Source organism: Streptomyces sp. RK62 (assembly GCF_018070255.1).
In the GTDB taxonomy this organism is placed as follows: domain Bacteria; phylum Actinomycetota; class Actinomycetes; order Streptomycetales; family Streptomycetaceae; genus Streptomyces; species Streptomyces nigra.
This window is the reverse complement of the sequence record NZ_JAGPYD010000004.1, coordinates 228,514-283,294: the sequence shown is the minus strand read 5'-3', so window position 1 is coordinate 283,294 and position 54,781 is coordinate 228,514. Positions and strand designations below refer to the sequence as shown.

64 protein-coding genes, 4 tRNA genes and 2 pseudogenes (2 of these 70 running past the window's edge) are annotated in these 54,781 nt (G+C 68.4%); 62 read left to right on the top strand and 8 right to left on the bottom strand.

Features of this window, described 5'->3' with window-relative positions; genetic code table 11:
- On the bottom strand, positions 1–420 hold the beginning of the coding sequence (locus KBY32_RS10140; RefSeq protein WP_210979657.1) for an APC family permease. It extends 846 nt beyond the left edge of the window; the window shows 420 of its 1,266 coding nt (coding positions 1–420); the start codon lies at positions 418–420; the stop codon falls past the left edge of the window.
- A 148-nt stretch (positions 421–568) separates the two neighbouring features.
- Here KBY32_RS10140 and KBY32_RS10135 point away from each other — a divergent pair, with 148 nt between their 5' ends.
- Positions 569–835: a GlsB/YeaQ/YmgE family stress response membrane protein gene (locus KBY32_RS10135; RefSeq protein WP_055622570.1), complete on the top strand. Its 267-nt coding sequence runs from the start codon at positions 569–571 to the stop codon at positions 833–835.
- A gap of 156 nt (positions 836–991) precedes the next feature.
- Here KBY32_RS10135 and KBY32_RS10130 read toward each other — a convergent pair whose 3' ends face one another.
- The gene (locus KBY32_RS10130) at positions 992–1,480 is read right to left on the bottom strand and encodes a YajQ family cyclic di-GMP-binding protein (protein ID WP_210979656.1); all 489 of its coding nucleotides are present in this window, start codon (positions 1,478–1,480) and stop codon (positions 992–994) included.
- A gap of 223 nt (positions 1,481–1,703) precedes the next feature.
- Between KBY32_RS10130 and KBY32_RS10125 the strand changes: the two genes are divergently transcribed.
- Positions 1,704–1,785 (top strand) — tRNA-Tyr (locus KBY32_RS10125).
- A gap of 161 nt (positions 1,786–1,946) precedes the next feature.
- A complete protein-coding gene (locus tag KBY32_RS35260) occupies positions 1,947–2,159 on the top strand; it encodes a hypothetical protein (protein WP_079033677.1) in 213 nt (70 codons plus the stop codon).
- 63 nt (positions 2,160–2,222) lie between these two features.
- Here KBY32_RS35260 and KBY32_RS10120 read toward each other — a convergent pair whose 3' ends face one another.
- Both KBY32_RS10120 and KBY32_RS10115 read right to left on the bottom strand, forming a co-directional pair.
- Entirely contained in the window at positions 2,223–2,879 is a 657-nt protein-coding gene (locus KBY32_RS10120) for an SDR family oxidoreductase (RefSeq protein ID WP_210979655.1), read from the bottom strand.
- Between the two features lie 89 nt (positions 2,880–2,968).
- Positions 2,969–4,225 (bottom strand): amidohydrolase family protein, encoded by a 1,257-nt coding sequence (locus tag KBY32_RS10115; protein WP_210979654.1) that lies wholly within the window; start codon positions 4,223–4,225, stop codon positions 2,969–2,971.
- 283 nt (positions 4,226–4,508) lie between these two features.
- On the opposite strand from KBY32_RS10115, the gene KBY32_RS10110 reads away from it, so the two are divergent.
- The 9 genes from KBY32_RS10110 to KBY32_RS10070 all read left to right on the top strand — a co-directional run bounded on the left by KBY32_RS10110 (position 4,509) and on the right by KBY32_RS10070 (position 9,830).
- A tRNA-Thr gene (locus tag KBY32_RS10110) sits at positions 4,509–4,581 on the top strand.
- A gap of 48 nt (positions 4,582–4,629) precedes the next feature.
- A tRNA-Met gene (locus KBY32_RS10105) sits at positions 4,630–4,702 on the top strand.
- Positions 4,703–4,792: 90 nt separating this feature from the next.
- Positions 4,793–4,957 carry a 50S ribosomal protein L33 gene (gene rpmG / locus KBY32_RS10100; protein ID WP_003948671.1) on the top strand — a complete coding sequence of 55 codons (165 nt, stop codon included), beginning with the start codon at positions 4,793–4,795 and terminating at the stop codon, positions 4,955–4,957.
- A gap of 166 nt (positions 4,958–5,123) precedes the next feature.
- Entirely contained in the window at positions 5,124–5,588 is a 465-nt protein-coding gene (locus KBY32_RS10095; RefSeq protein WP_055622563.1) for a MaoC family dehydratase N-terminal domain-containing protein, read from the top strand.
- Between the two features lie 5 nt (positions 5,589–5,593).
- Positions 5,594–6,022: a MaoC family dehydratase gene (locus KBY32_RS10090; protein ID WP_055622562.1), complete on the top strand. Its 429-nt coding sequence runs from the start codon at positions 5,594–5,596 to the stop codon at positions 6,020–6,022.
- A 106-nt stretch (positions 6,023–6,128) separates the two neighbouring features.
- Complete coding sequence (locus KBY32_RS10085; protein ID WP_181890415.1) at positions 6,129–6,704, top strand: TetR/AcrR family transcriptional regulator; 576 nt, start codon at positions 6,129–6,131, stop codon at positions 6,702–6,704.
- A 91-nt stretch (positions 6,705–6,795) separates the two neighbouring features.
- A complete protein-coding gene (locus KBY32_RS10080; RefSeq protein WP_210979653.1) occupies positions 6,796–8,259 on the top strand; it encodes an MFS transporter in 1,464 nt (487 codons plus the stop codon).
- Positions 8,260–8,308: 49 nt separating this feature from the next.
- A complete protein-coding gene (locus tag KBY32_RS10075; RefSeq protein WP_115507728.1) occupies positions 8,309–8,689 on the top strand; it encodes a DUF3291 domain-containing protein in 381 nt (126 codons plus the stop codon).
- 85 nt (positions 8,690–8,774) lie between these two features.
- Positions 8,775–9,830: a UDP-N-acetylmuramate dehydrogenase gene (locus KBY32_RS10070; RefSeq protein WP_210979652.1), complete on the top strand. Its 1,056-nt coding sequence runs from the start codon at positions 8,775–8,777 to the stop codon at positions 9,828–9,830.
- A 96-nt stretch (positions 9,831–9,926) separates the two neighbouring features.
- On the opposite strand, the gene KBY32_RS10065 is transcribed toward KBY32_RS10070, so the two are convergent.
- Entirely contained in the window at positions 9,927–10,559 is a 633-nt protein-coding gene (locus KBY32_RS10065) for an NAD(P)-dependent oxidoreductase (RefSeq protein ID WP_108708247.1), read from the bottom strand.
- A gap of 110 nt (positions 10,560–10,669) precedes the next feature.
- On the opposite strand from KBY32_RS10065, the gene KBY32_RS10060 reads away from it, so the two are divergent.
- Together KBY32_RS10060 and KBY32_RS10055 are read left to right on the top strand one after the other, a co-directional pair.
- Complete coding sequence (locus KBY32_RS10060) at positions 10,670–11,299, top strand: TetR/AcrR family transcriptional regulator (protein ID WP_210979651.1); 630 nt, start codon at positions 10,670–10,672, stop codon at positions 11,297–11,299.
- Between the two features lie 18 nt (positions 11,300–11,317).
- Positions 11,318–11,968 (top strand): annotated as a pseudogene (locus tag KBY32_RS10055) (hypothetical protein); the annotation flags it as partial.
- Here the strand turns inward: KBY32_RS10055 and KBY32_RS10050 are convergent.
- Entirely contained in the window at positions 11,955–12,995 is a 1,041-nt protein-coding gene (locus KBY32_RS10050; protein ID WP_055622555.1) for an adenosine deaminase, read from the bottom strand. The pseudogene KBY32_RS10055 and the gene KBY32_RS10050 overlap by 14 nt on opposite strands.
- Before the next feature lie 123 nt (positions 12,996–13,118).
- A complete protein-coding gene (locus KBY32_RS10045) occupies positions 13,119–14,345 on the bottom strand; it encodes a pyridoxal phosphate-dependent aminotransferase (RefSeq protein WP_055622554.1) in 1,227 nt (408 codons plus the stop codon).
- A 282-nt stretch (positions 14,346–14,627) separates the two neighbouring features.
- Between KBY32_RS10045 and KBY32_RS10040 the strand changes: the two genes are divergently transcribed.
- From KBY32_RS10040 to tuf, 15 genes are all read left to right on the top strand, one after another.
- A tRNA-Trp gene (locus KBY32_RS10040) sits at positions 14,628–14,700 on the top strand.
- A gap of 108 nt (positions 14,701–14,808) precedes the next feature.
- Positions 14,809–15,090: a preprotein translocase subunit SecE gene (secE, locus tag KBY32_RS10035; RefSeq protein WP_108708250.1), complete on the top strand. Its 282-nt coding sequence runs from the start codon at positions 14,809–14,811 to the stop codon at positions 15,088–15,090.
- 81 nt (positions 15,091–15,171) lie between these two features.
- The gene (nusG, locus tag KBY32_RS10030; protein ID WP_055622552.1) at positions 15,172–16,041 is read left to right on the top strand and encodes a transcription termination/antitermination protein NusG; all 870 of its coding nucleotides are present in this window, start codon (positions 15,172–15,174) and stop codon (positions 16,039–16,041) included.
- Positions 16,042–16,211: 170 nt separating this feature from the next.
- Entirely contained in the window at positions 16,212–16,646 is a 435-nt protein-coding gene (rplK, locus tag KBY32_RS10025) for a 50S ribosomal protein L11 (RefSeq protein WP_055622551.1), read from the top strand.
- A gap of 83 nt (positions 16,647–16,729) precedes the next feature.
- Positions 16,730–17,455: a 50S ribosomal protein L1 gene (rplA, locus tag KBY32_RS10020; protein ID WP_019329683.1), complete on the top strand. Its 726-nt coding sequence runs from the start codon at positions 16,730–16,732 to the stop codon at positions 17,453–17,455.
- A gap of 130 nt (positions 17,456–17,585) precedes the next feature.
- Positions 17,586–18,392 carry a hypothetical protein gene (locus tag KBY32_RS10015; protein ID WP_210979650.1) on the top strand — a complete coding sequence of 269 codons (807 nt, stop codon included), beginning with the start codon at positions 17,586–17,588 and terminating at the stop codon, positions 18,390–18,392.
- Positions 18,393–18,679: 287 nt separating this feature from the next.
- On the top strand, positions 18,680–19,210 hold the full coding sequence (gene rplJ / locus KBY32_RS10010) for a 50S ribosomal protein L10 (RefSeq protein ID WP_055622549.1): 531 nt from the start codon (positions 18,680–18,682) through the stop codon (positions 19,208–19,210).
- A 110-nt stretch (positions 19,211–19,320) separates the two neighbouring features.
- A complete protein-coding gene (gene rplL / locus KBY32_RS10005; RefSeq protein WP_107096774.1) occupies positions 19,321–19,707 on the top strand; it encodes a 50S ribosomal protein L7/L12 in 387 nt (128 codons plus the stop codon).
- A 554-nt stretch (positions 19,708–20,261) separates the two neighbouring features.
- Positions 20,262–23,747: a DNA-directed RNA polymerase subunit beta gene (rpoB, locus tag KBY32_RS10000; protein WP_210979649.1), complete on the top strand. Its 3,486-nt coding sequence runs from the start codon at positions 20,262–20,264 to the stop codon at positions 23,745–23,747.
- A 98-nt stretch (positions 23,748–23,845) separates the two neighbouring features.
- A complete protein-coding gene (locus tag KBY32_RS09995; RefSeq protein ID WP_115507722.1) occupies positions 23,846–27,745 on the top strand; it encodes a DNA-directed RNA polymerase subunit beta' in 3,900 nt (1,299 codons plus the stop codon).
- A gap of 188 nt (positions 27,746–27,933) precedes the next feature.
- Positions 27,934–28,512, top strand: coding sequence for a DUF1707 and DUF4190 domain-containing protein (locus KBY32_RS09990; protein ID WP_079033675.1), 579 nt, complete (start codon positions 27,934–27,936; stop codon positions 28,510–28,512).
- Between the two features lie 321 nt (positions 28,513–28,833).
- A complete protein-coding gene (gene rpsL, locus KBY32_RS09985; protein WP_003948652.1) occupies positions 28,834–29,205 on the top strand; it encodes a 30S ribosomal protein S12 in 372 nt (123 codons plus the stop codon).
- 2 nt (positions 29,206–29,207) lie between these two features.
- Entirely contained in the window at positions 29,208–29,678 is a 471-nt protein-coding gene (rpsG, locus tag KBY32_RS09980; protein ID WP_003992340.1) for a 30S ribosomal protein S7, read from the top strand.
- Between the two features lie 39 nt (positions 29,679–29,717).
- Positions 29,718–31,844, top strand: a complete 2,127-nt coding sequence (fusA, locus tag KBY32_RS09975; RefSeq protein WP_055622546.1) for an elongation factor G — start codon at positions 29,718–29,720, stop codon at positions 31,842–31,844.
- A 155-nt stretch (positions 31,845–31,999) separates the two neighbouring features.
- Entirely contained in the window at positions 32,000–33,193 is a 1,194-nt protein-coding gene (tuf, locus tag KBY32_RS09970; RefSeq protein ID WP_055622545.1) for an elongation factor Tu, read from the top strand.
- 132 nt (positions 33,194–33,325) lie between these two features.
- Here tuf and KBY32_RS09965 read toward each other — a convergent pair whose 3' ends face one another.
- The gene (locus tag KBY32_RS09965; protein ID WP_210979648.1) at positions 33,326–33,916 is read right to left on the bottom strand and encodes a TetR/AcrR family transcriptional regulator; all 591 of its coding nucleotides are present in this window, start codon (positions 33,914–33,916) and stop codon (positions 33,326–33,328) included.
- Between the two features lie 153 nt (positions 33,917–34,069).
- Here KBY32_RS09965 and KBY32_RS09960 point away from each other — a divergent pair, with 153 nt between their 5' ends.
- The 33 genes and pseudogenes from KBY32_RS09960 to KBY32_RS09800 form a co-directional block, all read left to right on the top strand.
- Complete coding sequence (locus KBY32_RS09960; RefSeq protein WP_055622543.1) at positions 34,070–35,089, top strand: aldo/keto reductase; 1,020 nt, start codon at positions 34,070–34,072, stop codon at positions 35,087–35,089.
- Between the two features lie 19 nt (positions 35,090–35,108).
- A pseudogene (locus KBY32_RS09955) lies at positions 35,109–35,988 on the top strand (LLM class flavin-dependent oxidoreductase).
- A gap of 132 nt (positions 35,989–36,120) precedes the next feature.
- Entirely contained in the window at positions 36,121–37,302 is a 1,182-nt protein-coding gene (locus KBY32_RS09950; protein ID WP_210979647.1) for an endo-1,4-beta-xylanase, read from the top strand.
- 229 nt (positions 37,303–37,531) lie between these two features.
- The gene (gdhA, locus tag KBY32_RS09945) at positions 37,532–38,890 is read left to right on the top strand and encodes an NADP-specific glutamate dehydrogenase (protein ID WP_115507843.1); all 1,359 of its coding nucleotides are present in this window, start codon (positions 37,532–37,534) and stop codon (positions 38,888–38,890) included.
- Positions 38,891–39,330: 440 nt separating this feature from the next.
- Positions 39,331–39,639, top strand: coding sequence for a 30S ribosomal protein S10 (gene rpsJ / locus KBY32_RS09940; RefSeq protein ID WP_003948644.1), 309 nt, complete (start codon positions 39,331–39,333; stop codon positions 39,637–39,639).
- Between the two features lie 17 nt (positions 39,640–39,656).
- Entirely contained in the window at positions 39,657–40,301 is a 645-nt protein-coding gene (rplC, locus tag KBY32_RS09935; protein ID WP_055622540.1) for a 50S ribosomal protein L3, read from the top strand.
- A gap of 8 nt (positions 40,302–40,309) precedes the next feature.
- On the top strand, positions 40,310–40,966 hold the full coding sequence (gene rplD / locus KBY32_RS09930) for a 50S ribosomal protein L4 (protein ID WP_055622539.1): 657 nt from the start codon (positions 40,310–40,312) through the stop codon (positions 40,964–40,966).
- Positions 40,966–41,385, top strand: a complete 420-nt coding sequence (gene rplW / locus KBY32_RS09925) for a 50S ribosomal protein L23 (protein ID WP_055622538.1) — start codon at positions 40,966–40,968, stop codon at positions 41,383–41,385. The genes rplD and rplW overlap by 1 nt, the downstream gene beginning before the upstream one ends.
- 38 nt (positions 41,386–41,423) lie before the next feature.
- Positions 41,424–42,260 (top strand): 50S ribosomal protein L2, encoded by an 837-nt coding sequence (rplB, locus tag KBY32_RS09920; RefSeq protein WP_055622537.1) that lies wholly within the window; start codon positions 41,424–41,426, stop codon positions 42,258–42,260.
- 12 nt (positions 42,261–42,272) lie between these two features.
- Entirely contained in the window at positions 42,273–42,554 is a 282-nt protein-coding gene (rpsS, locus tag KBY32_RS09915) for a 30S ribosomal protein S19 (RefSeq protein WP_019753092.1), read from the top strand.
- Between the two features lie 44 nt (positions 42,555–42,598).
- Positions 42,599–42,946, top strand: coding sequence for a 50S ribosomal protein L22 (gene rplV, locus KBY32_RS09910; RefSeq protein ID WP_003974262.1), 348 nt, complete (start codon positions 42,599–42,601; stop codon positions 42,944–42,946).
- Complete coding sequence (gene rpsC, locus KBY32_RS09905; RefSeq protein WP_014674374.1) at positions 42,946–43,767, top strand: 30S ribosomal protein S3; 822 nt, start codon at positions 42,946–42,948, stop codon at positions 43,765–43,767. Before rplV ends, rpsC begins: the two co-directional genes overlap by 1 nt.
- 5 nt (positions 43,768–43,772) lie before the next feature.
- Positions 43,773–44,192, top strand: coding sequence for a 50S ribosomal protein L16 (rplP, locus tag KBY32_RS09900; protein WP_004927269.1), 420 nt, complete (start codon positions 43,773–43,775; stop codon positions 44,190–44,192).
- Positions 44,192–44,416 (top strand): 50S ribosomal protein L29, encoded by a 225-nt coding sequence (gene rpmC, locus KBY32_RS09895; protein WP_055622536.1) that lies wholly within the window; start codon positions 44,192–44,194, stop codon positions 44,414–44,416. Before rplP ends, rpmC begins: the two co-directional genes overlap by 1 nt.
- Entirely contained in the window at positions 44,413–44,697 is a 285-nt protein-coding gene (rpsQ, locus tag KBY32_RS09890) for a 30S ribosomal protein S17 (protein ID WP_039656223.1), read from the top strand. Before rpmC ends, rpsQ begins: the two co-directional genes overlap by 4 nt.
- A gap of 127 nt (positions 44,698–44,824) precedes the next feature.
- Entirely contained in the window at positions 44,825–45,193 is a 369-nt protein-coding gene (gene rplN, locus KBY32_RS09885; protein ID WP_003998823.1) for a 50S ribosomal protein L14, read from the top strand.
- A gap of 2 nt (positions 45,194–45,195) precedes the next feature.
- On the top strand, positions 45,196–45,519 hold the full coding sequence (rplX, locus tag KBY32_RS09880; protein ID WP_055622535.1) for a 50S ribosomal protein L24: 324 nt from the start codon (positions 45,196–45,198) through the stop codon (positions 45,517–45,519).
- Positions 45,519–46,076: a 50S ribosomal protein L5 gene (gene rplE / locus KBY32_RS09875; protein WP_007494758.1), complete on the top strand. Its 558-nt coding sequence runs from the start codon at positions 45,519–45,521 to the stop codon at positions 46,074–46,076. The genes rplX and rplE overlap by 1 nt, the downstream gene beginning before the upstream one ends.
- Positions 46,077–46,081: 5 nt before the next feature.
- Positions 46,082–46,267, top strand: a complete 186-nt coding sequence (locus KBY32_RS09870) for a type Z 30S ribosomal protein S14 (RefSeq protein ID WP_003948630.1) — start codon at positions 46,082–46,084, stop codon at positions 46,265–46,267.
- A gap of 213 nt (positions 46,268–46,480) precedes the next feature.
- Complete coding sequence (rpsH, locus tag KBY32_RS09865; protein WP_053759511.1) at positions 46,481–46,879, top strand: 30S ribosomal protein S8; 399 nt, start codon at positions 46,481–46,483, stop codon at positions 46,877–46,879.
- 24 nt (positions 46,880–46,903) lie between these two features.
- Complete coding sequence (gene rplF, locus KBY32_RS09860) at positions 46,904–47,443, top strand: 50S ribosomal protein L6 (protein WP_055622534.1); 540 nt, start codon at positions 46,904–46,906, stop codon at positions 47,441–47,443.
- A 3-nt stretch (positions 47,444–47,446) separates the two neighbouring features.
- A complete protein-coding gene (gene rplR, locus KBY32_RS09855; RefSeq protein ID WP_055622533.1) occupies positions 47,447–47,830 on the top strand; it encodes a 50S ribosomal protein L18 in 384 nt (127 codons plus the stop codon).
- A gap of 41 nt (positions 47,831–47,871) precedes the next feature.
- The gene (gene rpsE, locus KBY32_RS09850) at positions 47,872–48,477 is read left to right on the top strand and encodes a 30S ribosomal protein S5 (protein ID WP_055622532.1); all 606 of its coding nucleotides are present in this window, start codon (positions 47,872–47,874) and stop codon (positions 48,475–48,477) included.
- A 2-nt stretch (positions 48,478–48,479) separates the two neighbouring features.
- Positions 48,480–48,662, top strand: coding sequence for a 50S ribosomal protein L30 (gene rpmD, locus KBY32_RS09845; protein ID WP_003974250.1), 183 nt, complete (start codon positions 48,480–48,482; stop codon positions 48,660–48,662).
- Positions 48,663–48,664: 2 nt separating this feature from the next.
- Positions 48,665–49,120: a 50S ribosomal protein L15 gene (gene rplO / locus KBY32_RS09840; protein WP_055622531.1), complete on the top strand. Its 456-nt coding sequence runs from the start codon at positions 48,665–48,667 to the stop codon at positions 49,118–49,120.
- Positions 49,121–49,364: 244 nt separating this feature from the next.
- Positions 49,365–50,678, top strand: a complete 1,314-nt coding sequence (gene secY, locus KBY32_RS09835; protein WP_055622530.1) for a preprotein translocase subunit SecY — start codon at positions 49,365–49,367, stop codon at positions 50,676–50,678.
- Positions 50,678–51,343 (top strand): adenylate kinase, encoded by a 666-nt coding sequence (locus KBY32_RS09830; RefSeq protein WP_210979646.1) that lies wholly within the window; start codon positions 50,678–50,680, stop codon positions 51,341–51,343. The genes secY and KBY32_RS09830 overlap by 1 nt, the downstream gene beginning before the upstream one ends.
- A 123-nt stretch (positions 51,344–51,466) precedes the next feature.
- Complete coding sequence (gene map, locus KBY32_RS09825) at positions 51,467–52,303, top strand: type I methionyl aminopeptidase (protein ID WP_210979645.1); 837 nt, start codon at positions 51,467–51,469, stop codon at positions 52,301–52,303.
- A gap of 165 nt (positions 52,304–52,468) precedes the next feature.
- A complete protein-coding gene (gene infA / locus KBY32_RS09820; RefSeq protein WP_003948620.1) occupies positions 52,469–52,690 on the top strand; it encodes a translation initiation factor IF-1 in 222 nt (73 codons plus the stop codon).
- Positions 52,691–52,749: 59 nt separating this feature from the next.
- Positions 52,750–52,863 (top strand): 50S ribosomal protein L36, encoded by a 114-nt coding sequence (rpmJ, locus tag KBY32_RS09815; RefSeq protein ID WP_003974245.1) that lies wholly within the window; start codon positions 52,750–52,752, stop codon positions 52,861–52,863.
- Positions 52,864–53,056: 193 nt separating this feature from the next.
- Entirely contained in the window at positions 53,057–53,437 is a 381-nt protein-coding gene (rpsM, locus tag KBY32_RS09810; protein ID WP_004984507.1) for a 30S ribosomal protein S13, read from the top strand.
- 66 nt (positions 53,438–53,503) lie between these two features.
- Positions 53,504–53,908: a 30S ribosomal protein S11 gene (gene rpsK / locus KBY32_RS09805; protein WP_003956432.1), complete on the top strand. Its 405-nt coding sequence runs from the start codon at positions 53,504–53,506 to the stop codon at positions 53,906–53,908.
- Between the two features lie 145 nt (positions 53,909–54,053).
- Positions 54,054–54,781 carry the 5' portion of a DNA-directed RNA polymerase subunit alpha gene (locus KBY32_RS09800; RefSeq protein WP_003966937.1) on the top strand. Its footprint extends 295 nt past the window's final position, so the window shows 728 of its 1,023 coding nt (coding positions 1–728); the start codon lies at positions 54,054–54,056; its stop codon lies beyond the right edge, outside the window.

Below are 54,781 nucleotides of genomic sequence, written 5' to 3'. Positions count from 1 at the left end.
GCCGTAGTTCACCGCGGTCAACGCCACCACGGCCGCGACCGCCACCGCGTGCGCCTGGCCCGGCCACACGTACGCCCCGACCGTCAGCGCCATCGCCGCACAGGAGGCCGTCTTGCCGACGACGAAGGCCCAGCCCGCCAGGTACCCCCAGAACTCCCCGAGCCGCTCGCGTCCGTACACATACGTCCCGCCCGAGGCCGGGTAGCGGGCGGCCAGCCGGGCCGACGACATGGCGTTGCAGTACGCGACGACGGCCGCGACCGCGAGCCCGAGGAGGAGACCCGAGCCGGCCGCGCGTGCGGCGGGACCGAGCGCGGCGAAGATCCCGGCTCCGATCATCGAGCCGAGCCCGATGACGACGGCGTCACCGACTCCCAGTGAACGCCGGAGCCCGGGGGAGGCGGAGGGGGACCGTGTCATGGCCCGACCCTACTGATCGCCGCAACCGCGGGGCACCGGCGATACGTCCTGTTCACCAACGAAGCAGCAACAGTGTGCGAACGAGCGCGCCGGAGATCACAGTGCCTGGAGAAGTGCAGGCGCGGCGCGGAGGGGCAGGTTCAGGGGTATGACGATCATCAGCTGGATCCTCCTGGGGCTGTTGGCCGGAGCCATCGCCAAGTTCCTGCTGCCGGGCCGGGACCCCGGTGGCTTCATCGGCACGACGCTCATCGGTATCGCGGGCGCGTTCATCGGCGGCTGGATCTCGGCCCGCTGGCTGGACCACCCGATCAGCAAGGACTTCTACGACGGCGCCACCTGGGTGTCGGCGATCGGCGGTTCGCTGGTGCTGTTGGTTGCCTACCGGATCTTCTTCGGTCACTCACGCGACTGAGCCCGCGGAGCATGACCTCGGGCCACGGACCGGAACGCGAGAAGGGTGAGCCCCGCGCACCCGCGCGGAGAGCTCACCCTTCGGTCCCAGGGCCCGGGCGGCCGACCGGCACGCCCCGCACCCCGTCGGCTCAGTCGGTCACCGGCGATTAAACGATCACCGGTAGTTCACGAACTGCAGCGCGAAGTCGAAGTCCTTGCCCTTCAGCAGGGAGATCACGGTCTGGAGGTCGTCCCGGCTCTTGGAGCTGACGCGCAGCTCCTCACCCTGAACCTGCGCCTTCACGCCCTTGGGGCCCTCGTCGCGGATGATCTTCGCCACCTTCTTCGCGTTCTCCTGGGAGATGCCCTCCTCGATCGACGCGAAGATCTTGTATTCCTTGCCCGAGAGCTGCGGCTCGCCCGCGTCCAGGGCCTTCAGCGAGATGCCGCGCTTGATCAGCTTGGACTGGAAGACGTCGAGGACGGCCTTCACCCGGTCCTCGGAGTTCGCCTCCATGAGGATCTTCTCCCCGGACCACGAGATCGAGGCACCCACGCCCTTGAAGTCGTAGCGCTGCGAGATCTCCTTGGCGGTCTGGTTGAGGGCGTTGTCGACCTCCTGCCGCTCGACCTTCGAGACGATGTCGAAACTGGAGTCGGCCATGTCCTGTGGCTCCTTGTATCGGGGTGCGAATGGGTGCGTGTCGGCGGGCGTGGAGTGGCCGCCGAGCCCGGGGCGGACCTCGGGCCGCATCCCGACAAGCCTAGCCACCCCGGGTCCCCCGGGTGGCGATCAATCGGGTGGCGAAGCACCCCTCGGCATCGGGTATTGTTTACGTCGTTGCCAGGGAGCACCGCCGCAGAGCGGTTCGAACGGCAGCGACCCCGGCGGTGTGCCCGAGCGGCCAAAGGGAGCAGACTGTAAATCTGCCGGCTCAGCCTTCCCAGGTTCGAATCCTGGCGCCGCCACGCTGAGGAAAACCCCTCCGTACTACGGAAACGTAGCGCGGAGGGGTTTTCGCGTTCCCCGGGGCCTGTCCGGTTCCCGAGGGCCATCGCGTTCGCGGGGACCGGCCAGGCATCGGGGGCACCGTCGCGTTCCCGGGGCCCCGGCGGGGCACACTGGCCCCATGGCCACGCCTCGCAGACGCTGTCCCGAATGCCGTCGAGAGATCGCCGTCGTCGGCGGGCGGTTCGCCCGGCACGATCCGCCCGGCGCGCGGCAGAGCGGCGAGCTCGTGTCGTGCCCGGGGTCCCGGAGGCAGACACAACTCGGTGCCGCTCAGCCCGCCTTGGACGGGTACGTCGTGCCCGACTTCCCCGGGCAGCTGCCGTTGTTCTGAGCGGCACCGCTGGACGTGTCTCAGTTGCCAGCCACGGACCTGACGGCCACCGCTGGACGTGTCTCAGTTGCCCGCCACGGACCTGACGGCCACCGGCACGGGAGTGGAGCCGCTGATCAGTTCGAGTGTCAGGCCCGCCGTCGCCGGGGTGTCGAGCAACTCCGCGAGGACGGCGGCCACATCGTCCCGGGGGATCGAGCCGCGCCCGGTGCGGGCCTCCAGGCGGACCAGGCCGGTCCCGGGGTCGTCCGTCAGCGTGCCGGGCCGCAGGATCGTCCAGTCCAGGGCCTTCTGGGAGCGGACGTACTCGTCGGCCGCGCCCTTCGCGCGCAGATAGACGTCGAAGATCTCGTCACCCTCGTGCGCCGGGTCGGCACCCATCGAGGAGACGATCAGGAAGCGGCGTGCACCCGCCCGGACCGCCGCGTCCGCGAAGAGGACCGCCGCGCCCTTGTCGACCGTGTCCTTGCGTTCGGGCCCGCTGCCCGGGCCCGCGCCGGCCGCGAACACCGCCGCGTCGGCGCCCTCGAGATGCTTCGCGACCTCCTCGACCGACGCCGACTCCAGGTCCAGCACCACGGGTTCGGCACCGGCCGCCCGCAGATCGTCGCTCTGTTCGGGCTTGCGGATGATCCCCGCTACCTCGTCACCGCGCGCGGAGAGCAACCGCTCCAGCCGCAGCGCGATCTGACCATGACCACCAGCGATGACAATGCGCATGCCTTCGACCGTACGCCCGGACGACCCGGTCCGCCGCACGACGCCGGCCGGTCACCCACACAGGGGAGCCGCACCCCCGGCCCACGCCCTCACGACGGCTCCCCGCGGCCCTGCCGCGGCAGGCCCAGTTCCGCCGTCGCGGCCGAGTTGCAGTACTCGCGGACCGCGCTCGTCCGGGCCACCACCCGGCCGCGGTGCACCACGATCCGGCTGTAGGCCAGGGACAGCGCCGCCGCGAGGCGTTCGCCGCGCACCGCGAGGAGTTCGGCCGGGAAGCCCGCCTCCACGCGGACCTCCGGCAGACCCAGCACCGCGCGCGCCGACGCGCTCACACAGCCGTACGCGTCCTCGGGGCGCAGTCCATGACGGGAGGCCAGCAGATAGGCGGCCTCGAACGGGTCGCCGCGGCCCACCGGGTTGGAGACGTCCTGCAGCGCGCCGCTGCCGGCGGCGACCCGGACCCCGGCGGCGCGCAGCAGCCGTACGGGCGCCGTGCCGCGGCGTTCCACGCCCCCGCAGCCGCCCTGGGGCAGGCACACCACGGTGACCCCGGCCGCGGCGAGCTGGTCGGCGGCGCGGGAGGCCGTCTCCGCGGGCAGGCGCCCCAGTCCGCCGCACGGGCTCAGCGTTACGCCGGGGCGCAGTCCGCCCGCCATCGCGGCGTAACGGGACAGTCTGGCCGGGTCGGTGGCGTCGGTGTGCAGGTCGACGGGGCAGCCGTGCTCGGAGGCGACCTCCAGGACGGCCTCGACGTAACCGGTCGGATCGGGGTCCAGGTCGGGGCAGCCGCCGACCACCGAGGCGCCCATCTTCAGCGCGTCCCGCAGTATGGCCAGCCCGTCCGCGCCCGCCACCCCGGTCAGCAGCCGGGGCATCGCGACGGTCGTCAACTCCGTGAGCCCGCGCAGCGCACGCCGTGCCTGCAGGACGGCGGCGAGCGCGTTCAGCTCCTGGACGTCGCCCACCCGCACATGGGCCCGCAGCGCGGTCGCGCCGTGGCCGAGCTGGAGCAGGGCGGCCTCGGTGGCCCGGCGCTGGACGTCCTCGGCCTCGTAGGAGGCGGGCCCGTCCTGGTCGGCGGAGAGGGCGGTGTCGCCGTGGGCGTGCGGTTCGGCGGGGGCCGGCAGCAGCAGGTAGCCGCTCAGGTCCACCCGGGACCCGGACGCGCGTGTGCCGTCCCCGGTCAGGCTCCCCGCCGTGCCCACCGCCTCGATACGCCCGCCGCTCAGCCGTACGTCGACGGTCCGGCCGTCGGTGAGACGCGCCCCGCACAGCAGGAGGGAGCCGGGGTCGGCCGGGTCCGACGACGAGGACGAGGGGGGTGGCTGGGGGTGGCTGTCGGGCATCGCGCTCCAGGGGCTCGGGCTGCGCATCGGCGCTGCGGACCCCGCAGGGGCACTGCGCCGGGCATGCAAGATCACGCAGAGTGAGTCGAGCCTAGGGTGGCGACCCGGTCCTGGCGCGCAGGAGCGCAATAGTCGTACCGGCGTGGTCCCTCGCGGTGGGGCCGTCGGCGCGGTGGCGGTGGGGGCCGGGAGGCGGGTGTTCGGCCCGGTGTTCGGGTGAGGACGGCGGCCGGGAAACGGATTTGGGCGAACGGCGGCAGACCGTGTAATGTCTTCATCGCTCGCCCCAATAGCTCAGTCGGCAGAGCGTCTCCATGGTAAGGAGAAGGTCAACGGTTCGATTCCGTTTTGGGGCTCTGGTGTGTGAAAGGTTCCCGTCGCAAGGCGGGGCCTGATCGCATCACAGCGGTGTAGCTCAGTCGGTAGAGCAAGCGGCTCATAATCGCTGTGTCACCGGTTCAAGTCCGGTCACCGCTACTGACAGTAGCCGATTGCGGGGTCGGTCCTTCGATCGGCTACTCTTTCTTGCGTTGAATCAGTCCATCCGTTCGTCTTAGGAGCACTCACGTGGCTGCCACCGACGTCCGCCCGAAGATCACGCTGGCCTGCGTGGAGTGCAAGGAGCGGAACTACATCACCAAGAAGAACCGGCGTAACAACCCGGATCGTCTTGAGATGAAGAAGCACTGCCCGCGTTGCAATGCGCACACCGCGCACCGCGAAACGCGATAAATCAGGCTCGTACGCGAGGCCGTCCCCGATCGTGGGGGCGGCCTCGCGTCGTTTCCACCGCGGTTACCGCTCGGTTCCGGTCGACCGGGCGCAGCATGCCCGGTTCCGGCCGACCGGGCGCAGCATCAGGACCATCGCAGCAGACGACACCAGGAGGTGCCGGGCCATGGCGCTCGACCAGTCCTTCGTGGGGCGGAGCTACCCGCCCACCGAGCCCTACGAGGTGGGGCGCGAGAAGATCCGCGAGTTCGCGGTGGCGGTGGGTGACGCCAACCCGGTCTACACGGACCCGGAGGCCGCCAAGGCGCTCGGTCACCCCGATGTGATCGCCCCGCCGACCTTCGTCTTCGCCATCACCTTCGCGGCCGCCGGGCAGGTCGTCGCCGACCCGCAGCTGGGCCTGGACTACAGCCGGGTGGTGCACGGCGACCAGAAGTTCGCCTACACCCGCCCGGTGCGCGCCGGTGACCGGCTGTCCGTGACCTCGACCATCGAGGCCGTGAAGACCATGGCGGGCAACGACATCCTGGATGTCCGCGGCGAGGTCCACGACGAGGCCGGCGAGCACGTGGTGACCGCTTGGACGAAGCTCGTGGCACGCGGGGCGGACGCCGAGGAAGGGCAGGGCTGAGACCGATGACGGCGAAGATCGCGTACGACGATGTCGAGGTCGGCACCGAGCTGCCCGCCCAGAGTTTCCCCGTGACCCGCGCCACGCTGGTGCGGTACGCGGGCGCCTCGGGCGACTTCAACCCGATCCACTGGAACGAGAAGTTCGCCAAGGAGGTCGGGCTGCCGGACGTCATCGCGCACGGCATGTTCACCATGGCCGAGGCGATCCGGGTGGTCACCGACTGGACCGGCGACCCGGCGGCGGTCGTCGAGTACGGCGTCCGCTTCACCAAGCCCGTCGTCGTCCCGAACGACGACAAGGGCGCCACGATCGAGGTCAGCGGCAAGGTCGCGGCCAAGCTCGACGACAACAAGGTCCGCGTGGACCTGACCGTGACGAGCGCCGGGCTGAAGGTGCTCGGCATGTCGCGAGCGGTCGTGCGGCTGGCGTGACGCACGCGCGCGTGTGAGGGGCGCCTCCTGGTAGGGGGCGCCCCCTTTTTTTCGGGCGTCCGGCCCACCCTTGACTTAGTTAGTGATTAAGTACTAACTTCGAAGTATGGCAAGGATGAGTGCGGAGGAGAGGCGCGAGAGCGTCGTGCGGGCGGCCATGGCCGAGTTCGCGCGGGGCGGCTACCACGGCACGTCCACCGAGTCGATCGCCAAGCGGGTCGGTGTCTCGCAGCCGTATCTCTTCCGGCTCTTCCCGGGCAAGCGGGCGATCTTCCTGGCCGCCGCCGAGCAGTGCGTGGAGGACATCCACCGGGTGTTCGCCGAGGCCGCCGAAGGGGTGGAGGGCGAGGAGGCCCTGCATGCCATGGGTGAGGCGTATCACCGGATGGTCTCCGAGCATCCCGAGCGGCTGATGATGCAGATGCAGATGTTCCTCGCCGTGGCCGCCGCCGAGCAGGAGGGCGACCACGAGTTCGGCGAGGCCGTACGGGCCGGCTGGATGCGTCTGTGGGACACCGTGCATCTGCCGCTGGGGGCGGATGTCGGCGAGACGACGACCTTCATGGCGTACGGGATGCTCATCAACTGCCTGGTGGCCATGGGCTTCCCGCCCGAGCACCGGGTCTGGGCGGGCATGGATTCCGCCGAAGGGGACGAGGGCGGGAGCGGGAGCGGATCGTAGGGAGGGCGGCGGGGTTCGCCGCGCTCTTTTATGGCCGCAAAAGTTAGTGATCAATAACTATCAAGCGGAATCGCACACTCCTGGGGGAGCGATGTCACACCGGACCGCTCACAAGGCGGGGGAGACGAACCCGCGCGGGGCCGTGTGGGCCCTGATCATCACCGGCGTCGCCGGATTCATGGCCGCACTCGACAACCTCGTCGTCACCACCGCGCTGCCGTCCATCCGCGAGGACCTGGGCGGCGGGCTGCACGACCTGGAATGGACGGTCAGCGCCTACACGCTCACCTTCGCCGTCCTGCTGATGTTCGGCGCGGCGCTCGGCGACCGCTTCGGCCGCCGCCGGCTCTTCCTCGTCGGCATCACGATCTTCACCGCCGCCTCCGCGGCCGCCGCCCTGGCGCCCGGCATCGACTCCCTGATCGCCGCCCGCGCGGTGCAGGGCGTCGGCGCCGCGATCATGATGCCGCTGACGCTGACCCTGCTGACGGCAGCGGTGCCCGAGGCCCGGCGCGGGATGGCGTTCGGCATCTGGGGCGCGGTCAACGGGCTCGCGGTCGCGTCCGGGCCGCTCATCGGCGGCAGCCTCACCGAGCACATCTCCTGGCAGTGGATCTTCTGGCTGAACGTCCCGCTGGGCGTCGCCCTGCTGCCGCTCGCCCGGCTGCGTCTCGCCGAGTCGCACGGCACCGGCGCCCCGCTCGACATCCTCGGCACCCTGCTGGCCAGCGGCGGACTCTTCGGCATCGTGTACGGGCTGGTGCGCGGCCCCTCCGACGGCTGGACCGGGCGTCTGGTCCTGACAGGCCTGTTCGCGGGCGGGGCGCTGCTCGTCGGGTTCGTCCTCTACAGCGCCCGGGCCCGCAACACCATGCTGCCCATGCGGCTGTTCCGCTCCCGCGCCTTCGCCGGGATCAACGCGGCGAGCCTGCTGATGTTCCTCGGGATGTTCGGGTCGATCTTCCTGCTCAGCCAGTACATGCAGGGCGTCCTCGGCTACTCGCCGACCGAGGCGGGGCTGCGGATGCTCCCGTGGACCGGTATGCCGATGCTGGTCGCGCCGATCGCCGGCATCCTCGCCGACCGGATAGGCGGCCGGCCCGTGGTCGCCACGGGGCTGTTCCTGCAGGCCGCCGGACTCGGCTACATGGCGTACGTGGTCACCGTCGACGTCTCCTACGCCGCCCAGCTGCCCGGTCTGATCATCAGCGGCGTCGGCATGGCGCTGTTCTTCGCCCCGGCCTCCCACCTCGTCATGTCCAGCGTCCGCCGCGGCGAGCAGGGCATCGCGTCCGGCGCCAACAACGCCCTGCGCGAGGTCGGCGGCGCGCTCGGCATCGCCGTCATGGGCTCGATCTTCGCGGCCCAGGGCGGCTACGAGACCGGTCAGACGTTCGTCGACGGGCTGCGGCCCGCCCTGGTCACCGGTGCCGCCGTGGTGGCGCTCGCCGGAATCGCGGCCCTGTTCGTCCCGGGCCGGCGGCACGCCGTCGAGGCGGACGGGGACGCGGCCGAGAGCCTGCCGGAGCGCGAGCTCCAGCCGGCCGCCCGGTGACCCCCTCTTGAGACGCCCAGGACCTGCCCGAAGAGAAGGAGGAACCGCTGTGCCCACGCTTCCCTGGACCACGCCGAACCCCGTCCCGCCCGGCACCGACGTGCTCGTCTTCGCCTCCCGCTTCGAGACCCGCACCCTGTGGGGAGCGTTCCGTTTCCTCCTGCGTACGCCGGGCGTGTGGCGGCAGGTGAGCCGGGCGCCCGGGGCGTACGGGGCCACCCTGAAGGCCGAGGTGTTCAGGAGGACGTTCTGGACGCTGTCCGCCTGGGAGTCGCCGGCCGCGCTGAAGGAGTTCGCCCGCTCCGGCCCGCACGCCCCGAGCGCCGGTGGCCTGTCCGGGCAGATGCGGGACGCGAAGTACGCCCGCTGGGAGGTGCCGGGTGAGGCGCTCCCGCTGGACTGGGCGGAGGCGCGGCGCCGGCTCGGCTGACCGGCACGCGCGCGTGGAGGCCGACGTGGCCCCGGTATCCACAGGGGTGCCGGGGCTGTCGGTGCCGTCTCGTAGTCTTGGGCGCGTGCAGGTACTCCACGACGCCCCCCTCGCCCCCCTCACCACCTTCCGGCTGGGCGGCCCGGCCACCCGCCTGGTCACCGCCACCACCGACGCCGAGGTGATCGACGTCGTGCGCAAGGCGGACGCGGCGGGCACCCCGCTGCTGGTCATCGGCGGCGGGTCGAACCTGGTCATCGGCGACAAGGGCTTCGAGGGCACCGCACTCGTCGTCGCCACCAAGGGCGTCGAGCTGACCGGCGGCACCCTGGAGCTGGCCGCGGGCGAGGTGTGGACCGACGCCGTCGCCCGCACGGTCGAGGCCGGGCTCGCCGGCGTCGAGTGCCTCGCCGGCATCCCCGGCAGCGCCGGCGCCACCCCGATCCAGAACGTCGGGGCGTACGGCCAGGAGGTCTCCTCCACGATCACCGAGGTGATCGCCTACGACCGCCGCAGCGGCGAGACGGTCACGCTGACGAACGAGGAGTGCGCCTTCTCGTACCGGCACAGCCGCTTCAAGTCCGACCCCGAGCGCTATGTGGTGCTGCGCGTCCGGTTCGCGCTGGAGGACGCGGACGGGCTCTCCGCGCCGATCCGGTACGCCGAGACGGCCCGCGCCCTCGGTGTGGAGGTCGGCGACCGGGTGCCGCTGGCCGCCGCGCGCGAGACCGTGCTGAAGCTGCGCGCCGGGAAGGGCATGGTGCTCGACGCCGAGGACCACGACACCTGGTCCGCCGGATCGTTCTTCACCAACCCGATCCTGAGCGACGAGCAGTTCGCGGCGTTCCGCGCGCGCGTGGGCGAGCGTCTCGGCGACGGCGTGGAGCCGCCCGCGTACCCGGCGGGGCAGGGGCACACCAAGACCTCCGCGGCCTGGCTCATCGACAAGGCCGGCTTCACCAAGGGGTACGGCAGCGGCCCCGCCCGCATCTCCACCAAGCACACCCTCGCCCTCACGAACCGGGGCGCGGCGACCACCGAGGACCTGCTGGCGCTGGCCCGCGAGGTCGTCGCCGGGGTCCGTGAGGCGTTCGGGATCACGCTGGTCAACGAACCGGTGACGGTGGGCGTCAGCCTCTAGGACCGCGCCGGCCCGGAAGCTCGCCGGGCCGCCCGTCCGAACGCCTGCAGGACCGCCGGCCCGGGAAACCTGCGAGATCCACCGCCGGGCACGGCGTCAGTACGCCACCCCCACCCCCTGCTTCACCGTCGACGCGTCCTGGGTCATCGCCAGCATCGCGTGCGCCACGTCCGCGCGGCCGATGAAGCGGCCCCGGGCCGGGGTGCCGCCGACCACCGTGCGGTACGCGCCGGTGAGCGGCTTGTCCTGGAGCCGGGGCGGCCGGACCGACGTCCACTCCACCGTGCTGCACGCGAGCTCCGCCTCCATCTCCCGGAGGTCGTCGTACACGGGCTTGAGCACCGCGGAGACCACCGCGTGCATCGTGCGGTCCAGCGGGCCGTCCTGCGGCGCGGCCGGTCCGAGCGGTGCCGCGCTCACCACCAGCAGCCGGCGTGTGCCCTCGGCCTCCATGGCCCGCAGCACCGTACGGGTGAGCCGGGCGGTGATCCCGGCGTCCTTGCGGCTGCGGGCGCCGAGACCGGAGAGGACGGCGTCCCGGCCGGACACCGCGGGGCGCACGGCCTCCGGGTCGGTCAGGTCCGAGCGGAACACCTCCAGGCCGGCGCCCGTCACCGGCAGCCGCGCCGGGTCCCGGACGACCGCCGTCACCTCGTGCCCGGCGGCGAGCGCCTGGCGGACGATCTCCTGACCGATGCCTCCGGTGGCACCGAACACCGTGAGTTTCATGGCTCTCCCCGATCCGAAACTGTTGGTGGGTAAGTATTCACTCACCCCTGCTTGGTACCTAGAGTGGGTAAGCACTCACCCACCAGTCAACCCCCGGTAAGGTCCGTTGCGTGGAATCCGTGCAGAAGCCCGCCCGCGTCCGCATCCTCGACGCCGCCCATGACCTGCTGCTGACCGTCGGTCTCGCCCGGGCCACGACCAAGGAGATCGCCAAGGCCGCCGGATGCTCCGAGGCCGCGCTCTACAAGTACTTCGCGAGCAAGGAGGAGCTGTTCGTCCGGGTCCTCGGCGAGCGGCTGCCCCGGCTGGCACCCCTGCTCAGCACCCTCACGGCGGAGCCCGGCACGGGCACCCTGGAGGACAACCTCACCCGGATCGCCGAGCAGGCCGCCCTCTTCTACGAGCAGAGCTTCCCGATCGCCGCCTCCCTGTACGCCGAGCCCCAGCTCAAGCGGCGGCACGACGACGCGCTGCGGACCATGGGCGCCGGTCCGCACAAGCCCATCGAGGCCCTCGACGCCTATCTGCGCGCCGAGCAGACGGCGGGCCGGGTCCGCGCCGACGCCGACACCTTCGCGGCCGCCTCCCTGCTCCTCGGCGCCTGCGCCCAGCGCGCCTTCGCCTACGACGCGGGCCCGGAGGGCGGACGCCCGCCGGCGGACGCCTTCGCCGCCCGGCTCGCCCGGACCCTCCTTGCCGGAATCTCCGTTGCGCCAGAGGCCGCCCGCCCGCGACCCTGACGCCATGAGGCAGCGCGCATGCGGGTGAGGCTGACGGAGTTCCAGCCCCGGACGGGACCGCACACCCACCGGGTGGTCCGGCCGAGGACAACGCTGCGCCACACCTCCCTGACCGCGCCCGACCCCATCGGTCTGCTGCTCGGCGACCACGACGGCCTCAACACGCTGGCCGCCCTGTTCTCCTTCGCGTCCCGCTCCCCGCACACGCTCGTCCATGTGCCCCTGCGCGACGGCGTCCCGCCCGACGAGGGCTGGGGCGAGCGGGTCGACCTCGTCCTCGCCCACCACACCCTCGGCCTGCGCCCCAGCCAGTGGCCCGGACTGCGCCGCGGCCTGCGCCAGGGCACCCCGCTGACCGCCCGCACCGACGAGGCCCGCACCGAGCGGGACGCCCAGGCCTGGCAGGACCGGCGGGACCGGGACGACCTACGGCACACCACCCACGCGCGCACGCTCTTCCTGTTCGGCGGCCGCGAGGTGTTCGCCGCGTCCGCCGCCGAATGCGCCTACGCGGCAGGGTTCGGACCGCGCCAGAAGCGGGTCGCCCAAGGGCACTCGGCGATGATGACGGGACTGCCGCTCGCCCAGCCGCCCGGCGGCGGGCACCCCTACGAGGTGCTGGTCTGCTGCAAGCCGTATCCGCCGTACGCGCAGTTCAGACGGCCGGGCGAACCAGCCAGTCGTCCACGTCCGCCAGCAGCCTCTTCTTCGTCTCCTCGGGCGCGGCCGAGGCGCGTACGGACTGGCGCGCCAGCTCCGCCAGCTCCTCGTCGCTGAACCCGTGGTACCGCCGCGCGATCTCGTACTGGGCGGCCAGCCGCGAGCCGAAGAGCAGCGGGTCGTCCGCGCCCAGGGCCATCGGCACCCCCGCCTCGAACAGCGTGCGCAGCGGGACGTCCTCCGGCTTGGCGTAGACACCGAGGGCGACGTTCGAGGCCGGGCAGACCTCGCAGGTCACCCCCCGGTCGGCGAGGCGCTTCAGCAGCCGGGGGTCCTCCGCCGCGCGCACCCCGTGCCCGATCCGGTGCGCGTCCAGGTCGTCCAGGCAGTCCCGGACCGAGGCCGGCCCGGTCAGCTCGCCACCGTGCGGAGCCGACAGCAGGCCGCCCTCGCGCGCGATGTGGAAGGCGCGGTCGAAGTCCCGGGCCATGCCGCGCCGCTCGTCGTTGGACAGACCGAAGCCGACGACGCCATGGTCGGCGTAGCGCACCGCGAGCCGGGCGAGGGTGCGGGCGTCCAGCGGGTGCTTCATACGGTTCGCGGCGACCAGGACGCGCATCCCGAGCCCCGTCTCCCGCGACGCCGTCTCGACCGCGTCCAGGATGATCTCCAGCGCCGGGATGAGCCCGCCCAGCCGGGGCGCGTACGACGTCGGGTCGACCTGGATCTCCAGCCAGCCGGAGCCGTCCCGGATGTCCTCCTCGGCGGCCTCCCTGACCAGGCGCTGGATGTCCTCCGGCTGCTGCAGGCACGAGCGGGCGGCGTCGTACAGGCGCTGGAAGCGGAACCAGCCCCGCTCGTCCGTCGCCCGCAGCTTGGGGGACTCGCCTCTGGTCAGCGCGTCGGTCAGCGCCTCGGGCAGACGTACCCCGTACTTGTCGGCCAGCTCCAGCAGGGTCGCCGGCCGCATCGAGCCGGTGAAGTGCAGGTGCAGATGGGCTTTCGGCAGCTCAGAGACATCACGTACACGCTCCATTCCCAGATCCTGCCGCACGCCCGAGGGGTCCCGGTAGCGGTTTCCCCTTTAGTGGTCTTGCTCGCACAAACAAATGAGGGCACCTCCGGGATCCGGAGGTGCCCTCACAGCGGAAGGGGAACGTCAGTCCCGGGCCTCCGCGAGCAGCTTCTGGATACGGCTCACGCCCTCGACGAGGTCCTCGTCGCCGAGCGCGTACGACAGCCGCAGATAGCCGGGCGTGCCGAACGCCTCACCGGGGACGACCGCGACCTCGGCCTCCTCCAGGATCAGCTCGGCCAGCTCGACGCTGGACTGCGGGCGCTTGCCGCGGATCTCCTTGCCCAGCAGGGCCTTCACCGACGGGTAGGCGTAGAAGGCGCCCTCGGGTTCCGGGCAGACCACGCCGTCGATCTCGTTGAGCATCCGCACGATCGTCTTGCGGCGGCGGTCGAACGCCTCGCGCATCTTCGACACGGCCTCCAGGTCGCCGGAGACGGCGGCGAGCGCGGCGGCCTGCGCCACATTGGAGACGTTGGACGTGGCATGCGACTGGAGGTTGGTCGCGGCCTTGACGACGTCCTTCGGGCCGATGACCCAGCCGACCCGCCAGCCGGTCATGGCGTACGTCTTGGCGACGCCGTTGACGACGACGCACTTGTCGCGCAGCTCGGGGAACAGACCCGGCAGGGAGACCGCGGCGGCCCCGCCGTACACGAGGTGCTCGTAGATCTCGTCGGTGAGGACCCACAGGCCGTTGTCGACGGCCCAGCGGCCGATCGCCTCGGTCTCGGCCTCGGTGTAGACGGCGCCGGTCGGGTTGGACGGCGACACGAAGAGGACGACCTTCGTCTTCTCCGTACGGGCGGCCTCCAGCTGCTCCACGGAGACGCGGTAGCCGGTCGTCTCGTCGGCGACGACCTCCACCGGGACGCCGCCCGCGAGCCGGATCGACTCCGGGTACGTCGTCCAGTACGGCGCCGGGACGATGACCTCGTCGCCCGGGTCGAGGATCGCGGCGAAGGCCTCGTAGATGGCCTGCTTGCCACCGTTGGTGACGAGGATCTGCGAGACGTCGGGCTCGTAGCCGGAGTCGCGCAGCGTCTTCGCGGCGATCGCGGCCTTCAGCTCGGGAAGACCGCCGGCCGGGGTGTAGCGGTGGTACTTCGGGTTCTTGCAGGCCTCGATGGCGGCCTCGACGATGTAGTCCGGGGTCGGGAAGTCGGGCTCACCGGCGCCGAAGCCGATCACCGGGCGCCCGGCGGCCTTGAGGGCCTTTGCCTTGGCGTCCACGGCGAGGGTGGCGGACTCGGAGATCGCGCCGATTCGGGCGGAGACCCGGCGCTCGGTCGGAGGGGTTGCAGCGCTCATGGCCCCATCGTTTCAGACAGGAAACGCGCCCGGCACACGGGTTTCACGGACTGAACATCGCCTGAACATCCGTCCGGATCCCGCCCGCGGCCAGCGCGATCTTGGGCGGGGGAAGGCCCGCCCGGCCGAAGGTCCTGCGCCGGCCGGGTCCCCATCGGCCACTTTCTGTTCGACGGGGCGCCCGCGACCACGTACACTCTCACCTCGTTGGCCTTCAGCAGCCGCCGCCGCACGGTGCACACCGAGCATCCGCGCGGATGCGGTACGTTGGGGGACACACAAAGGGTCGTAGCTCAATTGGTAGAGCACTGGTCTCCAAAACCAGCGGTTGGGGGTTCAAGTCCCTCCGGCCCTGCTACACACACCTTCGCCAGGATGTGTGCGCATGTACGTACAGCAATGCACCGCCGTGCGGCTCAAACCGGGCGCGGCACGGCCACGACCCGGAATCAGGTGAGGACGAGTGACGGACGCCGTGGGCTCCATCGACATGCCTGATGCCGAGGACGAGGCGCCGGAGAAGAAGACGCGCAAGGGCGGCAAGCGTGGCAAGAAGGGCCCGCTGAAGCGGCTCGCGCTGTTCTACCGCCAGATCGTCGCGGAACTCCGGAAGGTCGTCTGGCCGACGCGCAATCAGCTGACGACGTACACCACTGTGGTGATCATCTTCGTCGTCATCATGATCGGTCTCGTGACCGTGATTGACTATGGGCTCGACAACGCCGCCAAGTACGTCTTCGGCTGAGCAAAGAGCGAAGGGCGCCGCGGGTTACCGGCGCCCCTTTCGCATGTTCCACCCCTATGTATCCAGGAAGAAGCAGCCACCGTGTCTGACCAGAACCTGAACGACGCCGTCGAGCCGGACCAGTCCGTGGACGACGAGCTCGACATCGTCGAGGGCGCGGACGAGGACCTGGACGAGGTCGAGGCTGCCGACGCCGAGGCGGGCGAGCCCGCCGAGGAAGCCGCGGTGACCGTCGTGGACGCCGACGCCGTCGAGGACGCCGAGACCGAGGATGCCGAGACCGCCGAGAACGCGGACGAGGCCGCCGAGGAAGAGGCCGAGGAGACCGAGCCGGTCGACCCCGTCGCCGCCCTCCGCGAGGAGCTCCGCACCCTGCCCGGCGAGTGGTACGTGATCCACACCTACGCCGGCTACGAGAACCGCGTGAAGACCAACCTGGAGCAGCGCGCCGTCTCGCTGAACGTCGAGGACTACATCTTCCAGGCCGAGGTGCCGCAGGAAGAGGTCGTCCAGATCAAGAACGGCGACCGCAAGACGATCAAGCAGAACAAGCTCCCGGGCTACGTCCTGGTCCGTATGGACCTGACGAACGAGTCCTGGGGCGTCGTCCGCAACACCCCGGGTGTCACCGGCTTCGTGGGCAACGCCTACGACCCGTACCCGCTGACGCTGGACGAGATCGTCAAGATGCTCGCCCCGGAGGCCGAGGAGAAGGCCGCCCGCGAGGCCGCCGAGGCCGAGGGCAAGCCCGCGCCGCAGCGCAAGGTCGAGGTCCAGGTGCTGGACTTCGAGGTCGGCGACTCGGTCACCGTCACCGACGGCCCGTTCGCCACGCTGCAGGCCACGATCAACGAGATCAACGCCGACTCGAAGAAGGTCAAGGGTCTCGTCGAGATCTTCGGCCGTGAGACGCCGGTCGAGCTGAGCTTCGACCAGATCCAGAAGAACTAGTCGGCGTCTTCCCGATAACGTCCGAACAGGTCAGACCGGCTGTCCCACAGCCTGTCTGACCTGCTCGGTTTCAGGCCGCGCATCTATACCCGTTATCGTTGTGCGGTATGCCTGCGTCCGGGTGGTCCCCGGAGGCGGGCAGGACCCGAATCGAAAGGACCCGGAGAGCAATGCCTCCCAAGAAGAAGAAGGTCACGGGGCTCATCAAGCTCCAGATCCAGGCCGGTGCCGCGAACCCGGCCCCGCCGGTCGGCCCCGCGCTGGGTCAGCACGGCGTCAACATCATGGAGTTCTGCAAGGCCTACAACGCCGCGACCGAGTCGCAGCGTGGCTGGGTCATCCCGGTGGAGATCACGGTCTACGAGGACCGCTCCTTCACCTTCATCACCAAGACGCCGCCGGCCGCGAAGATGATCCTCAAGGCCGCTGGCATCGAGAAGGGCTCCGGCGAGCCGCACAAGACCAAGGTCGCCAAGATCACCGAGGCGCAGGTCCGCGAGATCGCCCAGACCAAGCTGCCCGACCTCAACGCCAACGACCTGGACGCCGCGTCGAAGATCATCGCCGGCACCGCGCGTTCCATGGGCGTCACGGTCGAGGGCTGACCTCCACCCCCCGTACGACAAGCAGAACGTGGGAGGGCCTGCTCGGCCCGGACCACGACTCCTAAGAACACACAGGAGCAGTAGTGAGCAAGCGCAGCAAGTCTCTCCGCGCTGCGGACGCCAAGATCGACCGGGACAAGCTCTACGCCCCGCTCGAGGCCGTCCGTCTCGCCAAGGAGACGTCCACGACCAAGTTCGACGGCACCGTCGAGGTCGCCTTCCGCCTGGGTGTCGACCCGCGCAAGGCCGACCAGATGGTCCGTGGCACCGTGAACCTTCCGCACGGCACCGGTAAGACCGCCCGGGTCCTGGTCTTCGCGACCGGTGACCGTGCCGAGGCCGCGCGTGCCGCGGGCGCCGACATCGTCGGCGCCGACGAGCTGATCGACGAGGTCTCGAAGGGCCGCCTGGACTTCGACGCCGTCGTCGCCACCCCGGACCTCATGGGCAAGGTCGGCCGCCTCGGCCGCGTCCTCGGCCCCCGTGGTCTGATGCCGAACCCGAAGACCGGCACCGTCACCCCCGATGTCGCCAAGGCTGTCAACGACATCAAGGGCGGCAAGATCGAGTTCCGCGTCGACAAGCACTCGAACCTGCACTTCATCATCGGCAAGACGTCGTTCGACGACACCAAGCTGGTGGAGAACTACGGCGCGGCCCTGGAGGAGATCCTCCGTCTGAAGCCGTCCGCCGCCAAGGGTCGCTACATCAAGAAGGCCGCCATCAGCACCACGATGGGCCCCGGCATTCCGGTCGACTCCAACCGCACCCGCAACCTCCTCGTCGAGGAGGACCCGGCCGCGGTCTGAGCCAACGGCTCACCAGGCTCGACGACGGGCCCCGCACCCTTTCCCGGGTGCGGGGCCCGTTCCTCGTCTCCGCCCGCCCTGTCGGTGCCCTGGGTTACCGTGCACGCAGGGGAACCGCACGGGGGGACGCATGAGAAGCACGAGGGCCCGCCGGCCGGCGCCGTGGACCGCCCTGCCGGTCACGCTGACCGCTCTGGCTGCCTGCACCGCCCCCGAGGGCTCCGCGGGCCCCGAGCGCACCGAGCCGGCCCCTGCCGTGGCCGCCGCCCTGCGCGAGGCCGAGCGATCCACGCACCGCGCCGCGTCGTCGTACGTGGAGTCCACGACGACCATGGGCTCCGCGCTCTCCATGACGGCCCGCGGCACCCTCGCCTGGCGCGGCCCCCTCACCGGCACCCTGCGCATCCGGTACACCGGCGGCAGCACGGCCGAGACGATGCGCCGGCTGGGCAGCACCTCGATGGAGGCCCGCTACCTCCCGGACGCGTACTACGCCCGGATGGGCGAGGTGTTCGCCGGCAAGACCGACGGCCGGCACTGGATCAGATACGCCTACGACGACCTGGAGCGGGTCGCGGGCAGCTCCGGGGCCGACCTCGCCGACCGGATGCGCGACACCGCGCCGCATGCCTCGGTGAAGCGGCTCCTCGCGTCCTCGGACGTCCGCAAGGTCGGCGAGGAGACCGTCCGGGGCGCCCGGGCCACGCACTACTCGGGCACCGTGCCGGTGGAGGGCGCCGACGGGCAGACCGTCGACATCTGGGTCGACGACCGGGACCTGTTGGTCAAGAAGGTCGAGAAGGGCCGTACGGCCACGGGGGAGCTGACCCAGACCGCGTACTACCGCGACTACGGCGTCCGCGTCGAGGTCGAGAAACCGCCGGCCGGGGACACCGCCGACCTGCGGGAACTGCTGGAGGCGAAGCCCCGGAGCTGATCCGTAAGGGGCGATTTGCCTGACGGCGACACCGTCCCGTACTCTCCTACAGAAGCCAAAGACCGCTGGTCGTTGCCGTGCGCTCGAATGAGGGCGCGGTGGCCGAAGGATCCGCTGAATAGCGGACGACCCGCGCAGGTGTCAGTGGAAGAACTCCCGGAGGGCGCACAGCCTGTGCGCAGAGCCGGTCGAGTCCGCCCCGTGCGCCTGCGCCGGGGCGTTTCGTTTTCCCCAGTCCTCCTTCGGGTCCGCGCGGTCAGAATCACCCGGAAGGAGGCCGAGACTCTATGGCGAGGCCCGACAAGGCTGCCGCAGTGGCGGAGTTGACGGAGCAGTTCCGCAACTCCAGCGCTGCCGTGCTGACCGAGTACCGCGGTCTCACCGTGGCGCAGCTCAAGACGCTGCGTCGTTCGCTCGGTGAGAACGCCCAGTACGCCGTGGTGAAGAACACGCTGACCAAGATTGCGGCCAACGAGGCCGGGATCTCGACGCTGGACGACCTGTTCAACGGTCCGACGGCTGTCGCCTTCGTCACCGGTGACCCGGTGGAGTCGGCTAAGGGTCTGCGCGACTTCGCCAAGGACAACCCGAATCTCGTCATCAAGGGCGGTGTCCTTGACGGCAAGGCGCTGTCCGCCGACGAGATCAAGAAGCTTGCGGACCTCGAGTCCCGCGAGGTTCTGCTCGCCAAGCTGGCGGGCGCTCTGAAGGGCAAGCAGACGCAGGCTGCTCAGGTCTTCCAGGCGCTTCCGTCGAAGCTCGTCCGCACCGTGGACGCGCTTCGTGCCAAGCAGGACGAGCAGGGCGGTGCCGAGTAATTCGGCTCGCACGATGACCGCCGCCGCCTGAGGCGGAGGTCGTAGCGGGCCAACGTACGCCCGCCAGCACATGTACATCCGGCACCTGCCGAATTAGTGGAAGGAAAGCCATCGTGGCTCTCACCCAGGACGAACTGCTCGCCGAGTTCGAGGGCATGACCCTCATCCAGCTCTCCGAGTTCGTGAAGGCGTTCGAGGAGAAGTTCGACGTCACCGCCGCTGCCGCGGCCGTCGCCGTCGCCGGTCCCGCGCAGGGTGGCCCGGCCGCCCCCGCCGAGGAGGAGAAGGACGAGTTCGACGTCATCCTCACCGGCGCCGGCGACAAGAAGATCCAGGTCATCAAGGTCGTGCGTGAGCTGACCTCCCTCGGCCTGAAGGAGGCCAAGGACCTGGTCGACGGTGCGCCGAAGCCGGTTCTGGAGAAGGTCAACAAGGAGGCCGCTGACAAGGCCAAGGAGTCCCTCGAGGGCGCCGGCGCCTCCGTCGAGGTCAAGTAAGACCTTCACGAACGCAGCGGCCCGCTAGGGCTGTAACGCGGACGTACCGAGGAGCGATCATCCATTCGGGTGGTCGCTCTTCGGCGTATCCGGGGTGTGGCCGCGGTTGCCTTGCGTCGCGTTCGTCGGGGGGTATGGTGATCTTCGTCGTGTCCCTGGTCGGCCCGGGGTTCGGGTATGAGGGCCTTGACGAACCGCACGCAGCGCGCAATTCTCAGGACGCGTCGTCACAAGGATCCGAATCCGAGGCATGGATCGGCGACGAAGAGGGCAGTATCAACGTGCGTTGAAGGCAGGCATGGCGCAGGCGTTGAGAACAATGAGGGTCTCTGAAAACCGGGACTGGACATCAGTGTGCCTAGTGGCTACACTGACCCTTTGCGCTGCCTGTTAGCTGTCCCCTGCCCGTCACCAGGGGTCTGCCCTCGCCTCAGTATCGCCGACCGGACATCTCCGACCTGGCCCAAGAGCCGGATCGGACGACGTCTGTCCCGATGTGGGAGTGAGGGGCCGGTACGCGCGTAGTGAGTCCGAGCCCTCGGAAGGACCCCCTCTTGGCCGCCTCGCGCAACGCCTCGACCGCGAATACGAACAACGGCGCCAGCACCGCCCCGCTGCGCATCTCTTTTGCAAAGATCAAGGAGCCCCTCGAGGTTCCGAACCTGCTCGCGCTGCAGACCGAGAGCTTCGACTGGCTGCTCGGCAACACCGCCTGGCAGAGTCGGGTCGAGGCGGCTCTGGAGTCCGGTCAGGACGTCCCCACCAAGTCCGGCCTCGAGGAGATCTTCGAGGAGATCTCCCCGATCGAGGACTTCTCCGGGTCGATGTCGCTGACGTTCCGCGACCACCGTTTCGAGCCCCCGAAGAACAGCATCGACGAGTGCAAGGAGCGCGACTTCACGTACGCGGCCCCGCTCTTCGTCACCGCCGAGTTCACGAACAACGAGACCGGCGAGATCAAGTCCCAGACGGTCTTCATGGGCGACTTCCCGCTCATGACCAACAAGGGCACCTTCGTCATCAACGGCACCGAGCGTGTCGTGGTGTCGCAGCTCGTCCGCTCGCCGGGCGTCTACTTCGACTCCTCCATCGACAAGACGTCCGACAAGGACATCTTCTCCGCCAAGATCATCCCGTCCCGGGGTGCCTGGCTGGAGATGGAGATCGACAAGCGCGACATGGTCGGTGTGCGCATCGACCGCAAGCGCAAGCAGTCCGTCACCGTCCTCCTGAAGGCGCTCGGCTGGACCACCGAGCAGATCCTCGAGGAGTTCGGCGAGTACGAGTCGATGCGCGCCACCCTGGAGAAGGACCACACCCAGGGCCAGGACGACGCGCTGCTCGACATCTACCGCAAGCTGCGTCCGGGCGAGCCGCCGACCCGTGAGGCCGCGCAGACGCTGCTCGAGAACCTCTACTTCAACCCCAAGCGCTACGACCTGGCCAAGGTCGGCCGCTACAAGGTCAACAAGAAGCTGGGTGCGGACGCTCCGCTGGACGCGGGCATCCTGACCGTCGAGGACATCATCTCGACGATCAAGTACCTGGTGAAGCTGCACGCGGGCGAGACCGAGACGGTCGGCGACAGCGGTCAGAGCATCGTCGTCGAGACCGACGACATCGACCACTTCGGCAACCGTCGTCTGCGCAGCGTCGGCGAGCTCATCCAGAACCAGGTCCGTACGGGTCTGGCTCGTATGGAGCGCGTCGTGCGTGAGCGCATGACCACCCAGGACGTCGAGGCGATCACGCCGCAGACCCTGATCAACATCCGGCCGGTCGTCGCCTCCATCAAGGAGTTCTTCGGCACCAGCCAGCTGTCACAGTTCATGGACCAGAACAACCCGCTGTCCGGGCTGACGCACAAGCGTCGTCTGTCCGCGCTCGGCCCGGGTGGTCTGTCCCGTGAGCGGGCCGGCTTCGAGGTCCGTGACGTCCACCCGTCGCACTACGGCCGCATGTGCCCGATCGAGACGCCGGAAGGCCCGAACATCGGTCTGATCGGCTCGCTCGCCTCGTACGGCCGGGTCAACGCGTTCGGCTTCGTCGAGACCCCGTACCGCAAGGTCATCGACGGCCAGGTCACCGACGAGGTCGACTACCTGACGGCCGACGAGGAGGACCGCTTCGTCATCGCGCAGGCCAACGCGCCGCTGACGGACGACCTCCGCTTCGAGGAGGCCCGCGTCCTGGTCCGCCGCCGTGGCGGCGAGGTCGACTACGTCGGCGGCGAGGACGTCGACTACATGGACGTCTCCCCGCGCCAGATGGTGTCGGTCGCGACCGCCATGATCCCGTTCCTCGAGCACGACGACGCCAACCGTGCCCTCATGGGCGCGAACATGATGCGCCAGGCCGTTCCGCTCATCAAGGCGGAGGCCCCGCTCGTCGGCACCGGCATGGAGTACCGCTCCGCGGTCGACGCCGGCGACGTCGTCAAGGCCGAGAAGGCCGGTGTGGTCCAGGAGGTCTCCGCGGACTACATCACCACCGCCAACGACGACGGCACGTACATCACGTACCGCCTGGCCAAGTTCGCCCGCTCCAACCAGGGCACCTCGGTCAACCAGAAGGTCATTGTCCACGAGGGCGACCGGATCGTCGAGGGCCAGGTCCTGGCCGACGGCCCGGCCACCGAGAACGGCGAGATGGCCCTCGGCAAGAACCTGCTCGTGGCGTTCATGCCGTGGGAGGGTCACAACTACGAGGACGCGATCATCCTGTCGCAGCGCCTCGTGCAGGACGACGTCCTCTCCTCGATCCACATCGAGGAGCACGAGGTCGACGCCCGTGACACCAAGCTCGGCCCCGAGGAGATCACCCGGGACATCCCGAACGTCTCCGAGGAGGTCCTCGCCGACCTCGACGAGCGCGGCATCATCCGCATCGGGGCCGAGGTCGTCGCCGGCGACATCCTGGTCGGCAAGGTCACGCCCAAGGGCGAGACCGAGCTGACCCCGGAGGAGCGCCTGCTGCGCGCCATCTTCGGCGAGAAGGCCCGTGAGGTCCGTGACACCTCGCTGAAGGTGCCGCACGGCGAGATCGGCAAGGTCATCGGTGTGCGCGTCTTCGACCGCGAGGAGGGCGACGAGCTTCCCCCCGGTGTGAACCAGCTGGTGCGCGTCTACGTCGCGCAGAAGCGCAAGATCACCGACGGTGACAAGCTCGCCGGCCGTCACGGCAACAAGGGCGTCATCTCCAAGATCCTGCCGATCGAGGACATGCCGTTCCTGGAGGACGGCACCCCGGTCGACATCATCCTCAACCCGCTGGGTGTGCCGTCCCGAATGAACCCGGGACAGGTCCTGGAGATCCACCTCGGCTGGCTCGCCAGCCGCGGCTGGGACGTCTCGGGCCTCGCCGAGGACTGGGCGCAGCGCCTGCAGGTCATCGGCGCCGACCAGGTCGCCCCGGGCACGAACGTCGCGACCCCCGTCTTCGACGGTGCGCGCGAGGACGAGCTCGCGGGTCTGCTCCAGCACACCATCCCGAACCGGGACGGCGAGCGCATGGTGCAGCCGACCGGTAAGGCGAGGCTGTTCGACGGCCGCTCCGGTGAGCCGTTCCCGGACCCGATCTCCATCGGGTACATGTACATCCTCAAGCTGCACCACCTGGTCGACGACAAGCTGCACGCCCGTTCGACCGGTCCGTACTCGATGATCACCCAGCAGCCGCTGGGTGGTAAGGCCCAGTTCGGTGGCCAGCGGTTCGGTGAGATGGAGGTGTGGGCCCTCGAGGCCTACGGCGCCGCGTACGCCCTCCAGGAGCTGCTGACCATCAAGTCCGACGACGTCACCGGCCGCGTGAAGGTCTACGAGGCCATCGTCAAGGGCGAGAACATCCCCGAGCCCGGCATCCCCGAGTCCTTCAAGGTGCTCATCAAGGAGATGCAGTCGCTCTGCCTGAACGTGGAGGTGCTGTCCAGCGACGGTATGTCCATCGAAATGCGTGACACCGACGAGGACGTCTTCCGCGCTGCGGAGGAGCTCGGCATCGACCTGTCCCGGCGCGAGCCGAGCAGCGTCGAAGAGGTCTGACGGGAGTCCGGCGGGGCCCTTACCCACAGGGCCCCGCCGACCCCCAGGCCCCCGTTTCAGACCCCAAGACTTACAACCCTGAGAGGGATTGACGCATAGTGCTCGACGTCAACTTCTTCGATGAGCTCCGGATCGGTCTGGCCACCGCTGACGACATCCGTCAGTGGAGCCACGGCGAGGTCAAGAAGCCCGAGACCATCAACTACCGCACCCTCAAGCCCGAGAAGGACGGACTCTTCTGCGAGAAGATCTTCGGTCCGACCCGGGACTGGGAGTGCTACTGCGGCAAGTACAAGCGTGTCCGCTTCAAGGGCATCATCTGTGAGCGCTGCGGCGTCGAGGTGACCCGCGCCAAGGTGCGCCGCGAGCGGATGGGCCACATCGAGCTGGCCGCTCCCGTCACGCACATCTGGTACTTCAAGGGTGTCCCCTCGCGCCTCGGCTACCTGCTGGACCTGGCGCCCAAGGACCTCGAGAAGGTCATCTACTTCGCGGCGTACATGATCACGTACGTCGACGAGGAGCGCCGTACCCGCGACCTGCCCTCCCTGGAGGCGCACGTCTCGGTCGAGCGCCAGCAGATCGAGAACCGCCGGGACGCCGACCTGGAGGCCCGCGCCAAGAAGCTCGAGACCGACCTGGCCGAGCTGGAGGCCGAGGGCGCCAAGGCCGACGTGCGCCGCAAGGTGCGCGAGGGTGCCGAGCGCGAGATGAAGCAGCTGCGCGACCGTGCGCAGCGCGAGATCGACCGCCTGGACGAGGTGTGGACCCGGTTCAAGAACCTCAAGGTCCAGGACCTCGAGGGCGACGAGCTGCTCTACCGCGAGCTGCGTGACCGCTTCGGCACGTACTTCGACGGCTCGATGGGTGCCGCGGCGCTGCAGAAGCGCCTGGAGTCCTTCGACCTCGAGGAGGAGGCCGAGAAGCTCCGCGAGATCATCCGTACCGGCAAGGGCCAGAAGAAGACCCGTGCGCTCAAGCGCCTGAAGGTCGTCTCCGCGTTCCTGCAGACCAGCAACAGCCCCAAGGGCATGGTGCTCGACTGCGTGCCGGTCATCCCGCCGGACCTGCGTCCGATGGTGCAGCTGGACGGTGGCCGCTTCGCGACCTCCGACCTGAACGACCTGTACCGCCGTGTCATCAACCGCAACAACCGCCTGAAGCGGCTTCTCGACCTCGGCGCGCCCGAGATCATCGTGAACAACGAGAAGCGCATGCTCCAGGAGGCCGTCGACGCGCTGTTCGACAACGGCCGTCGTGGCCGGCCGGTCACCGGTCCCGGTAACCGTCCGCTGAAGTCGCTGTCCGACATGCTCAAGGGCAAGCAGGGCCGCTTCCGTCAGAACCTGCTCGGCAAGCGAGTCGACTACTCGGCGCGTTCCGTCATCGTCGTCGGCCCGCAGCTGAAGCTGCACCAGTGCGGTCTGCCCAAGGCCATGGCGCTGGAGCTCTTCAAGCCGTTCGTGATGAAGCGCCTGGTCGACCTGAACCACGCGCAGAACATCAAGAGCGCCAAGCGCATGGTGGAGCGCGGCCGCACGGTCGTGTACGACGTCCTCGAAGAGGTCATCGCCGAGCACCCGGTTCTGCTGAACCGTGCTCCCACCCTGCACCGCCTCGGCATCCAGGCCTTCGAGCCGCAGCTGGTCGAGGGCAAGGCCATCCAGATCCACCCGCTCGTCTGCACCGCGTTCAACGCGGACTTCGACGGTGACCAGATGGCCGTGCACCTGCCGCTGTCCGCGGAGGCGCAGGCCGAGGCCCGCATCCTGATGCTGTCCTCGAACAACATCCTCAAGCCCGCCGACGGCCGTCCGGTGACGATGCCGACCCAGGACATGGTCCTCGGTCTGTTCTTCCTCACCACCGACGGCGAGATGCGGGACGTGAAGGGCGAGGACCGCTCCTTCTCCTCCGTGGCCGAGGCGATCATGGCCTTCGACGCCGGCGAGCTCTCGCTGCAGTCGAAGATCGACATCCGCTTCCCGGTCGGCACCATCCCGCCGCGCGGCTGGACCCCGCCGGCGCAGGAGGAGGGCGAGCCGGAGTGGCAGCAGGGTGACTCGTTCCGGCTGCGGACGACCCTGGGCCGCGCGCTCTTCAACGAGCTGCTGCCCGAGGACTACCCGTTCGTCGACTACGAGGTCGGTAAGAAGCAGCTCTCGGAGATCGTCAACGACCTCGCCGAGCGCTACCCGAAGGTCATCGTGGCGGCGACGCTCGACAACCTGAAGGCGTCCGGCTTCTACTGGGCGACCCGTTCCGGTGTCACCGTGGCCATCTCCGACGTCGTCGTTCCCGAGGCGAAGAAGGAGATCGTCAAGGGCTACGAGGCACAGGACGAGAAGGTCCAGAAGCAGTACGAGCGCGGTCTGATCACCAAGGACGAGCGCACGCAGGAGCTCATCGCGATCTGGACCAAGGCGACCAACGAGGTCGCCGAGGCGATGAACGACAACTTCCCGAAGACCAACCCGATCTTCATGATGGTGAACTCGGGTGCACGAGGCAACATGATGCAGATGCGTCAGATCGCCGGTATGCGTGGTCTGGTGTCGAACGCGAAGAACGAGACGATCCCGCGTCCGATCAAGGCGTCGTTCCGTGAGGGTCTGTCCGTGCTGGAGTACTTCATCTCCACGCACGGTGCCCGTAAGGGTCTGGCGGACACCGCCCTGCGTACCGCCGACTCGGGTTACCTGACCCGTCGTCTGGTGGACGTCTCGCAGGACGTCATCATCCGCGAGGAGGACTGCGGCACCGAGCGCGGTCTGAAGCTGCGGATCGCCCACCGCGGCGCCGACGGTGTGCTGCGCAAGGCGGACGACGTCGAGACCAGCGTCTACGCCCGCATGCTCGCCGAGGACGTCGTCATCGACGGCAAGGTGATCGCGCCGGCCAACGTGGACCTGGGCGACGTGCTCATCGACCAGCTGGTGCACCACGGTGTCGAGGAGGTCAAGACCCGTTCGATCCTGACCTGCGAGTCCCAGGTCGGCACCTGCGCGATGTGCTACGGCCGCTCGCTGGCCACCGGCAAGCTGGTCGACATCGGTGAGGCGGTCGGCATCATCGCCGCCCAGTCCATCGGTGAGCCCGGTACCCAGCTGACGATGCGTACCTTCCACACCGGTGGTGTGGCCGGTGACGACATCACCCAGGGTCTGCCCCGTGTCGTCGAGCTCTTCGAGGCCCGTACCCCGAAGGGTGTCGCCCCGATCTCCGAGGCCACCGGCCGCGTGCGGATCGAGGAGACCGAGAAGACCAAGAAGATCGTCGTCACCCCGGACGACGGCAGCGACGAGACGGCGTACCCGATCTCGAAGCGCGCCCGTCTCCTGGTGAGCGAGGGCGAGCACGTCGAGGTGGGCCAGAAGCTCACCGTGGGTGCCACCAACCCGCACGACGTGCTGCGCATCCTGGGTCAGCGTGCCGTCCAGGTCCACCTGGTCGGCGAGGTCCAGAAGGTCTACAACTCGCAGGGTGTGTCGATCCACGACAAGCACATCGAGATCATCATCCGGCAGATGCTGCGCCGCGTGACGATCATCGAGTCCGGCGACGCCGAGCTGCTGCCCGGCGAGCTGGTCGAGCGCTCGAAGTTCGAGACCGAGAACCGTCGTGTGGTGCAGGAGGGCGGTCACCCGGCCTCCGGTCGTCCGCAGCTCATGGGTATCACCAAGGCCTCGCTGGCCACGGAGTCCTGGCTGTCGGCGGCGTCCTTCCAGGAGACGACGCGAGTCCTCACGGACGCGGCGATCAACGCCAAGTCCGACTCGCTCATCGGCCTCAAGGAGAACGTCATCATCGGTAAGCTCATCCCGGCCGGTACGGGTCTGTCCCGCTACCGCAACATCCGGGTCGAGCCGACCGAGGAGGCCAAGGCCGCGATGTACTCGGCCGTCGGCTACGACGACATCGACTACTCGCCGTTCGGCACCGGCTCCGGCCAGGCCGTTCCGCTGGAGGACTACGACTACGGTCCGTACAACCAGTAAGCGAGCGATCGTGTGAAGGGCGGTCACCCCTCGGGGTGGCCGCCCTTCGGCGTGTCCGGGGCGGTCCGGGGCCGGCTCGGGGGCCGCTCGGGGGCCGCTCGGGGATCCGTCAGGGTCCGACCCCGATGCCCGAGGCGCCCGTTCGGCGCATGATGGAGGGACTCCGACCGTTACGGGGGAGGTGCTCCATGACTCAGCCGTCGTGGCCGCCGTGGCAGCCCTGGCAGGCGCACGGCCCGCAGCCGTGGCAGAGGGACGCGGGCGGTGTGCCGCAGCCCTGGGCGGGGGCCGCCGCCCCCGCGATGCTCGCCTCGCATGCCGACCGGGAGCGGGCGGTGGACGTCCTCAGAGCCGGGTTCGGGGAGGGGCGCCTGGAGAAGCCCGAGTTCGAGCAGCGGGTCGCGCGGGCCTACGCGGCCCGTACGGTGGGGGAGCTGGCCCTGCTGGTCGCCGATCTGCCCCAGGGGCCGCTGCCGCTGCCGGCGCCCGTCACACCGGTGCCGCGGACCTTCCTGCCCCTCGACCGGCCGCGGACCAACGGCAAGGCGGTAGGTTCGGCCGTCTGCGGGGTGCTCTGCCTGATGAGTTTCGGACTCGCCGGCATACCGGCCGTGGTGCTGGGGCACTCGGCCCGTGCGGAGATACGGCGTACGGGCGAGGGCGGTGACGGGCTCGCGCTCACGGGGCTCGTCCTCGGCTGGCTGTCGAACGCGGCGTGGGCGGCGCTGCTGACGCTGATGATCGTGGCCGCGGCCGTGTCCGCGTGAACGGGGCCGTGACGTGGCCGGATCGACGGAACGAAGATCGACATCGCCGTGTGGTCTTGACATCGGCCGTATGGGGATGCGGGCCGGACCCATTTGTTTTGACCGCAGCGAATGCGATAGGTACGCTCAGACCTTGTGCCTGGGGTGTGCCCTGGCTCTTGTGCGTGCCTTCAGACCGTACAGCGAGCTGTGAGCGGCCACCGTGATCTGTGCTCTTTTCGCCTCGCGGCGGGAGTCCGCCGGATTCGACACACCCGACCGCGTGGGTCGGCGATGTTCCAGGTTAGCTTCACCATTCGGCACACAGAAACCGGAGAAGTAGTGCCTACGATCCAGCAGCTGGTCCGTAAGGGCCGGCAGGACAAGGTCGAGAAGAACAAGACGCCCGCACTCGAGGGTTCCCCTCAGCGTCGTGGCGTCTGCACGCGTGTGTTCACGACCACCCCGAAGAAGCCGAACTCGGCCCTGCGTAAGGTCGCGCGTGTGCGTCTGACCAGCGGGATCGAGGTCACCGCTTACATTCCGGGTGAGGGACACAACCTGCAGGAGCACTCCATCGTGCTCGTGCGCGGCGGCCGTGTGAAGGACCTGCCGGGTGTTCGCTACAAGATCATCCGCGGCTCCCTCGACACCCAGGGTGTCAAGAACCGCAAGCAGGCCCGCAGCCGCTACGGCGCCAAGAAGGAGAAGTAAGAATGCCTCGTAAGGGCCCCGCCCCGAAGCGCCCGGTCATCATCGACCCGGTCTACGGCTCTCCTCTGGTGACCTCCCTGATCAACAAGGTGCTGCTGAACGGCAAGCGCTCCACCGCCGAGCGCATCGTCTACGGTGCCATGGAGGGTCTGCGTGAGAAGACGGGCAACGACCCGATCATCACGCTGAAGCGCGCGCTTGAGAACATCAAGCCGACCCTCGAGGTCAAGTCCCGCCGTGTCGGTGGTGCGACGTACCAGGTTCCGATCGAGGTCAAGCCCGGTCGTGCCAACACGCTCGCGCTGCGCTGGCTGGTCGGTTACTCCCGCGCCCGTCGCGAGAAGACCATGACCGAGCGTCTGCTCAACGAGCTCCTCGACGCGTCGAACGGCCTCGGTGCGGCCGTGAAGAAGCGCGAGGACACCCACAAGATGGCCGAGTCCAACAAGGCCTTCGCGCACTACCGCTGGTAGTCGCAGACCCCATCGAGACCGAGAGAAGACTGAAGCCTTATGGCTACCACTTCACTTGACCTGGCCAGGGTCCGCAATATCGGGATCATGGCCCACATCGACGCGGGCAAGACGACCACCACCGAGCGGATCCTCTTCTACACCGGCGTCAGCTACAAGATCGGTGAAGTCCACGACGGCGCTGCCACCATGGACTGGATGGAGCAGGAGCAGGAGCGTGGCATCACGATCACCTCTGCTGCCACCACCTGTCACTGGCCGCTCGAGGACAACGACTACACGATCAACATCATCGACACCCCGGGTCACGTCGACTTCACGGTCGAGGTGGAGCGTTCGCTCCGCGTGCTCGACGGTGCCGTCACGGTGTTCGACGGTGTCGCCGGTGTCGAGCCGCAGTCCGAGACGGTGTGGCGTCAGGCCGACCGTTACGGCGTGCCGCGCATCTGCTTCGTGAACAAGCTGGACCGCACCGGTGCCGAGTTCCACCGCTGCGTCGACATGATCTCGGACCGCCTTGGTGCGCAGCCGCTGGTCATGCAGCTTCCGATCGGTGCCGAGGCCGACTTCAAGGGCGTCGTGGACCTGGTCCGCATGAAGGCGCTCGTGTGGTCCGCCGAGGCCGCCAAGGGCGAGATGTACGACGTCGTCGACATCCCGGCCACGCACACCGAGGCTGCCGAGGAGTACCGCGGCAAGCTGATCGAGGGCGTCGCCGAGAACGACGAAGAGATCATGGAGCTGTACCTGGAGGGCCAGGAGCCCACCGAGGAGCAGCTGTACGCCGCGATCCGTCGCATCACCATCGCGTCCGGCAAGTCGAGCGACACCACGGTCACCCCGGTGTTCTGCGGCACCGCGTTCAAGAACAAGGGCGTCCAGCCCCTGCTCGACGCGGTCGTGCGCTACCTGCCGACCCCCCTCGACGTCGAGGCCATCGAGGGCCACGACGTCAAGGACCCCGAGGTCGTCGTCAAGCGCAAGCCGTCCGACGAGGAGCCGCTGTCGGCGCTGGCGTTCAAGATCATGAGCGACCCGCACCTCGGCAAGCTCACGTTCGTCCGCGTGTACTCCGGTCGCCTGGAGTCCGGCACCCAGGTGCTGAACTCCGTCAAGGGCAAGAAGGAGCGCATCGGCAAGATCTACCGCATGCACGCGAACAAGCGTGAGGAGATCGAGTCGGTGGGCGCCGGCGACATCGTCGCCGTCATGGGCCTCAAGCAGACCACCACCGGTGAGACGCTGAGCGACGACAAGCAGCCGGTGATCCTGGAGTCCATGGACTTCCCGGCGCCGGTCATCCAGGTCGCCATCGAGCCCAAGTCCAAGGGTGACCAGGAGAAGCTGGGTGTCGCCATCCAGCGTCTCGCGGAGGAGGACCCCTCCTTCCAGGTCCACTCGGACGAGGAGACCGGCCAGACCATCATCGGTGGTATGGGCGAGCTGCACCTCGAGGTGCTGGTCGACCGTATGCGCCGTGAGTTCAAGGTCGAGGCCAACGTCGGCAAGCCGCAGGTCGCGTACCGTGAGACGATCCGCAAGGCCGTCGAGCGCGTCGACTACACGCACAAGAAGCAGACTGGTGGTACCGGCCAGTTCGCCAAGGTGCAGATCGCGATCGAGCCGATCGAGGGCGGCGACGCCTCGTACGAGTTCGTGAACAAGGTCACCGGTGGCCGTATCCCGAAGGAGTACATCCCTTCGGTGGACGCCGGTGCGCAGGAGGCCATGCAGTTCGGCATCCTCGCGGGCTACGAGATGACCGGCGTGCGTGTCACGCTGCTCGACGGTGGCTACCACGAGGTCGACTCCTCCGAGCTCGCGTTCAAGATCGCCGGCTCGCAGGCCTTCAAGGAGGCCGCGCGCAAGGCCAGCCCCGTGCTGCTCGAGCCGATGATGGCCGTCGAGGTCACCACGCCCGAGGACTACATGGGCGAGGTCATCGGTGACATCAACTCCCGCCGTGGCCAGATCCAGGCCATGGAGGAGCGGGCGGGTGCTCGCGTCGTGAAGGGCCTCGTGCCCCTCTCGGAGATGTTCGGTTACGTCGGCGACCTGCGCAGCAAGACGTCCGGCCGGGCCAGCTACTCCATGCAGTTCGACTCCTACGCCGAGGTTCCGCGGAACGTCGCCGAGGAGATCATCGCGAAGGCCAAGGGCGAGTAACGCACCGCGTTCACACGCTTTAGGCTTGACTCCGGAGCCTCAGGGGGCATTCCACCGCAACAGCGGGCGGAATGCCCCGGGGCCCGGGCTTTCCAGCAAAGATCACCTGGCGCCGATGAAGCAAGGCGTTCAGAACCACTCCACAGGAGGACCCCGTGGCGAAGGCGAAGTTCGAGCGGACTAAGCCCCACGTCAACATCGGCACCATCGGTCACATCGACCACGGTAAGACGACCCTTACGGCCGCCATTACCAAGGTGCTGCACGACGCGTACCCGGACCTGAACGAGGCCTCGGCCTTCGACCAGATCGACAAGGCTCCCGAGGAGCGCCAGCGCGGTATCACCATCTCCATCGCGCACGTCGAGTACCAGACCGAGACGCGTCACTACGCCCACGTCGACTGCCCCGGTCACGCGGACTACATCAAGAACATGATCACGGGTGCGGCGCAGATGGACGGCGCCATCCTCGTGGTCGCCGCCACCGACGGCCCGATGCCGCAGACCAAGGAGCACGTGCTCCTGGCCCGCCAGGTCGGCGTCCCGTACATCGTCGTCGCCCTGAACAAGGCCGACATGGTGGACGACGAGGAGATCCTGGAGCTCGTCGAGCTCGAGGTCCGTGAGCTCCTCTCCGAGTACGAGTTCCCGGGCGACGACGTTCCCGTCGTCAAGGTCTCGGCGCTCAAGGCGCTCGAGGGCGACAAGGAGTGGGGCCAGTCGGTCCTGGACCTGATGGCCGCCGTCGACGAGGCGATCCCGCAGCCCGAGCGTGACGTCGACAAGCCGTTCCTGATGCCGATCGAGGACGTCTTCACCATCACCGGTCGCGGTACGGTCGTCACCGGCCGCATCGAGCGTGGTGTCCTCAAGGTCAACGAGACCGTCGACATCATCGGCATCAAGCCGGAGAAGACCACCACCACGGTCACCGGCATCGAGATGTTCCGCAAGCTGCTCGACGAGGGCCAGGCCGGTGAGAACGTCGGTCTGCTGCTCCGCGGCATCAAGCGCGAGGACGTCGAGCGCGGCCAGGTCATCATCAAGCCGGGCTCGGTCACCCCGCACACCGAGTTCGAGGCGCAGGCCTACATCCTGTCCAAGGACGAGGGTGGCCGCCACACGCCGTTCTTCAACAACTACCGTCCGCAGTTCTACTTCCGTACGACGGACGTGACCGGCGTCGTGACCCTCCCCGAGGGCACCGAGATGGTCATGCCGGGTGACAACACCGAGATGAAGGTGGAGCTCATCCAGCCCGTCGCCATGGAAGAGGGCCTGAAGTTCGCCATCCGTGAGGGTGGCCGGACGGTCGGCGCCGGCCAGGTCACCAAGATCAACAAGTAATTGTCGATCTGACCTGGTAGCTCCAAGCGCGAGCACCTGAAGGGGCCCGCACGACTTCGGTCGTGCGGGCCCTTTCGCATGCCCGGAGACAGGTCCGGACGAGGGTCCGGACGGGGAGCCGGCGGTGGTCCGTCAGGGGGTGCGGCGCAGCCCGTCGACCAGGACCGCGGCGAGCCGGCGGGCGTCGTAGTCGGGGTCGTTCTCGGCGCCGATGCAGAGGTTGCCGACGCCGCGCAGCAGCGTGAGGGCCTGGACGTCGTCGCGGATCTCGCCGGCGGCGACGGCCGCGGCCAGCAGGTCGGCGCAGACGGGCACCAGACGGTCCAGGAAGTACTCGTGCAGGGCAGTGAAGCCCGACTGGTCGGAGCGCAGCACGGCGGCGAGCCCGTGCTTGGTGACCAGGAAGTCCACGAACAGGTCGATCCACCGGCGCAGCGCCGCGTGCGGGGTCGGGGCCTCTTCGAGCAGCGCGGGACCGGCCTCGGCGCAGGCGTCCACCTGGTGCCGGTAGACGGCGATGATCAGGTCCGCGCGGGTCGGGAAGTGCCGGTAGAGGGTGCCCGTGCCGACGCCGGCCCGGGCGGCGATGTCGCGCACGGGGGCGTCCACGCCCGAGGTGACGAATACCGCGGCGGCCGCGTCGAGCAGCGTCTCCTTGTTGCGCCGGGCGTCCTTCCGCCGGGACGTGGCCGCGCTTCCGTCGCGCTGGTCGCTGTCGCTCACCGCGTGCTCCTCGCTCGCTCGCCGGGTCCCCGCATGGTCTCACGGGGGTTCGCCGAGCCCCTTCGTACGTCTGCCCTTGCAGAAACGGAACGTTGTTCCGTATCGTGGTGGACGTACCGGAACGTTGTTCCGTTTTCAGTGTAGGAGGCTCCCATGCAGTACCGCACGCTCGGCCGCACCGGCGTCCAGGTCAGCACGCTCGCGCTCGGCGCCATGAACTTCGGCGCCATCGGGCGCACCACCCAGGACGAGGCCACCGCCATCGTCGACGCGGCCCTGGAGGCCGGCGTCAACCTCATCGACACCGCCGACTTCTACGGCGAGGGCGAGTCCGAGGAGATGGTCGGCAAGGCCATCGCGGGCCGCCGCGACGACCTCGTGCTGGCCACCAAGGCCACCATGCCGATCGGGGAGGAGCGCAATCACCGGGGCAGCTCCCGCCGCTGGCTCTACAAGGCCCTCGACGACAGCCTGCGCCGCCTCGGTGTGGACCACGTCGACCTGTTCCAGATCCACCGCTGGGACCCCACGACGACCGACGAGGAGACCCTGTCGGCCCTCACCGACCTCCAGCGCGCCGGGAAGATCCGCTACTTCGGCTCCTCCACCTTCCCCGCGTACCGCATCGTGCAGGCGCAGTGGGCCGCCCGCGAGCTGCGGCTCGGCCGGTACGTCACCGAGCAGCCCAGCTACTCGATCCTCCAGCGCGGCATCGAGTCGCACGTCCTTCCGGTGACCCAGGAGTACGGCCTCGGCGTGCTGGTGTGGAGCCCGCTGGCGTCGGGCTGGCTGTCGGGCGCGGTCCGCAAGGGCCAGGAGGTGACCACGAGCCGCTCGAAGGTGCTGCCCGAGCGGTTCGACCTCTCGATCCCCTCCAACCAGGCCCGCAGCGAGGCCGTCGAGCGGCTCGCCGAGGTCGCCGACCAGGCCGGTCTCACCCTGATCCAGCTGGCCCTGGGCTTCGTCAACGCGCACCCCGCCGTGACCGCCGCGCTCATCGGCCCCCGCACGCTGGAGCATCTGCACTCCCAGCTCGCCGCCGCCGACACCGTGCTCTCCGCCGACGTCCTCGACGCGATCGACGAGATCGTCGCCCCCGGCACCGACCTGGCCCCGCAGGAGAAGTTCGACACGCCTCCCGCGCTGCTCGACGCGTCCCTGCGCCGCCGCTGACCGGGACGGACGGCACCTGATGTCCGGCACCCCCCGACCCAGCTTCGGGATCATGACCGCGCCCTCGCAGGTCGGTTACGACGACCTCGTCCGCGTCTGGCGCGAGGCCGACGAGGTCCCCGAGATCGAGCACGCCTGGCTGTTCGACCACCTCATGCCCATCTTCGGCGACCCCGAGGGGCCGGTCTTCGAGGGCTGGACGCTGCTCGCCGCGCTCGCGGCACAGACCGGGCGGCTCCGGCTCGGGGTCATGGTGACCAGCAACCGGTTCCGGGCGCCCGCGCATCTCGCCAAGATCGCGACGACCGTGGACGTCGTCTCCGGCGGGCGACTGGACTTCGGCATCGGGGTCGGCTCACGGCCCCACCCACCGGAGGCCCGGCGCGAGTACCCCGCCCACGGGCTGCCCTTCCTGGAGCCGTCCCAGGCGGTGGAGAGCCTCGCCGAGGCGTGCACGGTGATCCGCCGGCTGTGGACCGCGGAGGAGCCGTTCGACTTCCACGGCACCCATCACCGGCTGACCGGTGCCTTCGCCCGCCCCAGGCCCGTGCAGCGCCCGCATCCGCCGATCCTCGTCGGCGGCCGGTCGTCGGCGACGCTGCGTGTGGCCGCGGTCCACGCCGACGTGTGGAACGTGCCGGGCGGCGACATCGACGACGTGGTGCGGCGCAGCGCCCTGCTGGACCGGTACTGCGCCGACATCGGCCGCGACCCCGCGTCGATCGTCCGGTCGATTCCACCTCCCGGTCGACACCGGCCGGCCCAACGCCGTACGGGATGCCGTGGGGGAGGCGCTGGAGGCGGGGTTCCGACACGTCGTACTGGGGCTGCCGGCGCCGTTTCCCGAGGGCGTCGCCCGGTGGGTGGCGGAGGAGGTGATCCGTCCGTCGGCGGGATGAGCGCGGCCTGAAAACCCCGCGCGTGCACGGGTATTGACGCGCCGCTCGGCCAGACCATACCGTCCGCCCCACCCCTAATGTTTCGGATTCGTTTTCGAAACATTCGAGAACGAGGACGGGAATGGAAGCCGCATGAGACCCCTTCGTTTCGCCACCGTGGCCCTCGCCACCGCAGCACTGGCCCTGCCGCTCCTGGGCGGTTCGGCGTCCGCCACCCCGAAGACCGGCCCCAAGGCGCCGCCGCACGCCCACGCGGCGCCCGACCGGCTGCGCGCGGCCGCCCCCGAAGGTTTCGTGATCGGCACGGCCGTGGCCGGCGGCGGCCACCACCTGGAGCAGGACTACCCGGACCCCTTCACGTACGACAAGGAGTACCGGAAGGCCCTGGGGCGGGAGTTCAGCTCGGTCTCGCCCGAGAACCAGATGAAGTGGGACTACATCCACCCCGAGCGCGACCGCTACGACTTCAAGCAGGCGGACGCGATCGTCGAGTTCGCCCGCAAGAACCACCAAGTGGTGCGCGGACACACCCTGTTGTGGCACAGCCAGAACCCCGCGTGGCTGGAGAACGGCGACTTCACCGAGGCGGAGCTGCGCGGCATCCTGCGCGAGCACATCACCAAGGTGGTCGGCCGGTACAAGGGCAGGATCCAGCAGTGGGACGTGGCGAACGAGATCTTCGACGACCAGGGCAAGCTGCGTACGCGGGACAACATCTGGATCCGTGAGCTCGGTCCGGGGATCGTCGCGGACGCGTTCCGCTGGGCGCACCAGGCGGACCCGAAGGCGAAGCTGTTCCTCAACGACTACAACGTCGAGAGCGTCAACGCGAAGAGCGACGCGTACTACGCGCTGGTGAAGGATCTGCGCGCGCAGCGGGTGCCGGTGCACGGCTTCTCCGTGCAGGGCCACCTGAGCACGCGCTACGGCTTCCCCGGCGACCTCGCCGACAACCTGCGCCGCTTCGACGCGCTCGGCCTGGAGACGGCGGTCACCGAGCTGGACGTCCGCATGGACGTCCCGGAGGGCTCGGTCCCGACCCCGGCCCAGGAGAAGCAGCAGGCGGAGTACTACCAGCGGATGCTGCAGGCGTGCCTGGAGGTCGATGGCTGCAACTCGTTCACCATCTGGGGCTTCACCGACAAGTACTCGTGGGTCCCGGTGTTCTTCCAGGGCGAGGGCTTCGCGACGGTCATGACGGACGACTTCGGCCGTAAGCCGGCGTACTACGCGCTGCGCGACACCCTGAAGGACGCCCGCGAGCACGACTGCGGGAAGGGCGGCCCGAAGGGACCGAAGCACCCTGGGCACTGAGTCGTCCGCACCCCGTACGCGACGTCCAGATAGCGGACTTTCGGGCCCGCCCCTTGGTACCCGCGTAACACGGGAGTAACACTGGGACGGTCGGCCGGCGTGTCGTATACGAAAACTCGTATAGGTCCACGACCCGGCCGCCGTCCCGCGCGCGGCAACGGCGCCGAGCGCCCCCACCGGTGCCGTACCGGTGAAGCCGTGCCAGAAAGGGACCTGCCCCGTGACCTCCGTGTCCTCCCGACCCGACCCCAAGTCCTCCCTCGACCGTCTGCGCGCCGAGGTGGAGCGCCGCAACCCCGCGGAGCCGGAGTTCCACCAGGCCGCCCGTGAGGTGCTGGAGACCCTCGCACCGGTGCTGGCCGCACGGCCCGAGTACGCGGAGCCGGGGCTCGTGGAGCGGCTGGTCGAGCCCGAGCGGCAGATCATGTTCCGGGTGCCGTGGCAGGACGACCAGGGGCGGGTCCACGTCAACCGCGGCTTCCGCGTCGAGTTCAACAGCGCCCTCGGCCCCTACAAGGGCGGCCTGCGCTTCCACCCCTCGGTGAACCTCGGCATCATCAAGTTCCTGGGCTTCGAGCAGATCTTCAAGAACGCGCTCACCGGGCTCGGCATCGGCGGCGGCAAGGGCGGCAGCGACTTCGACCCGCAGGGCCGCAGCGACGCCGAGGTCATGCGCTTCTGCCAGTCCTTCATGAGCGAGCTGTACCGGCACATCGGCGAGTACACCGACATCCCCGCCGGTGACATCGGCGTCGGCGCCCGGGAGATCGGCTACCTGTTCGGCCAGTACCGGCGCATCACCAACCGCTGGGAGGGCGGCGTCCTCACCGGCAAGAGCGCCGGCTGGGGCGGCTCGCTGATCCGCCCGGAGGCCACCGGGTACGGCAACGTGCTCTTCACCGAGGCCATGCTGCGCTCCCGCGGCGAGGACCTGGAGGGCCAGACCGCCGTCGTCTCCGGCTCCGGCAACGTCGCCATCCACACCATCGAGAAGCTGGCCGCCCTCGGCGCCAACCCGGTCACCTGCTCCGACTCCGGCGGCTACGTCGTCGACGACAAGGGCATCGACGTGGAGCTGCTGCGCCGGATCAAGGAGGTCGAGCGGGGCCGCGTGAGCGAGTACGCCGAGCGCCGGGGCGCCTCCGCGCGCTATGTGCCCGGCGGACGCGTCTGGGAGGTCCCCGCGGACGTCGCCCTGCCGTCGGCCACCCAGAACGAGCTGAACGCCGTCGACGCCGACACGCTCATCCGCAACGGCGTGAAGGCGGTCTCCGAGGGCGCCAACATGCCGACCACGCCGGAGGCCGTGCAGCTGTTCCAGCGGGCCGGGGTCGCCTTCGGTCCCGGCAAGGCGGCGAACGCCGGCGGTGTCGCGGTCAGCGCGCTGGAGATGACCCAGAACGCCTCGCGCACCTCGTGGAAGGCCGACCAGGTCGAGCGTGAACTCGCCCGCATCATGGCCGACATCCACACCACCTGCGCCGAGACCGCCGAGCGCTACGGCGCTCCGGGCGACTATGTGACCGGTGCGAACATCGCGGGCTTCGAGCGGGTGGCCGACGCGATGCTGGCCCAGGGCGTCATCTGACACACCGGGGAGGCGCGCACGGCGGCCCAGGGTTTGACCTGCGTCACGCTCGGGGTATTCTCTCCGGCTCGATTGGCCAGGCCCCTGCCCCGTATGGCAGACTAGCGGGGTTGCTCGGTCGAGTGTTGATGCTGCGCGCCTCCCGCCGGGAGGACCGGAAGCGAGTCCCACAGTACTCGTCGCCCTAACTGCCGAAAGGCAGCGCTGGGGCGGACGTACGGGAATCTTCCGGGAAGTGACAGCGCGGCACCGACCAGGCACCCGGTGGGCCTCCTAGCTCCCGGCTTGCGGTTCCGGAAGGGCCGTGTTCCCACGCAGGGATGTTCGAACAAGGGACATCTGTGTCAGCGGGAGCGCGACACGCCCGACCGCGTGGGTCGGAGGAGGTCAAGGGAACACCGGGTTCCAGAGCGTAAGAGAGACAGGACTACTGAGTAGCCATGGCGGGACAGAAGATCCGCATCCGGCTCAAGGCCTACGACCACGAGGTCATCGACTCTTCGGCGAAGAAGATCGTCGAGACGGTGACTCGCACTGGTGCGTCGGTCGCGGGCCCGGTGCCGCTGCCCACTGAGAAGAACGTGTACTGCGTCATCAAGTCGCCGCACAAGTACAAGGACTCGCGCGAGCACTTCGAGATGCGCACGCACAAGCGCCTGATCGACATCCTCGACCCGACCCCCAAGACCGTTGACTCTCTGATGCGACTCGACCTCCCGGCCGGTGTCGACATCGAGATCAAGCTCTGAGGCCGGTGATCTGAACGATGGCTAAGCAGATCAAGGGCATCCTGGGCGAGAAGCTCGGCATGACGCAGGTGTGGGACGCGAACAACCGCGTCGTCCCGGTCACCGTCGTCAAGGCCGGCCCCAACGTCGTCACCCAGGTCCGTACGAACGACGTCGACGGCTACGAGTCGGTCCAGATCGCCTTCGGCGAGATCGACCCGCGCAAGGTGAACAAGCCCCTCAAGGGCCACTTCGCCAAGGCCGACGTCACCCCCCGTCGCCACCTCGTCGAGATCCGCACCGCTGACGCCTCCGAGTACACGCTCGGCCAGGAAGTCACGGCCGAGGTCTTCGAGGCCGGCGTGAAGGTCGACGTCACCGGCAAGAGCAAGGGCAAGGGCTTCGCCGGTGTCATGAAGCGTCACAACTTCAAGGGCCTCGGCGCCGGTCACGGCACCCAGCGCAAGCACCGCTCGCCCGGTTCCATCGGTGGCTGCGCCACCCCGGGCCGTGTGTTCAAGGGCCTCCGCATGGCGGGTCGCATGGGCAACGAGCGGGTCACCACCCAGAACCTGACCGTCCACGCCGTTGACGCGGAGAAGGGTCTGCTGCTCATCAAGGGCGCGGTTCCCGGTCCGAACGGCGGCCTCGTCCTGGTCCGCACCGCGGCCAAGGGGGCCTGAGGTAACCGATGAGCACTGTTGACATCCTTTCGCCGGCTGGCGACAAGGCCGGTACCGTCGAGCTCCCCGCGGAGATCTTCGACGTAGAGAAGATCAGCGTTCCGCTGCTTCACCAGGTCGTCGTCGCCCAGCTGGCCGCTGCCCGACAGGGCACGCACAAGACCAAGACCCGTGGCGAGGTCCGTGGTGGCGGCAAGAAGCCGTACCGCCAGAAGGGCACCGGTCGCGCCCGTCAGGGTTCGACCCGCGCGCCGCAGTTCGCCGGTGGTGGCGTCGTGCACGGTCCCGTGCCGCGTGACTACTCGCAGCGGACCCCGAAGAAGATGAAGGCCGCGGCCCTGCGCCACGCCCTCACCGACCGGGCCCGCAACAACCGCATCCACGTCGTCTCCGGCGTGATCGAGGGCGACAACCCGTCCACGAAGGCCGCGAAGAGCCTGTTCGGCAAGATCTCGGAGCGCAAGAACCTGCTCCTGGTCGTCGAGCGCGCCGACGAGGCCGCGTGGCTGTCCGCCCGCAACCTGCCCCAGGTCCACATCCTGGAGCCGGGCCAGCTGAACACGTACGACGTTCTCGTCTCGGACGACGTGGTCTTCACCCAGGCCGCGTTCGAGTCCTTCGTGTCGGGCCCGAAGGCCGATGACACCGAAGGGAGCGAGGCCTGATGGCTACGCGTCACCCGAGCATTGCCTCCAAGGCGGCCAAGGCCGCCAAGGCCGCGCGCGTCGCCAAGGCGCGTCGCCACGCCGCCGAGGGCAAGAACACCGTCGTCACCCCGGCGAGCAAGGCGTACACGGACCCCCGTGACGTCCTGCTGAAGCCGGTCGTGTCGGAGAAGAGCTACGCGCTCCTCGACGAGAACAAGTACACGTTCATCGTCGCCCCGAACGCCAACAAGACCCAGATCAAGCAGGCCGTCCAGGCGGTCTTCGACGTCAAGGTCACCGGGGTCAACACGATCAACCGCCAGGGCAAGCGCAAGCGGACCCGCACCGGCTTCGGCCAGCGCGCGGGCACCAAGCGCGCGATCGTGACCCTCGCCGAGGGCGACCGTATCGACATCTTCGGCGGTCCGACCGCGTAAGCGGGTCGGATCGTCCGATATCGGACGAGGACTGAGAAATGGGAATCCGCAAGTACAAGCCGACTACGCCGGGCCGCCGTGGCTCCAGCGTCGCCGACTTCGTCGAGGTCACGCGGTCCACGCCGGAGAAGTCGCTGGTCCGCCCGCTGCACAGCAAGGGCGGCCGTAACAACGCCGGTCGTGTGACCGTTCGCCACCAGGGTGGCGGACACAAGCGCGCCTACCGCGTGATCGACTTCCGTCGTCACGACAAGGACGGCGTGCCGGCGAAGGTCGCGCACATCGAGTACGACCCCAACCGCACCGCGCGCATCGCGCTGCTGCACTACGCCGACGGCGAGAAGCGCTACATCCTCGCCCCGCGCAACCTGCAGCAGGGTGACCGCGTCGAGAACGGTCCCGGGGCCGACATCAAGCCGGGCAACAACCTGGCGCTCCGCAACATCCCGGTCGGTACCACGATCCACGCGATCGAGCTCCGTCCCGGTGGCGGCGCCAAGTTCGCCCGCTCCGCCGGTGCCTCCGTGCAGCTGCTCGCGAAGGAGGGCCAGATGGCCCACCTCCGCATGCCGTCCGGTGAGATCCGCCTGGTCGACGTGCGCTGCCGCGCCACCGTCGGCGAGGTCGGCAACGCCGAGCAGAGCAACATCAACTGGGGCAAGGCCGGCCGCAAGCGCTGGCTGGGCGTCCGCCCGACCGTTCGCGGTGTGGCGATGAACCCGGTTGACCACCCGCACGGTGGTGGTGAGGGCAAGACCTCCGGTGGTCGCCACCCGGTCTCCCCGTGGGGTCAGAAGGAAGGTCGTACTCGTGCTCCCAAGAAGGCGAGCAACAAGTACATCGTCCGCCGCCGCAAGACGAACAAGAAGCGCTAGGAGCGGGTTTAGATGCCGCGCAGTCTCAAGAAGGGGCCCTTCGTCGACGACCACCTGATCAAGAAGGTGGAAGCCCAGAACGAAGCCGGCACCAAGAACGTCATCAAGACCTGGTCCCGTCGCTCCATGATCGTGCCGGCCATGCTCGGCCACACGCTCGCGGTGCACAACGGCAAGACCCACATCCCGGTGTTCGTCACCGAGTCGATGGTCGGCCACAAGCTCGGCGAGTTCTCGCCGACGCGCACCTTCCGGGGTCACGTCAAGGACGACCGGAAGTCGAAGCGCCGCTAAACGCGGATCGCATTCAGACACGTAAGTAACTGAGAGGGACAACCATGGAAGCCAGGGCCCAGGCGCGGTACATCCGCGTTACGCCCATGAAGGCCCGCCGCGTGGTGGACCTTATCCGTGGCATGGACGCCACGGAGGCTCAGGCGGTCCTGCGATTCGCTCCGCAGGCCGCCTCAGTGCCCGTCGGCAAGGTGCTCGACAGCGCCATCGCCAACGCCGCGCACAACTACGACCACACCGACGCCGACAGCCTCTTCATCTCCGAGGCGTACGTCGACGAGGGCCCGACCCTGAAGCGGTTCCGGCCGCGCGCCCAGGGCCGTGCCTACCGGATCCGCAAGCGGACCAGCCACATCACCGTGGTCGTCAGCAGCAAGGAAGGAACCCGGTAATGGGCCAGAAGGTTAACCCGCATGGGTTCCGGCTCGGTGTCACCACGGACTTCAAGTCCCGGTGGTACGCCGACAAGCTGTACAAGGACTACGTCAAGGAAGACGTCGCCATCCGTCGGATGATGACGTCCGGCATGGAGCGCGCCGGCATCTCGAAGGTGGAGATCGAGCGCACCCGTGACCGCGTCCGCGTGGACATCCACACCGCGCGTCCGGGCATCGTCATCGGCCGCCGTGGCGCCGAGGCCGACCGCATCCGCGGTGACCTCGAGAAGCTCACGGGCAAGCAGGTCCAGCTGAACATCCTCGAGGTCAAGAACCCCGAGACCGACGCTCAGCTGGTTGCCCAGGCCGTCGCCGAGCAGCTCTCCTCCCGCGTCTCCTTCCGTCGCGCCATGCGTAAGAGCATGCAGTCGGCGATGAAGGCCGGCGCCAAGGGCATCAAGATCCAGTGCGGTGGCCGCCTCGGTGGCGCCGAGATGTCCCGCTCGGAGTTCTACCGCGAGGGCCGCGTGCCCCTGCACACGCTCCGCGCGAACGTGGACTACGGCTTCTTCGAGGCCAAGACGACCTTCGGCCGCATCGGTGTGAAGGTCTGGATCTACAAGGGCGACGTCAAGAACATCGCCGAGGTCCGCGCCGAGAACGCCGCTGCCCGTGCGGGTAACCGCCCGGCCCGCGGTGGTGCCGACCGCCCGGCCCGTGGTGGCCGCGGTGGCGAGCGGCGCGGTCGTAAGCCGCAGCAGGCTGCAGGCGCCGAGGCCCCCAAGGCCGAGGCTCCCGCCGCCGCTCCGGCTGAGAGCACCGGAACGGAGGCCTGACCGTCATGCTGATCCCCCGTAGGGTCAAGCACCGCAAGCAGCACCACCCGAAGCGCCGTGGTCAGGCCAAGGGCGGTACGACGGTCGCGTTCGGCGAGTACGGCATTCAGGCCCTCACGCCGGCGTACGTGACCAACCGCCAGATCGAGGCGGCCCGTATCGCGATGACCCGCCACATCAAGCGTGGCGGCAAGGTCTGGATCAACATCTACCCGGACCGTCCCCTCACCAAGAAGCCTGCCGAGACCCGCATGGGTTCCGGTAAGGGTTCTCCGGAGTGGTGGATCGCGAACGTGCACCCGGGCCGGGTCATGTTCGAGCTGTCGTACCCCAACGAGAAGATCGCCCGTGAGGCGCTGACTCGCGCAGCCCACAAGCTGCCGATGAAGTGCCGGATCGTCAAGCGCGAGGCAGGTGAAGCGTGATGTCGGCCGGTACCAAGGCGTCCGAGCTGCGCGAACTGGGCAACGAGGAGCTTCTCGCGAAGCTCACCGAGGCCAAGGAAGAGCTGTTCAACCTCCGCTTCCAGGCGGCCACGGGTCAGCTCGAAAACCACGGTCGGCTGAAGGCCGTCCGTAAGGACATCGCGCGGATCTACACCCTGATGCGCGAGCGTGAGCTGGGCATCGAAACGGTGGAGAACGCATGAGCGAGAGCAACGTGACTGAGAACAAGGAAGCTCGCGGTTTCCGCAAGACCCGTGAGGGTCTGGTCGTCAGCGACAAGATGGACAAGACCGTCGTCGTCGCCGTCGAGGACCGTGTCAAGCACGCGCTGTACGGCAAGGTCATCCGCCGTACGAACAAGCTCAAGGCGCACGACGAGCAGAACGCCGCGGGTGTCGGCGACCGCGTCCTCCTCATGGAGACCCGGCCGCTGTCCGCCACGAAGCGCTGGCGCGTCGTCGAGATCCTCGAGAAGGCCAAGTAGGTATTTCGCGCGAGCGAAAACCAGAAAACACGCCTGCGGGGCAAACCCGGCAGGTCAGTTCCGCCAGGCTCCGGGAGCCGCTCGCTGAGCGGCTCCCGGGGAACCGGCAGACAAACAGGAGATAGACGTGATCCAGCAGGAGTCGCGACTGCGTGTCGCCGACAACACTGGTGCGAAGGAGATCCTTTGCATCCGTGTGCTCGGTGGCTCCGGTCGCCGCTACGCGGGCATCGGTGACGTCATCGTCGCCACCGTCAAGGACGCGATCCCCGGTGGCAACGTGAAGAAGGGTGACGTCGTCAAGGCGGTCATCGTTCGCACCGTCAAGGAGCGCCGCCGTCCGGACGGCTCGTACATCCGCTTCGACGAGAACGCCGCCGTCATTCTGAAGAACGACGGCGACCCTCGCGGCACCCGTATCTTCGGCCCCGTCGGCCGTGAGCTGCGCGAGAAGAAGTTCATGAAGATCATCTCGCTCGCGCCGGAGGTGCTGTAAGCATGAAGATCAAGAAGGGCGACCTGGTCCAGGTCATCACCGGTAAGGACAAGGGCAAGCAGGGCAAGGTCATCGCGGCCTTCCCCCGCGAGGACCGTGTCCTGGTCGAGGGTGTCAACCGGGTCAAGAAGCACACCAAGGCCGGCCCGACCGCTCGCGGTTCCCAGGCCGGCGGCATCGTGACCACCGAGGCCCCGATCCACGTCTCCAACGTCCAGCTGGTCGTGGAGAAGGACGGCACGAAGGTCGTCACGCGTGTCGGTTACCGCTTCGACGACGAGGGCAACAAGATCCGCGTTGCCAAGCGGACGGGTGAGGACATCTGATGGCTACCACCACCACTCCGCGTCTCAAGACGAAGTACCGCGAGGAGATCGCGGGCAAGCTGCGTGACGAGTTCAAGTACGAGAACGTCATGCAGATCCCCGGCCTCGTCAAGATCGTGGTCAACATGGGTGTCGGTGACGCCGCCCGTGACTCGAAGCTGATCGAGGGCGCGATCCGCGACCTGACCACCATCACCGGTCAGAAGCCGGCCGTCACCAAGGCCCGCAAGTCCATCGCGCAGTTCAAGCTGCGTGAGGGCCAGCCGATCGGTGCCCACGTCACGCTCCGTGGCGACCGCATGTGGGAGTTCCTGGACCGCACCCTGTCGCTCGCGCTGCCGCGCATCCGCGACTTCCGCGGTCTGTCCCCCAAGCAGTTCGACGGCCGTGGCAACTACACCTTCGGTCTCACGGAGCAGGTCATGTTCCACGAGATCGACCAGGACAAGATCGACCGCGTCCGGGGTATGGACATCACCGTGGTCACCACGGCGACCAACGACGCTGAGGGCCGCGCGCTCCTTCGTCACCTCGGCTTCCCCTTCAAGGAGGCGTGAGCGAGATGGCGAAGAAGGCTCTGATCGCTAAGGCTGCTCGCAAGCCCAAGTTCGGTGTGCGTGGCTACACCCGCTGCCAGCGCTGCGGCCGCCCGCACTCCGTGTACCGCAAGTTCGGCCTGTGCCGCGTGTGCCTTCGTGAGATGGCTCACCGTGGCGAGCTGCCGGGCGTGACCAAGAGCTCCTGGTAATCCCGACTTTCAGGGATAACCAAGGCTCTCGGTAAGCAGACAGGGCGGCAGGACGCCCAGCCCGCATGCCTTAGGCTTGTGGGGTTGGGCGCCTGTTGCCGCCCTTACGACTTACTACGCCGTAGGTCCACCGCGCCGCACCCGTCCCGTCTCGGATCGGGGAGAGGGATGGCGCACCAGGAAACCCCGGCGAGAGAGGCCGAAGGCCAATTCATGACCATGACTGATCCGATCGCAGACATGCTTACGCGTCTGCGGAACGCGAACTCGGCGTACCACGACACCGTGGCGATGCCGCACTCGAAGATCAAGTCGCACATCGCGGAGATCCTCCAGCAGGAGGGCTTCATCACGGGCTGGAAGGTCGAGGACGCCGAGGTCGGCAAGAGCCTCGTTCTCGAGCTGAAGTTCGGCCCGAACCGTGAGCGCTCCATCGCGGGCATCAAGCGGATCTCCAAGCCCGGTCTCCGGGTGTACGCGAAGTCCACCAACCTGCCGAAGGTGCTCGGCGGCCTGGGCGTGGCGATCATCTCCACGTCGCACGGTCTCCTCACCGACAAGCAGGCCGGCAAGAAGGGCGTGGGTGGGGAAGTCCTCGCCTACGTCTGGTAGCAGAAGGGAACGGAGGAAACAGCTATGTCGCGCATCGGCAAGCTCCCCATCGCGGTTCCCGCCGGCGTGGACGTCACCATCGACGGCCGTACGGTCAAGGTCAAGGGCCCCAAGGGCGAGCTGACCCACACCGTCTCGGCGCCGATCGAGGTCGCCAAGGGCGAAGACGGCACCCTCTCGGTGACCCGCCCGAACGACGAGCGTCAGAACAAGGCCCTGCACGGCCTGTCCCGCACGCTGGTGGCGAACATGATCACCGGCGTGACCCAGGGTTACGTGAAGAAGCTCGAGATCAGCGGTGTCGGTTACCGCGTGCAGGCCAAGGGTTCGAACCTGGAGTTCGCTCTCGGCTACAGCCACCCGATCACTGTCGAGGCCCCCGAAGGCATCACCTTCAAGGTCGAGGCGCCCACGCGCTTCTCGGTCGAGGGCATCGACAAGCAGAAGGTCGGCGAGGTCGCGGCCAACATCCGCAAGCTGCGCAAGCCCGACCCGTACAAGGCCAAGGGCGTCAAGTACGAGGGCGAAGTCATCCGCCGCAAGGTCGGAAAGGCGGGTAAGTAAGCCATGGCATACGGACAGAAGATCCTCAAGGGCGACGCCTACAAGCGCGCCGCGATCAAGCGCCGCCACATCCGGATCCGTAAGCACATCAACGGAACGGCGGAGCGTCCGCGTCTGGTCGTTACCCGCTCGAACCGCCACATCGTGGCCCAGGTGATCGACGACATCAAGGGTCACACCCTGGCGTCGGCGTCCACCCTGGACACCACGATCCGCGGTGGCGAGGGCGACAAGTCCGCGCAGGCCAAGCAGGTCGGCGCCCTGGTCGCCGAGCGCGCCAAGGCCGCCGGCGTCGAGGCTGTCGTGTTCGACCGTGGTGGCAACCAGTACGCCGGGCGCATCGCCGCCCTGGCGGACGCCGCCCGCGAGGCCGGACTCAAGTTCTGAGTCGGTTCCGTAGCTAGCGGAAACAGAGAGAGGTAATTCCAATGGCTGGACCCCAGCGCCGCGGTGGCGGTGCCGGTGGCGGCGAGCGGCGGGACCGGAAGGGTCGCGACGGTGGCAACGCCGCCGCCGAGAAGACCGCGTACGTTGAGCGCGTTGTCGCGATCAACCGCGTCGCCAAGGTTGTGAAGGGTGGTCGTCGCTTCAGCTTCACCGCGCTGGTCGTGGTGGGCGACGGTGACGGCACCGTGGGTGTCGGTTACGGCAAGGCCAAGGAGGTGCCGGCCGCCATCGCCAAGGGTGTTGAGGAGGCCAAGAAGCACTTCTTCAAGGTCCCCCGTATCCAGGGCACCATCCCGCACCCCATCCAGGGTGAGAAGGCTGCCGGCGTCGTGCTGCTCAAGCCCGCGTCGCCCGGTACCGGTGTTATCGCCGGTGGCCCGGTGCGCGCCGTGCTCGAGTGCGCCGGTATCCACGACGTGCTGTCGAAGTCGCTCGGCTCCGACAACGCGATCAACATCGTGCACGCGACCGTGGAGGCCCTGAAGGGCCTGCAGCGTCCCGAGGAGATCGCGGCCCGCCGTGGTCTGCCGCTCGAGGACGTCGCCCCCGCGGCTCTGCTGCGTGCGCGTGCCGGGGCGGGTGCGTAATCATGGCGCAGCTGAAGATTACGCAGGTCAAGTCCTACATCGGCAGCAAGCAGAACCACCGCGACACCCTGCGGTCCCTTGGTCTCAAGGGCATCAACACGCAGGTCGTCAAGGAGGATCGTCCCGAGTTCCGCGGCATGGTGCACACCGTCCGCCACCTCGTGACGGTCGAGGAGGTCGACTGATCATGGCGGAGAACAACCCGCTGAAGATCCACAACCTCCGTCCCGCCCCGGGCGCCAAGACCGCGAAGACCCGTGTCGGTCGTGGTGAGGCGTCGAAGGGTAAGACGGCCGGTCGTGGTACCAAGGGCACCAAGGCCCGTTACCAGGTTCCGGAGCGCTTCGAGGGTGGCCAGATGCCCCTCCACATGCGTCTCCCGAAGCTCAAGGGCTTCAAGAACCCGTTCAAGACCGAGTACCAGGTCGTCAACCTGGACAAGCTCGCCTCCCTCTACCCCGAGGGCGGCGAGGTCACGGTCGCGGACCTGGTCGAGAAGGGTGCCGTTCGCAAGAACAGCCTCGTCAAGGTGCTCGGCCAGGGCGAGATCTCCGTGGCGCTGCAGGTGACGGTCGACGCCGTCTCCGGCTCCGCCAAGGAGAAGATCACCGCCGCCGGCGGCAGCGTCACCGAGCTCGTCTGATTGCATCAGGCGTCTCGATGACTTGAGCGATCCCGACCGGGGATACCCCACAAATGGGGTATCCCCGGTTGGTCGTTCCTAGGGGGGCGGTCTCGCCGGTAAGGTGGCCTGCACTGCCCACTTTCACCGGGTGCTCCAGTGGGGCACTCTGAGCGGCAGTTGACCGTTAGCTAAGTCGTTCCCTATCAGTCGAACCTCAGACCGTCACCCTTGACGCAGTTGCGCGGGGGTCGCAGGAGGCACCGTGCTCACCGCGTTCGCCCGGGCGTTCAAGACGCCCGACCTGCGCAAGAAGCTGCTCTTCACGCTCGGCATCATCGTGATCTACCGGATCGGTACACACATCCCGATCCCCGGCGTCGACTACCGGGCCGTTCAGGTCTGTATCGACCAGGCGAGCACGAACCAGGGCATCTTCGGCCTGGTCAACATGTTCAGCGGCGGAGCGCTGCTGCAGATCACGATCTTCGCGCTCGGCATCATGCCGTACATCACGGCGAGCATCATCCTGCAGCTGCTGACCGTCGTGATCCCGCGTCTGGAGGCCCTGAAGAAGGAGGGCCAGGCGGGTACGGCGAAGATCACGCAGTACACCCGTTACCTCACGGTCGCGCTCGCCATCCTCCAGGGCACCGGCCTCGTCGCGACGGCCCGCAGCGGCTCGCTGTTCCCCCAGTGCGCGGTGGCCGGCCAGATCGTCCCGGACCGGTCGATCTTCACGACCATCACGATGGTCATCACCATGACCGCCGGTACGGCCGTCGTCATGTGGCTCGGCGAGCTCATCACCGACCGCGGCATCGGCAACGGCATGTCGATCCTGATGTTCATCTCGATCGCCGCGACCTTCCCCGCCTCGCTGTGGGCCATCAAGGAGCAGGGCGACCTCGCGGACGGCTGGATCGAGTTCGGCACCGTGATGCTCGTCGGCTTCGTCATGGTCGGCCTGGTGGTCTTCGTGGAGCAGGCTCAGCGCAGGATCCCCGTCCAGTACGCCAAGCGCATGATCGGACGCCGTTCCTACGGCGGCACGTCCACGTACATCCCGCTCAAGGTGAACCAGGCCGGTGTGATCCCGGTCATCTTCGCCTCGTCGCTGCTCTACATCCCGGCGCTCATCGCGCAGTTCTCCAGCGGGACCGCGGACTGGAAGGTCTGGGTCGAGAAGAACCTGGCCGAGCCCAACGCCCCGATCCACGTCACTTTGTACTTCCTGCTGATCGTCTTCTTCGCCTTCTTCTACGTCGCCATCTCCTTCAACCCCGAAGAAGTCGCCGACAACATGAAGAAGTATGGTGGCTTCATCCCGGGCATCCGGGCTGGCCGACCGACCGCTGAGTACCTGAGCTACGTACTCAACCGGATCACCTGGCCGGGTTCGCTGTACTTGGGCCTGATCGCTCTCGTGCCGACAATGGCGTTGGCTGGTTTTGGGGCAAACCAGAACTTCGTGTTCGGCGGGACCAGCATCCTGATCATCGTGGGTGTGGGACTCGAGACCGTGAAGCAGATCGAGAGCCAGCTCCAGCAGCGCAATTACGAAGGGTTCCTCCGCTGATGCGAATCGTCCTCGTCGGGCCGCCGGGTGCCGGGAAGGGAACGCAGGCCGCGTTCCTGGCCAACAACCTGTCGATCCCGCACATCTCCACGGGCGACCTGTTCCGCGCCAACATCAGCCAGCAGACGGACCTCGGCAAGCTCGCGAAGTCCTACATGGACGCGGGCAACCTGGTGCCGGACGAGGTCACCATCGGGATGGCCAAGGACCGCATGGAGCAGCCGGACGCCGAGCACGGCTTCCTGCTCGACGGCTTCCCGCGCAATGTGTCGCAGGCCGAGGCGCTCGACGAGATGCTCAGCGCCGCGGGCATGAAGCTCGACGCGGTGCTGGATCTCGAGGTCCCCGAGGACGAGGTCGTCAAGCGGATCGCCGGGCGGCGGGTCTGCCGCAAGGACTCCAGCCACGTCTTCCACGTGACGTACAGCCCGCCGAAGCAGGAGGGCGTCTGTGACGTCTGCGGCGGCGAGCTGTACCAGCGGGACGACGACTCGGAGGAGACGGTCCGCAAGCGGCTCGAGGTCTACCACACGCAGACCGAGCCGATCATCGACTACTACAAGGCGCAGGGTCTGGTCGTGACCATCTCCGCGCTCGGCAAGGTCGAGGACGTCACGGCGCGCGCCATGCAGGCGCTGCAGAGTGACAAGGCCGGCCAGCAGTAGTCCGCTCTTTCCACGAAAAAGCCCCCGTCGCTCACCGGCAGCGACGGGGGCTTTTCCGTGCGTTCGCGCGTGAGCGTATCCTGGGGTGCCGCTATAGACGCTGTTCAGGAGGCGCAACCCGGCATGGTGCAGATCAAGAACCCCGAGCAGATCGCCAAGATGCGGCAGGCGGGGCTCGTCGTCGCCGCCATCCACGCCGCCACGCGGGAGGCCGCGGTGCCGGGGGCCAGCACCAAGGACCTGGACGAGGTCGCGCGCAAGGTGCTCGCCGAGCACGGCGCCAAGTCGAACTTCCTGGGCTACGGCGGCTTCCCCGCGACGATCTGCACGTCCGTGAACGACGTCGTCGTCCACGGCATCCCGTCGGAGGAGGTCGTCCTCAAGGACGGCGACATCATCTCCATCGACTGCGGTGCCATCGTCGACGGCTGGCACGGCGACGCCGCCTACACGGCGTTCGTGGGCTCCGGGCACGCGCCCGAGCTGGTCGAGCTCTCCCGGGTGACCGAGGAGTCGATGTGGGCCGGCATCGCGGCCATGAAGCCCGGCAACCGCCTCGTGGACATCTCCCGTGCCATCGAGACGTACATCCGCCGCCAGCCCAAGCCGGGCGGCGGCCGCTACGGGATCATCGAGGACTACGGCGGCCACGGCATCGGCACCGAGATGCACATGGACCCGCATTTGCTGAACTACGTGGAGCGCCGGCGGGGCAAGGGCCCCAAGCTGGTCCCCGGCTTCTGCCTGGCCATCGAGCCGATGGTGTCGCTCGGCACGCCGAAGACCGAGGTGCTCGAGGACGACTGGACGGTCATCACGACCGACGGCACGTGGTCCTCCCACTGGGAGCACTCGGTCGCGCTCACCGAGCAGGGCCCCCTGGTCCTCACCGCCCCCGACGGGGGGAAGGCCAAGCTGGCCGAGCTCGGTGTCACGGCCGCTCCCGATCCGCTTGCGTAAGGATCACTCGCGTGGGGCAGACTTCCCCGATTCGTCTTTCCGGGTGCGCTGACGTAGACTGACTCGTCGGCTCTTGTGTACCCGCATGTCCGCATGCGCCTGTATCTCACCGAGACAGGAAAAGTGCACGGGTCGATCAAGGTAGTCGATTCCGAAGGGCGAAGCGTGGCCAAGAAGCAAGGTGCCATCGAGATCGAGGGCACTGTCGTCGAGTCTCTGCCGAACGCCATGTTCAAGGTCGAGCTCCAGAACGGCCACCAGGTCCTGGCACACATCAGCGGCAAGATGCGTATGCACTACATCCGCATCCTCCCTGACGACCGGGTCGTGGTGGAGTTGTCTCCGTACGACCTCACGCGTGGCCGGATCGTCTACCGCTACAAGTAGATCTTGCCCGGGCCCCGGTCTTGCCGGGGCGTTGGCACTGACCCGGAGAACCTCACCCCATGAAGGTCAAGCCGAGCGTCAAGAAGATCTGCGACAAGTGCAGGGTGATCCGCCGTCACGGCCGGGTCATGGTCATCTGCGACAACCCGCGCCACAAGCAGCGCCAGGGCTGACGCACGACCTCACCCCTCTGCACCGCTATCGCAGAGATTCGCGCGACGCGAGCTGAATTTGTTCATACGCAGGACCCGGGCGAGCGATCGCCTGACACCCCCGGTTCGGAGGCCGGGGACCCAGTTCGTACCTGGTACGGCGGCTGGGAGCCGGTTCTGCGGAAGACCTCCGACAACCAACTGGAGCCATTGAATGGCACGCGTTTCCGGTGTTGACATCCCGCGCGAAAAGCGCGTGGAGATCGCCCTCACCTACGTGTTCGGCATCGGCCGGACCCTTTCGCAGCAGACGCTGGCCGCGACCGGCGTCGACCCGAACACCCGCGTCCGCGACCTCTCCGAGGAGCAGCTCGTCGCGATCCGCGAGTACGTCGACAACAACATCAAGACCGAGGGTGACCTCCGTCGCGAGATCCAGGCCGACATCCGCCGCAAGGTCGAGATCGGCACCTACCAGGGTCTGCGTCACCGTCGCGGCCTGCCCGTCCGCGGTCAGCGCACCAGCACCAACGCGCGTACCCGCAAGGGCCCGCGTCGCGCCATCGCCGGCAAGAAGAAGCCGGGCAAGAAGTAGTCCTCAGCGGACTTCGCAGTCCAGCGGTCTTCGCTGTAGGACCGACCACCTCCCGTAGGAGTACAGATGCCCCCCAAGGGTCGTCAGGGCGCTGCCAAGAAGGTGCGCCGCAAGGAAAAGAAGAACGTCGCTCACGGCCACGCGCACATCAAGAGCACGTTCAACAACACGATCGTCTCCATCACGGACCCGTCGGGCAACGTGATCTCCTGGGCCTCCGCCGGCCACGTCGGCTTCAAGGGCTCCCGGAAGTCCACGCCGTTCGCCGCGCAGATGGCCGCCGAGTCGGCTGCCCGCCGCGCCCAGGAGCACGGCATGCGCAAGGTCGACGTGTTCGTCAAGGGCCCGGGTTCCGGTCGTGAGACCGCGATCCGCTCCCTGCAGGCCACGGGCCTCGAGGTCGGCTCCATCCAGGACGTCACCCCGACCCCGCACAACGGTTGCCGTCCGCCGAAGCGCCGTCGCGTCTGACGCACGCTTCACCGGGCTTTTCGGGCGGTACGGCTCTTCGGGGCCGTATCGCCCGTACCCTTGCAGTACCCGTCCCTCTTGCCGGGGGCGGTTTCCGTCGGACGTCAAATAGCGGGCGTCCACGAAAGAAGGATCTGATCCACACATGCTGATCGCTCAGCGTCCCTCGTTGACCGAAGAGGTCGTCGACGAATTCCGCTCCCGGTTCGTGATCGAGCCGCTGGAGCCGGGCTTCGGCTACACCCTCGGCAACTCCCTCCGCCGCACCCTCCTGTCGTCGATCCCCGGTGCCGCTGTCACCAGCATCCGCATCGACGGCGTCCTGCACGAGTTCACCACCGTGCCGGGCGTCAAGGAGGACGTCACCGACCTGATCCTCAACATCAAGCAGCTGGTCGTCTCCTCGGAGCACGACGAGCCGGTCGTGATGTACCTGCGCAAGCAGGGTCCGGGTCTGGTCACCGCCGCCGACATCGCGCCCCCGGCCGGTGTCGAGGTGCACAACCCCGACCTCGTCCTCGCCACGCTCAACGGCAAGGGCAAGCTGGAGATGGAGCTCACGGTCGAGCGTGGCCGCGGTTACGTCTCCGCCGTGCAGAACAAGCAGGTGGGCCAGGAGATCGGCCGTATCCCGGTCGACTCGATCTACTCGCCGGTGCTGAAGGTCACGTACAAGGTCGAGGCCACGCGTGTCGAGCAGCGGACCGACTTCGACAAGCTGATCGTCGACGTCGAGACCAAGCAGGCGATGCGTCCCCGTGACGCCATGGCCTCCGCCGGCAAGACCCTGGTCGAGCTGTTCGGTCTCGCCCGCGAGCTGAACATCGACGCCGAGGGCATCGACATGGGTCCGTCCCCGACGGACGCCGCCCT

Coding starts and splice junctions, on each gene's coding strand:
- KBY32_RS10135 (WP_055622570.1), top strand. CDS start 569: ATGACGATCATCAGCTGGATCCTCCTGGGGCTGTTGGCCGGAGCCATC.
- KBY32_RS10130 (WP_210979656.1), bottom strand. CDS start 1,480: ATGGCCGACTCCAGTTTCGACATCGTCTCGAAGGTCGAGCGGCAGGAG.
- KBY32_RS35260 (WP_079033677.1), top strand. CDS start 1,947: ATGGCCACGCCTCGCAGACGCTGTCCCGAATGCCGTCGAGAGATCGCC.
- KBY32_RS10120 (WP_210979655.1), bottom strand. CDS start 2,879: ATGCGCATTGTCATCGCTGGTGGTCATGGTCAGATCGCGCTGCGGCTG.
- KBY32_RS10115 (WP_210979654.1), bottom strand. CDS start 4,225: ATGCCCGACAGCCACCCCCAGCCACCCCCCTCGTCCTCGTCGTCGGAC.
- KBY32_RS10095 (WP_055622563.1), top strand. CDS start 5,124: ATGGCGCTCGACCAGTCCTTCGTGGGGCGGAGCTACCCGCCCACCGAG.
- KBY32_RS10090 (WP_055622562.1), top strand. CDS start 5,594: ATGACGGCGAAGATCGCGTACGACGATGTCGAGGTCGGCACCGAGCTG.
- KBY32_RS10085 (WP_181890415.1), top strand. CDS start 6,129: ATGGCAAGGATGAGTGCGGAGGAGAGGCGCGAGAGCGTCGTGCGGGCG.
- KBY32_RS10080 (WP_210979653.1), top strand. CDS start 6,796: ATGTCACACCGGACCGCTCACAAGGCGGGGGAGACGAACCCGCGCGGG.
- KBY32_RS10065 (WP_108708247.1), bottom strand. CDS start 10,559: ATGAAACTCACGGTGTTCGGTGCCACCGGAGGCATCGGTCAGGAGATC.
- KBY32_RS10050 (WP_055622555.1), bottom strand. CDS start 12,995: ATGGAGCGTGTACGTGATGTCTCTGAGCTGCCGAAAGCCCATCTGCAC.
- KBY32_RS10045 (WP_055622554.1), bottom strand. CDS start 14,345: ATGAGCGCTGCAACCCCTCCGACCGAGCGCCGGGTCTCCGCCCGAATC.
- rplK (WP_055622551.1), top strand. CDS start 16,212: ATGCCTCCCAAGAAGAAGAAGGTCACGGGGCTCATCAAGCTCCAGATC.
- KBY32_RS10015 (WP_210979650.1), top strand. CDS start 17,586: ATGAGAAGCACGAGGGCCCGCCGGCCGGCGCCGTGGACCGCCCTGCCG.
- rplJ (WP_055622549.1), top strand. CDS start 18,680: ATGGCGAGGCCCGACAAGGCTGCCGCAGTGGCGGAGTTGACGGAGCAG.
- KBY32_RS09990 (WP_079033675.1), top strand. CDS start 27,934: ATGACTCAGCCGTCGTGGCCGCCGTGGCAGCCCTGGCAGGCGCACGGC.
- rpsG (WP_003992340.1), top strand. CDS start 29,208: ATGCCTCGTAAGGGCCCCGCCCCGAAGCGCCCGGTCATCATCGACCCG.
- fusA (WP_055622546.1), top strand. CDS start 29,718: ATGGCTACCACTTCACTTGACCTGGCCAGGGTCCGCAATATCGGGATC.
- KBY32_RS09960 (WP_055622543.1), top strand. CDS start 34,070: ATGCAGTACCGCACGCTCGGCCGCACCGGCGTCCAGGTCAGCACGCTC.
- KBY32_RS09950 (WP_210979647.1), top strand. CDS start 36,121: ATGAGACCCCTTCGTTTCGCCACCGTGGCCCTCGCCACCGCAGCACTG.
- rpsJ (WP_003948644.1), top strand. CDS start 39,331: ATGGCGGGACAGAAGATCCGCATCCGGCTCAAGGCCTACGACCACGAG.
- rplC (WP_055622540.1), top strand. CDS start 39,657: ATGGCTAAGCAGATCAAGGGCATCCTGGGCGAGAAGCTCGGCATGACG.
- rplD (WP_055622539.1), top strand. CDS start 40,310: ATGAGCACTGTTGACATCCTTTCGCCGGCTGGCGACAAGGCCGGTACC.
- rplW (WP_055622538.1), top strand. CDS start 40,966: ATGGCTACGCGTCACCCGAGCATTGCCTCCAAGGCGGCCAAGGCCGCC.
- rplB (WP_055622537.1), top strand. CDS start 41,424: ATGGGAATCCGCAAGTACAAGCCGACTACGCCGGGCCGCCGTGGCTCC.
- rpsS (WP_019753092.1), top strand. CDS start 42,273: ATGCCGCGCAGTCTCAAGAAGGGGCCCTTCGTCGACGACCACCTGATC.
- rplV (WP_003974262.1), top strand. CDS start 42,599: ATGGAAGCCAGGGCCCAGGCGCGGTACATCCGCGTTACGCCCATGAAG.
- rpsC (WP_014674374.1), top strand. CDS start 42,946: ATGGGCCAGAAGGTTAACCCGCATGGGTTCCGGCTCGGTGTCACCACG.
- rplP (WP_004927269.1), top strand. CDS start 43,773: ATGCTGATCCCCCGTAGGGTCAAGCACCGCAAGCAGCACCACCCGAAG.
- rpmC (WP_055622536.1), top strand. CDS start 44,192: ATGTCGGCCGGTACCAAGGCGTCCGAGCTGCGCGAACTGGGCAACGAG.
- rpsQ (WP_039656223.1), top strand. CDS start 44,413: ATGAGCGAGAGCAACGTGACTGAGAACAAGGAAGCTCGCGGTTTCCGC.
- rplX (WP_055622535.1), top strand. CDS start 45,196: ATGAAGATCAAGAAGGGCGACCTGGTCCAGGTCATCACCGGTAAGGAC.
- rplE (WP_007494758.1), top strand. CDS start 45,519: ATGGCTACCACCACCACTCCGCGTCTCAAGACGAAGTACCGCGAGGAG.
- KBY32_RS09870 (WP_003948630.1), top strand. CDS start 46,082: ATGGCGAAGAAGGCTCTGATCGCTAAGGCTGCTCGCAAGCCCAAGTTC.
- rpsH (WP_053759511.1), top strand. CDS start 46,481: ATGACCATGACTGATCCGATCGCAGACATGCTTACGCGTCTGCGGAAC.
- rplF (WP_055622534.1), top strand. CDS start 46,904: ATGTCGCGCATCGGCAAGCTCCCCATCGCGGTTCCCGCCGGCGTGGAC.
- rplR (WP_055622533.1), top strand. CDS start 47,447: ATGGCATACGGACAGAAGATCCTCAAGGGCGACGCCTACAAGCGCGCC.
- rpsE (WP_055622532.1), top strand. CDS start 47,872: ATGGCTGGACCCCAGCGCCGCGGTGGCGGTGCCGGTGGCGGCGAGCGG.
- rpmD (WP_003974250.1), top strand. CDS start 48,480: ATGGCGCAGCTGAAGATTACGCAGGTCAAGTCCTACATCGGCAGCAAG.
- rplO (WP_055622531.1), top strand. CDS start 48,665: ATGGCGGAGAACAACCCGCTGAAGATCCACAACCTCCGTCCCGCCCCG.
- KBY32_RS09830 (WP_210979646.1), top strand. CDS start 50,678: ATGCGAATCGTCCTCGTCGGGCCGCCGGGTGCCGGGAAGGGAACGCAG.
- map (WP_210979645.1), top strand. CDS start 51,467: ATGGTGCAGATCAAGAACCCCGAGCAGATCGCCAAGATGCGGCAGGCG.
- rpmJ (WP_003974245.1), top strand. CDS start 52,750: ATGAAGGTCAAGCCGAGCGTCAAGAAGATCTGCGACAAGTGCAGGGTG.
- rpsM (WP_004984507.1), top strand. CDS start 53,057: ATGGCACGCGTTTCCGGTGTTGACATCCCGCGCGAAAAGCGCGTGGAG.
- rpsK (WP_003956432.1), top strand. CDS start 53,504: ATGCCCCCCAAGGGTCGTCAGGGCGCTGCCAAGAAGGTGCGCCGCAAG.